The 57,671-nt window shown below is 49.5% G+C and carries 30 protein-coding genes (2 of these 30 running past the window's edge); 24 read left to right on the top strand and 6 right to left on the bottom strand.

Going from position 1 to position 57,671, the window contains the following annotated elements; translation table 11 throughout:
- From BT112_RS10510 to BT112_RS10625, 24 genes are all read left to right on the top strand, one after another.
- Positions 1-2,792, top strand: partial view of a glycoside hydrolase family 2 TIM barrel-domain containing protein gene (locus BT112_RS10510; protein ID WP_072317330.1) — the 3' portion only. 508 nt of this gene lie to the left of the window's left edge; the window shows 2,792 of its 3,300 coding nt (coding positions 509-3,300); the start codon falls outside the window, past its left edge; its stop codon occupies positions 2,790-2,792.
- Positions 2,789-6,205: a glycosyl hydrolase gene (locus BT112_RS10515; RefSeq protein WP_072317331.1), complete on the top strand. Its 3,417-nt coding sequence runs from the start codon at positions 2,789-2,791 to the stop codon at positions 6,203-6,205. The genes BT112_RS10510 and BT112_RS10515 overlap by 4 nt, the downstream gene beginning before the upstream one ends.
- 12 nt (positions 6,206-6,217) lie before the next feature.
- Positions 6,218-8,536, top strand: a complete 2,319-nt coding sequence (locus BT112_RS10520) for a DUF5703 domain-containing protein (RefSeq protein WP_072317332.1) — start codon at positions 6,218-6,220, stop codon at positions 8,534-8,536.
- A gap of 138 nt (positions 8,537-8,674) precedes the next feature.
- Complete coding sequence (locus BT112_RS10525; protein WP_072317333.1) at positions 8,675-11,137, top strand: pectate lyase family protein; 2,463 nt, start codon at positions 8,675-8,677, stop codon at positions 11,135-11,137.
- A gap of 86 nt (positions 11,138-11,223) precedes the next feature.
- Positions 11,224-13,251, top strand: coding sequence for an aceric acid hydrolase (locus BT112_RS10530; protein WP_072317334.1), 2,028 nt, complete (start codon positions 11,224-11,226; stop codon positions 13,249-13,251).
- 396 nt (positions 13,252-13,647) lie between these two features.
- Positions 13,648-16,995, top strand: a complete 3,348-nt coding sequence (locus BT112_RS10535; protein WP_072317335.1) for a SusC/RagA family TonB-linked outer membrane protein — start codon at positions 13,648-13,650, stop codon at positions 16,993-16,995.
- An 18-nt stretch (positions 16,996-17,013) separates the two neighbouring features.
- Positions 17,014-18,966: a RagB/SusD family nutrient uptake outer membrane protein gene (locus tag BT112_RS10540; RefSeq protein WP_072317336.1), complete on the top strand. Its 1,953-nt coding sequence runs from the start codon at positions 17,014-17,016 to the stop codon at positions 18,964-18,966.
- A 176-nt stretch (positions 18,967-19,142) separates the two neighbouring features.
- On the top strand, positions 19,143-19,529 hold the full coding sequence (locus BT112_RS10545) for a hypothetical protein (protein WP_139276119.1): 387 nt from the start codon (positions 19,143-19,145) through the stop codon (positions 19,527-19,529).
- 116 nt (positions 19,530-19,645) lie between these two features.
- Positions 19,646-21,361, top strand: coding sequence for a polysaccharide lyase (locus BT112_RS10550; protein ID WP_072317338.1), 1,716 nt, complete (start codon positions 19,646-19,648; stop codon positions 21,359-21,361).
- 61 nt (positions 21,362-21,422) lie between these two features.
- Positions 21,423-23,111 carry a polysaccharide lyase gene (locus tag BT112_RS10555; protein ID WP_072317339.1) on the top strand — a complete coding sequence of 563 codons (1,689 nt, stop codon included), beginning with the start codon at positions 21,423-21,425 and terminating at the stop codon, positions 23,109-23,111.
- 95 nt (positions 23,112-23,206) lie between these two features.
- The gene (locus BT112_RS10560; RefSeq protein ID WP_083564873.1) at positions 23,207-23,878 is read left to right on the top strand and encodes a DUF3826 domain-containing protein; all 672 of its coding nucleotides are present in this window, start codon (positions 23,207-23,209) and stop codon (positions 23,876-23,878) included.
- Positions 23,879-24,021: 143 nt separating this feature from the next.
- On the top strand, positions 24,022-27,171 hold the full coding sequence (locus BT112_RS10565) for a DUF6298 domain-containing protein (protein ID WP_245777022.1): 3,150 nt from the start codon (positions 24,022-24,024) through the stop codon (positions 27,169-27,171).
- 7 nt (positions 27,172-27,178) lie between these two features.
- Positions 27,179-28,603, top strand: coding sequence for a glycoside hydrolase family 140 protein (locus BT112_RS10570; RefSeq protein WP_072317340.1), 1,425 nt, complete (start codon positions 27,179-27,181; stop codon positions 28,601-28,603).
- An 86-nt stretch (positions 28,604-28,689) separates the two neighbouring features.
- Positions 28,690-31,407, top strand: coding sequence for an exo-alpha-sialidase (locus BT112_RS10575; RefSeq protein ID WP_139276121.1), 2,718 nt, complete (start codon positions 28,690-28,692; stop codon positions 31,405-31,407).
- Complete coding sequence (locus tag BT112_RS10580; protein WP_072317341.1) at positions 31,407-34,214, top strand: glycoside hydrolase family 78 protein; 2,808 nt, start codon at positions 31,407-31,409, stop codon at positions 34,212-34,214. The genes BT112_RS10575 and BT112_RS10580 overlap by 1 nt, the downstream gene beginning before the upstream one ends.
- A 9-nt stretch (positions 34,215-34,223) precedes the next feature.
- Positions 34,224-35,672, top strand: coding sequence for an alpha/beta hydrolase family protein (locus BT112_RS10585; protein WP_072317342.1), 1,449 nt, complete (start codon positions 34,224-34,226; stop codon positions 35,670-35,672).
- Positions 35,673-35,776: 104 nt separating this feature from the next.
- On the top strand, positions 35,777-38,236 hold the full coding sequence (locus BT112_RS10590; RefSeq protein ID WP_072317343.1) for a glycoside hydrolase family 95 protein: 2,460 nt from the start codon (positions 35,777-35,779) through the stop codon (positions 38,234-38,236).
- Between the two features lie 141 nt (positions 38,237-38,377).
- Positions 38,378-39,928: an MGH1-like glycoside hydrolase domain-containing protein gene (locus tag BT112_RS10595; RefSeq protein WP_072317344.1), complete on the top strand. Its 1,551-nt coding sequence runs from the start codon at positions 38,378-38,380 to the stop codon at positions 39,926-39,928.
- A gap of 38 nt (positions 39,929-39,966) precedes the next feature.
- Complete coding sequence (locus BT112_RS10600; protein ID WP_072317345.1) at positions 39,967-42,732, top strand: alpha-L-rhamnosidase; 2,766 nt, start codon at positions 39,967-39,969, stop codon at positions 42,730-42,732.
- Positions 42,733-42,920: 188 nt separating this feature from the next.
- Positions 42,921-44,042 (top strand): sialidase family protein, encoded by a 1,122-nt coding sequence (locus BT112_RS10605; protein WP_072317346.1) that lies wholly within the window; start codon positions 42,921-42,923, stop codon positions 44,040-44,042.
- A gap of 111 nt (positions 44,043-44,153) precedes the next feature.
- Complete coding sequence (locus BT112_RS10610) at positions 44,154-45,077, top strand: sugar phosphate isomerase/epimerase family protein (RefSeq protein ID WP_072317347.1); 924 nt, start codon at positions 44,154-44,156, stop codon at positions 45,075-45,077.
- 157 nt (positions 45,078-45,234) lie between these two features.
- Entirely contained in the window at positions 45,235-47,934 is a 2,700-nt protein-coding gene (locus BT112_RS10615; protein ID WP_072317348.1) for an alpha-d-galacturonidase, read from the top strand.
- Positions 47,935-47,979: 45 nt separating this feature from the next.
- Positions 47,980-51,537 carry a malectin domain-containing carbohydrate-binding protein gene (locus tag BT112_RS10620; protein WP_072317349.1) on the top strand — a complete coding sequence of 1,186 codons (3,558 nt, stop codon included), beginning with the start codon at positions 47,980-47,982 and terminating at the stop codon, positions 51,535-51,537.
- 115 nt (positions 51,538-51,652) lie between these two features.
- On the top strand, positions 51,653-54,073 hold the full coding sequence (locus tag BT112_RS10625; protein ID WP_072317350.1) for a glycoside hydrolase family 2 TIM barrel-domain containing protein: 2,421 nt from the start codon (positions 51,653-51,655) through the stop codon (positions 54,071-54,073).
- A gap of 256 nt (positions 54,074-54,329) precedes the next feature.
- Here the strand turns inward: BT112_RS10625 and BT112_RS10630 are convergent, their stop codons facing one another.
- The 6 genes from BT112_RS10630 to BT112_RS10655 all read right to left on the bottom strand — a co-directional run.
- Entirely contained in the window at positions 54,330-54,860 is a 531-nt protein-coding gene (locus tag BT112_RS10630) for a hypothetical protein (protein WP_072317351.1), read from the bottom strand.
- A 10-nt stretch (positions 54,861-54,870) separates the two neighbouring features.
- Entirely contained in the window at positions 54,871-55,725 is an 855-nt protein-coding gene (locus tag BT112_RS10635; RefSeq protein WP_072317352.1) for a hypothetical protein, read from the bottom strand.
- A gap of 2 nt (positions 55,726-55,727) precedes the next feature.
- Entirely contained in the window at positions 55,728-56,519 is a 792-nt protein-coding gene (locus tag BT112_RS10640) for a hypothetical protein (protein ID WP_072317353.1), read from the bottom strand.
- Between the two features lie 10 nt (positions 56,520-56,529).
- Positions 56,530-57,108 carry a hypothetical protein gene (locus tag BT112_RS10645; RefSeq protein WP_072317354.1) on the bottom strand — a complete coding sequence of 193 codons (579 nt, stop codon included), beginning with the start codon at positions 57,106-57,108 and terminating at the stop codon, positions 56,530-56,532.
- A 3-nt stretch (positions 57,109-57,111) separates the two neighbouring features.
- A complete protein-coding gene (locus BT112_RS10650) occupies positions 57,112-57,342 on the bottom strand; it encodes a hypothetical protein (protein WP_072317355.1) in 231 nt (76 codons plus the stop codon).
- A gap of 101 nt (positions 57,343-57,443) precedes the next feature.
- Positions 57,444-57,671: the final stretch of a WG repeat-containing protein gene (locus tag BT112_RS10655; RefSeq protein ID WP_072317356.1), read on the bottom strand. Its footprint extends 2,013 nt past the window's final position; 228 of the gene's 2,241 nt are visible here — the last part of the coding sequence; the start codon falls outside the window, past its right edge; the stop codon is at positions 57,444-57,446.

Raw genomic sequence — 57,671 nt, forward strand, 5'->3', positions numbered from 1 at the left:
CTCTTCATTTCGGGGCAGTGAGCTCGGCCTTCCGCGTATGGGTAAACGGAAAATTTGCCGGTTACGGGGAAGACAGTTTTTTACCTTCCGAATTTAATATTACGCCGTACTTAAAAAAGGGAGAAAACACACTTTCCGTTCAGGTATTGCGCTGGAGCGACGGTTCTTATCTGGAAGACCAGGATCACTGGCGGATGAGCGGCATACAACGGGAAGTATACCTGATGGCGGAACCCCCATTGCGGATACGCGATTTTTTCTGGCAGGCCCAACTGGATAAAAATTATAAAGATGCCCTTTTTAAACTGCGCCCGGATATAGAGAACCTTACCGGGGATACGGTCAAAGGATATACGCTACAGGTACAATTGTACGATCCGGAACATCGAAAAGTCTTTGCGCAGCCCATGGAAAAAAACGTAGCGGATATCCTCAACGAAAGTTACCCGAGGCTGGATAACGTAAAGTTCGGCATGTTCGAAAAGGAAGTGAAAGCCCCCCGTAAATGGAGTACCGAAACCCCCGATCTGTATACCGTGGTATTGGTACTCCGCAACCCTTCCGGGGAAATAGAGGAAGTAAAGAGCAGCAGGGTAGGTTTCCGTTCCGTGGAATTCTCCGAAGAGAACAGCAAATTACTGATCAACGGTAAAGAAACCTATGTATACGGGGTCAATCGTCACGATCACCATCCTGTACGGGGAAAAGCGCTTACCCGCGAAGATATCGAACAGGACATAAAGACCATAAAACAATTCAACTTCAACCTTATACGTACCAGTCACTACCCGAACGATCCGTATTTCTATGAGCTTTGCGACCGATACGGTATTATGGTCATGGATGAGGCCAACCTGGAAACCCACGGTCTCGGGGGAAAACTCGCCAATGATACCCGCTGGTTGCACGCTCACATGGAAAGGCTTACCCGGATGGTGGAACGCGATAAAAACCACCCTTCTATAATCTTCTGGAGCCTGGGCAACGAGGCCGGGAAAGGCCCTGCCTATGCCGCTATGGCCGGATGGGTGCACGATTATGACCAGACACGCCCGGTGCATTACGAACCGGCCCAGGGCAACCCGAGACTTGAGGGATATATTGCTCCCGGGGAACCCGGCTACCCGGAAGATCACGCCCACCGTACAGAAAACCCGACGGATGAACCCTATGTAGATATGGTAAGCCGTTTTTACCCGGGGGTGTTTACCCCGAAACTGCTGACGGATCAAAAGACAGATACCCGGCCTGTGATCTTTGTCGAATATGCCCATTCCATGGGAAATTCTACCGGGAACCTGAAAGAGTTATGGGATGAATTCCGTTCGCTGCCCAGGGTCATCGGCGGCTGTATCTGGGATTTTAAAGACCAGGGATTGCTGAAAAAGGATACTGTCAGCGGTGAAGAATTTTACGCTTACGGCGGAGACTACGGGGAAAAACTGCACGACGGCAATTTTAATATCAATGGTATAGTCGCTTCCGACGGACGTCCGAAGGCGGCCATGTATGAATGTAAATGGGTATTCCAGCCGGTAAGCAGTGTCCTGGAAGGAGAACAGTTGCGGGTCACCAACCGGCAGGCAGCCGTATCCCTGTCCCGCTTTATTCCGGAGATAACCATACTGAAAAACGGCAGGGAAGTACTTCGCAAACCATTGCCCGCCATGCATGTCCAAGCCGGGAAGGATACCACTTTCAGCGTAGCCCCGTATCTTCCGGAGAAGGACGAGGGTTCCGAATACCTGTTACAGATAGATTTCCGCTTGCCTGATGCCCGGCCATGGGCTCCGGAAGGTTATTCCGTAGCCTCCGACCAGTTTGTACTGCGCAGGCATGCCGGGGTAAAAGCCGGGACGGATGCACCTGTTATGGAAACAAAAACAGAGGTGGCCGCAAGTGCCGGGACCTACACGGTAAAAGGTGAGGGCTTCCGTATCCGTTTCGATCGGAAGAACGGGGCGTTGGTTTCTTATGAATATCGCGGGGAAGAACAATTATCCGGCCCTTTACTGCCGCATTTTACCCGGCCGCTGACCGATAACGACCGAAAGGGCTGGAAGCCGCAGGAGAAACTGAAACCCTGGTACGATGCCAGCCCCGTACTCCGGAAAATGCAAAAAGAACAGGAAGGGGATACCATCCTCATAAAAAGTGTTTACACCGTGATCCCTAAAAAAGCGGAGGCAGAGATCACGTACCGTATAGCGACGGACGGTACCGTACATGTCAATTATCACCTGAAGGCTTCGGAAGACCTCCCGAATATTCCCAAAGCAGGAATGCAGGGGGCAATAAAAAACAGCTACAGGAAGATTTCGTGGTACGGAAAAGGCCCGGCGGAGAATTATATCGACCGCAATCACGGGTTCAATACCGGAATATACAGTATGTCTCTGGATGCGTTTACGGAACCCTATGTGATGCCGCAGGAAAACGCCAACCGTACCGATGTACGATGGATGGCCTGTACGAATGAAGGGAATACCGGAGGGCTGTTGGTGGTGGCGGGAAAATCCCTTTTGAGTATGAGCGCCTGGCCTTATACCGAAGCAGCTATAAACAAGGCAAGGCATACTTACGAGCTTGAAGATGCCGGATATATCACTTTGAATATCGATCTCAGGCAAATGGGCGTGGGAGGTAACGACAGTTGGTCGGAGGTAGGACAGCCTCTGGAAAAATATCAGCTCCCTTCGGGCCGGTATAGCTACGATTTTTACCTGCAACCCGTAGGAGGAAACGAACGGAGATTACAGCAAGCATTACAAAAGTATTCGTATTCATTATGATAAGATCATTTCGCATAGTATACCTGTTTCTGGTATTCCTGATATTTTTGGGGTGTAAGGAAGATACGGAAGCCCCCGGTAACGACGACGGTTTTCAGCCTGCGACAGACACTTCCCGGCCCTGGGTATACTGGTACTGGATGCAATCGGCCTATTCGAGGGAAGGCATTACGGCCGACCTCGAAGCCATGAAAGAAGCCGGGATAGGAGGAGCCTATCTCATGGCGATCAAAGGTCCGGCCGATCCGCCGCTGATCGACCCTCCGATACTGCAATTAAGTGCGGAATGGTGGGAAATGGTCGGTTTTGCCATGCAGGAAGCGGACAGGCTGGGAATAGCCCTGGCCATGCATGCTTCGGACGGATTTGCCGTAGCCGGAGGGCCGTGGATAACCCCGGAACTGTCCATGCAGAAAGTGGTCTGGTCCGACACCCTGGTGGAAGGCGGTAAAAAACTGGAGATATCCCTTCCCGTTCCTCCTAATTACAAAGGGTATTATAAGGATATAGCCGTTTTTGCCCTTCCCGTAAAAAAGAAGTATGACAACAGCACCGAAGTATCACCGCGGATCACATGGAGCCTGAAAGAAGAAAAAAAACCGGGCTTTCTCAGTAACCGGAAGGAGGAAGGAACCGCAAAGATGTACGAAAAAGGCTGGATACAATACAGTTTCGACAAGCCCTTTACCTGCCGGAATATCAATATCGTTACCGGGGGAAACAATTACCAGGCACACCGGCTAATCGTGGAAACCAGTGAAGACGGTGTACATTTCGATCGTGTTACAAGGCTCGAACCACCTCGGCAGGGCTGGCAGGACACCGATGCACCGTACACCCATGCCATTGTACCCGTAACATCGCGTTATTACCGTTTTGTCTACGATCCGGAAGGTTCCGAACCCGGTGCCGAAGATCTCGATGCCGCCAAGTGGAAGCCTTCGCTGAAGGTAAAAAAAATTATACTCTCCGGGGCCCCGAAAATCGACCAGTACGAAAGCAAATCCGGACTGGTATGGCGGATCAGTCCCGAAACCACAACCTCCATGATCGCGGAAGAAGATGCGATAGCTAAGGAGGACCTTATCAATATTACCGCCCGGGCCGATGCCAAAGGGAAACTCTCCTGGGAGGCCCCGGCCGGAATGTGGAAGATCATGCGTTTTGCACATACGTCAACCGGGCATACCAATGCTACCGGGGGTGGGGGCGTTGGGCTTGAAGTAGATAAATTTAATCCGGAGGCCATCCGCCTGCAGTTCGACAAATGGTTTGGCGAAGCCATACGGACAGCCGATCCCGATCTGTCGCGGAGGGTATTAAAGATGCTGCATATCGACAGCTGGGAATGTGGCAGTCAAAACTGGTCGCCTGTTTTCCGTGAAGAATTCCGTAAAAGAAGGGGATATGATCTTGTGGATTATCTTCCCGTAATGGCGGGGATACCTATAGATAATGCCACGACCTCCGAAAAGGTATTGTACGATATCCGGAAGACCATTGCCGAACTGGTGACCGACACTTTTTTCGGTACTATGGCCACGGAAGCAAAAAAGGCAGGAGTGGCTTTCAGTGCCGAAAACGTAGCACCCACAATGGTGAGCGATGCCCTGAGCCATTTTCGGTATGTGGATTATCCCGGGGGAGAATTCTGGCTGAAAAGTCCGACTCACGATAAGCCCAACGATATGCTCGATGCCATTTCCGGGGGGCATATCTACGGAAAAGATATCATACAGGCAGAAGCCTATACCGAATTGCGGATGGATTGGGATGAACACCCCGGCAACCTGAAAGCATTGGGCGACCGGAATTACGCACTGGGGATCAACCGGTTTTTCTATCACGTTTTTGTGCACAATCCGTGGACCGACCGAAAACCGGGGATGACACTCGACGGGGTAGGGACCTATATACAGCGCGACCAGACCTGGTGGAAACCGGGAAAAGCATGGATAGATTATGCACAGCGTGTACAATACCAGTTGCAAAAAGGAAGCCCGGTTATAGACCTTGCCGTTTTTACAGGGGAAGAAATTCCGTCACGGGCCCTGTTGCCCGACCGTCTCGTATCCCTGTTTCCCGGGGTATTCGGAGAAACAACCGTTAAAAAAGAACAAACCCGGCTGGACAATAAAGGGCAGCCCCTGGCAAAAATGCCGAAGGAAGTCACGTATTCGGCCAATATCACCGATCTTTCGCAATGGGTCAATCCCATGCACGGCTATACATACGACTCTTTTAACCCGGATGTATTACTGAATGCGGCAAAGGTAGCGGACGGAAAAGTTACTTTCGGCAGTGGTATAGCATACGGAGCACTGGTATTTCCCGGCAGGCGAAAAATGTCGCCCAACACCATGATGTCGGTCGACGTAGTAGAGAAAATCCTGGAACTCGTCCGGGACGGGGCTACGGTTTTCCTGGGAGATAAACCGCAGCGCACCCCCGGGCTGAACGGTAAAGAGGAGATCGAAAAATGGCAAAAGACCGTAAACCTTCTGTGGGAGGAAGGAGATGAAAATAAGGCGGTCCTGAAAATTGGAAAGGGACGGATAGTCCGGTTGCCATATACGCAAAAAGATTTTTCAGCCGTAGGTATTACCCCGGATATACGGTTTACTTCACCGGACGGAGCCAGGGAAGAACAGGATATAGCCTATACACATCGCCGTAGCAATGCGGAAGACATCTATTTTATTTCCAACCAGAAAGAGGAAAAACGGCAAGTGCTGGTTTCTTTCCGTATTCATGGGAGGGTGCCCGAATTATATGATGCAGTCTCCGGGACAGTTACAGTACTTAAAGAATGGAAAACAGAAGGCGAACGTACCATACTGCCATTGCAGCTGGATAAAAATGCTTCGGTATTTGTCCGTTTCAGGGAAAGAACCGCGGAAGCATCCCGTAAGGAAGGCAGGAACTGGCAAGAATTTCAGACGGTACAGGAGATTACCGGCAATTGGAAAATAAGCTTCGACCCGGCATTTCACGGTCCTAAAGTTCCGCTAACCGCACACTTGTTCGACTGGAGCACCTCCGGAAATGACAGCATCCGGCATTACTCCGGGACCGCCACTTACGAAAAGACCTTCACCTGGGATGGAAAAAAGGAAGGTATATGGTTACACCTCGGTGACATAGCCAATATAGCCGAAGTAACGCTCAACGGAACAGATTGCGGTACGATATGGACATTCCCGCACCGGGTTGCTGTGGCTCATGCCCTGCAAAAAGGAGAAAACAGGCTCAGGATAAAGATCACCAATACCTGGGCCAACAGGCTTATAGGCGACCAAAAACTCCCGGAGCCGGAACGGCTGACCAAAACCACTGCCCCGTTTCGCCTGCAGGATACCCCGTTGCTAAAAGCAGGATTGCTCGGCCCGGTACGGTTGGAGAGCGAAGATTAAGACCGGAAAATCATGAAACAAACAGCACACATATTCCTGTTCCTTTTCACCGCACTGCTATGGGGTCAGGCTCCCGTGCTGGAAGATTACAACCCGGTCTGGACAGTGCAGAGCAGCAATGCATCGGAATCCATGCCGCTGGGAGGAGGAGATATAGGACTGAACGTTTGGGTAGAAAACGATGCACTTTACTTTTATATATCCCGCAGCGGTACTTTTGACGAGCACAATACCCTGCTGAAACAGGGACGGGTAAAAATAGAACTGGACCCGAATCCCTTCGACGAAAATTTCCGCCAGGAACTGTTGCTTAAGGACGGTTATATGGAAATAAGCGGAAAAGATACCCGGATAACCTTATGGGCAGATGTATTTGCCCCCGTCATTCATACCGATATACAGAGCAAATCTCCGGTTTCCGTAAGTCTTTTTTACGAAAACTGGCGGTTTCGGGACAGGGAAGTAAAGGGAAAAGGCAACAATGCCAATTCGTATAAATGGGCACCGCAGGGAAAGATAATCACCTATCGCGATTCGGTGAATTTTATCGGCAATAATATTCGCTTTTACCATCGCAACCGGCAGAAGACGGTATTCGATGTGGCCGCACAACAACAAAAGCTGGACACTGTAAAAGATCAATTATACAATCCGCTTGCAGGGCTTACCTTCGGTGGGTATATACAGGCTCCGGGAATGGTGGCGGCAGATACGGTCCGGGGTACCTATGCGGAGACTGCTTTCAAAGGCTGGAAATTACAGAGTCCCGGACCCGTAAAAAAACAGCAGGTACACCTTTATCTACATACGGAGCAAACCGAAGATACGGCAATCTGGGAAAAAGGGATGAAAGCGCAGGTAGCAGATTATCAGAAGGAAGATTATCAGAAAAAAGAGAAGCGTACCATTCGGTGGTGGAACGATTACTGGCAGCGGAGTTATATTTTTACAGGTAATCGCCGGGCCGGGACAAGAGATTCGCTATGGCAGGCAGGCAGGAACTACCAGTTGTTCCGCTATATGCTGGGATGCAATGCCTACGGAGAGTATCCGACCAAATTCAATGGCGGGCTCTTTACCGTCGATCCGGTCTATGTGGACAGTACGCTGCCGTTTACCCCTGATTTCCGCAACTGGGGCGGAGGTACCATGACTGCACAGAATCAGCGGCTGGTCTATTTCCCCATGCTCAAAAGCGGGGATTTCGATATGATGGATGCCCAGTTGGATTTCTATCGCCGCCTGCAAAAAAATGCCGAATTGAGAAGTGAAGTGTACTGGGGGCATGCCGGGGCCTCTTTTACCGAACAACTGGAGAATTTCGGATTGCCTAACCCGGCGGAATATGGCTGGAAACGCCCTGTCGGTTACGATCCCGGCATGCAGTACAATGCATGGCTGGAATACCAGTGGGATACCGTACTGGAATTTTGCCTGATGATGCTCGAAAAATACCGCTACAACAACGAAAATATAACATCCTCTATTCCTTTTATCATAAGCTGCGTGCGCTTTTTTGATGAACACTATCAATACCTGGCCCGGCAACGGGGGGCAAAAAAACTCGATCAGGACGGGAACCTGGTATTGTACCCCGGTTCTGCCGCCGAAACGTATAAGATGGCGTATAATGCCAGTTCTACCATAGCCGGGTTAGCGGTTATAACCCGCAGGCTTTCGGGCTTACCCGAAACTATGGTGAGTGAAACAGACCGCAGGTATATCCGGGAAGTACGGGAGCGTATTCCGCCGCTTGCCTTCCGGGAAATAGAAGGACATAAAGTACTGTCGCCAGCCAGGGTATGGGAAAGGATCAATAATACCGAGGTGCCACAGTTATACCCGGTTTATCCCTGGCGTTTGTACGGGGTGGGCAGGCCCGGACTCGATACGGCCCGGAACACATGGAATTATGACCCCGATGCTATAAAATTCCGCAGCGCCGTGGGATGGAAGCAGGATAATATTTTTACCGCGGTCATGGGGATGACAGCCGAAGCCATGCAGTTTACCCTGAAAAAGATGGCCGATTCCGGCAGGAGGTTCCCGGCATTCTGGGGCCCCGGATTCGATTGGGTTCCCGATCACAACCACGGCGGTTCCGGGATGATCGGGATGCAGGAAATGTTATTGCAGACCGTCGGGGATACCATATACCTGTTTCCGGCATGGCCTGCAGATAAAGAGGTGCATTTTAAACTGCATGCCCCGCAACAGACCACCGTAGAAGCACATTGGGCAGAAGGAAAACTGAAAACCCTGAAAGTCACCCCGGCCGAACGAAAAAAAGATGTGATTAACCTGTTCGGTCGCCCGGACATTAAAGAATAAAACCCTATGGTTCAGTTCAGAGTAAAAAACCTGCAACTGAAACCAGTAACCCGGTGGCTTCGATACATTCCGGCAAAACCGGGACACTCAGCCACCTCGGTGACTAAACTAACAACTAAGAACTAACAAACCAAAACAATGAAAACCTTTGTAAAAAATCATATCAACATACTGTTATTATGCTTTCTGAGCATCACAGGAATGCAGTGTGCGGAACCTCAGAGGGCTTCGGAAAAAACAGTAAAGATAGATCTTGATTTTTCCGGGCGCCGGCAGAAAGAAGTACATCATCCCGGGTATTTGCCCTGGAGGATCAATGAAGGCGAAGAAGCAGAAAAAGAGATAGAGGGTGTAAAATTGCACCTCAGGGGCGATATATCCTCTTCCTGGTATAAGGCCGGGATACAGAAGGGAGGAGAAAACCTGCTGATCAACGACGGGCTTAGAGCCAAAAAGCAGGTAACACTCACCATAAGCGGACTTCCGGAAGGGGAGCACACTTTGCTTACCTACCACAACACCTTCGACAGTCCGGAAGCCAAAGCATTTCGCCCGGTAAAGATTTATGTCAACGACCAACTCAGGGAAACAGTGTCTCCGAGTAACAGGGCTTTGCATATTGCAGATGCGGGTATGGCCTATATTAAATTCACCGTAAAAGGTAACGAGAAAACAGTGATCCGTTTCGAAACCGGGACTTCCGGCGGAGTAGCCAATAAAAATCTCGTAATTAACGGTCTCGAAATCGATACTCCTGATAAAAGAAAACAGGTTTTTAATCCTTCGCCAAAAAATAACGACTGGCATGTGCAGGGGGCAGAATATCGCCTGGGTTGGGAAGCACCCGAAGGAAGCAGGACTTTCCGGGTTTATTTCGGAGAGGATAAAAGTACCGTGGCTGCTGCTACGACGGAGTCTCCGGAATACCGGGGAGAACGCAGTGAAAAAACTTTTGATACCGGCAAACTGTACAGTAGGAATACCTATTACTGGCGGGTGGATGTCATTGATAATACCGGGGATATTACCCGTGGTACCGTCTGGTCTTTCCGCCCGGCGCAGCTGGCATTTCCCGGGGCGGAAGGTTACGGCCGTTATGCCATAGGTGGCAGGGGAGGAAAAGTCGTGGCGGTCACCAATCTCAACGACAGTGGTCCCGGAAGCCTTCGCGAAGCCGTAAACAATGATATAGGTCCGAGAACCATAGTGTTTAACGTATCCGGAAATATAAAACTTAAGTCCCGTCTGGTTGTTAACCAGCCTTATATCACCATAGCCGGACAAACCGCTCCGGGAAAAGGAATCTGTATAAGCCGTGCACCAGTCGGCCTTACCGGGAATGACGGTATTATCCGGTTCCTTAGAGTGCGTATAGGAGCCGGAAGAACTTTTGACGGAATGGGACTCACCGGGGCCGATCACAGTATTATAGATCACTGTTCCATAAGCTGGACCATAGACGAATCGTTCAGTTCACGCGGGGCACATAACATTACTTTGCAACGAACCCTGATCTCCGAAGCCCTGAATGTAGCGGGGCATGGCAAGTACGAAAAAGGAAAAATGCACGGTTATGCGGCCTCCGTGGGAGGGGACGTGGGAAGTTTTCACCACAATCTTTTAGCGCATAATTACGGTCGCAACTGGAGTATGGCAGGCGGAGTTAACGGAGACGGTTATTATACCGGCCGGCTCGATATCCGTAATAATATTGTGTATAATTGGGGACACCGTGCTACGGATGGCGGTGCCAACCAGGTCAATTTTGTCGGAAATTATTATAAACCGGGCCCCTCGACCAATTTCTTTTATGCGCTCAATGCACAACACGAAGGTGTAGGGCTCGGAAAGCAGCAATACTTCTTTGACGGTAATATAATGCCCGGCCATTTCGGAGTATCGGACCAGGAAAAAGGCCGGACCATATCCGTTTCCGGTCTGGCGGAAGTTGATTATGAGACCTATGTGGAACAGCCGTTTTTTGAACCCTATGTGAAAACGCAATCCGCCGAAGAAGCTTTTAAAAATGTGCTGTCCGATGTAGGAGCCAACCAACCGGAACCCGACCAGCACGACAAGCGGATAATACGGGAAACAAGAGATGGTACCTTTACGTATAAGGGAAGTATCAGCGGACTCGAAGGGATGATAGACACCGAGAGCGATGCAGGCGGTTGGGAAGACTATCCCGAAGAGCAACGCGCTCCCGATTGGGACACCGACCATGACGGATTGCCGGACTGGTGGGAAAACGCCCGGAACCTGAACCCGGCATCGCCGGAAGGAGATTTCTCCGACACCCATACCGACACGGATAAAGACGGTTACACCGAACTCGACAATTACCTCGACTGGATGGCACAACCACATTATTTTATAAACCCGGGGGAGGAGATCACCATTTCCGGAGAAGATTTGTTTGCCGGATATGACGATCATCCGGAATACACGATCCCGGAACAGGATACTATGAAAACAACAGCAGAAAACGGAAAGATCACCGCAGTTGCCGTTAAACCCGGATTTGCCGGTTTTGAAGTGGAAGTAAAAGATGCTGTCGGCGATACCATGCGCAGAAAAGTGAATGTGTTTGTAAAATAATCCGGTGGCTTCGATACATTCCGGCGAAGCCGGAACACTCAGCCACCTCGGGACGTCTGTAACCTGTAATCAAACCAACAACAACAATGAGAACATACAAAAGAGTATTATACATCATAACATGCTTCGTGGTTCACGGGATCACGGCCCAGGACAAATCCCTGGTAAATACCTCCGAAAGCCCTTATGCCCGGCTACGGGGAGCAGGACTGGCCGACGTGTCCTGGACCAATGGTTTCTGGAAGGAACAGTTCGATATTGCGAATAACAGTACCTTACCGTATATGTGGGATCTCTATCACGATGCAGAGACCACACATGCCTATCGCAATTTCGAAATCGCTGCCGGGCTGATGAAGGGAAAGCACGACGGTCCCTCTTTTCACGACGGGGATTTTTACAAGATCATGGAGGGCATGGCCGCCATGTACGCAGCCACCGGGGATAATACGCTCGACAGGCAACTCGATGAGGCCATAACCCTTTTAGCCGGAACACAACGGGAAGACGGCTATATACATACACCGGTACTTATTGAAGAACGCTGGGGCACCCTCGGAGAAGAAGAGCTGCAAAAACAGCTCGGTTTCGAAAAGTACAATATGGGCCACCTGATGACCGCCGCATGTGTACATTACCGGGCAACGGGGAAAGACAATTTTTTAAAAATAGCCAGGGGAGTCGCCGATTACCTTTATGATTTTTATAAAAAAGCATCGCCCGAACTGGCGCGCAATGCCATCTGTCCGTCCCACTATATGGGAATCGTAGAGATGTACAGGACCACCCGGGATGCCCGGTACCTCGAACTGGCGGAAAACCTGGTAGACATTCGCGGAAAAACCGATGATGGCACCGACGACAACCAGGACCGGATCCCCTTCCGCGAACAGAAAAATGCCATGGGACATGCGGTCCGGGCCAATTACCTCTACGCCGGGGTAGCCGATCTGTATGCCGAAACCGGAGAAAAGGTACTCCTGGAAAACCTCCGGTCGATCTGGGAAGATGTGGCTTACCGGAAAATGTATATTACCGGGGCCTGTGGCGCCCTGTACGACGGGGTATCACCCGACGGGACTTCTTACGATCCGTCCGTAGTACAGAAAATACACCAGGCTTACGGCCGGCCATACCAGTTGCCTAACGCTACCGCACATAACGAAACCTGTGCCAATATCGGTAATGTACTGTGGAACTGGCGTATGTTGCAGCTCACAGGCGAAGCCAGGTATGCGGATATTATGGAACTGGCGCTCTACAACAGTGTGCTTTCCGGGATAAGTATCCGGGGAAAAGAATTTTTATATACCAATCCCTTACTGGTGAGTAAGGACCTGCCCTTCGAACAACGCTGGGGCAATACCAGGCAGGGGTATATCGCCCTGTCCAACTGTTGTGCTCCCAATATCACCCGTACCATAGCCGAAATCGGGAATTATGCCTATAGTTTTTCGGAGAAGGGAGTTTATATAAACCTCTACGGCAGTAACCGTTTGCAGACCGTGACGCCCGAGGGTTCGTCGCTGGTGCTGCGGCAGGAAACCGGTTACCCGTGGGACGGGGATATACAGATCGTCATGGAAGAGGTCCCTTCCGGGGAATACGGTATAAACCTCCGTATTCCGGGATGGAGTAAAGGAACAACGGTGGAAGTCAACGGGAAAGAAATAAGCGGAGTATCCGCACCGGGAACGTACCTGGAGTTAAAACGCAAATGGAAAAAGGGCGACAGGATAAGCCTCAGTCTCCCCATGACCGCAACATTGATGCAAGCCAATCCGCTTGTAGAAGAAGCCGCTAACCAGGTAGCCGTACAACGCGGTCCGATAGTGTATTGCCTGGAATCGGCCGGTTTGCCGGAAGGAACGGATATCGGCCAGGTAGCACTGGATAGCAAGGAAGCTTTTACGCCGGTTCCCCTTACCATAGAAGGCAGGCAGGTAATGGCCCTTCACACCTCCGGGTATGGGGGGGAGAACAATAACTGGAACAATACCCTGTACAAACCTTTGCACAAAGACAATAACCGTATCGAGATGGAATTTGTCCCTTATTTTTCCTGGGGAAACAGGGAAGAAGGAGAAATGCGCGTATGGATGCCTTACCGTTGACCCTTCTTGCACAGTCAAGAATATAGTTGATAATCCGGATTCACCTTTCTGTAATTGAACCCCATTTGGGGTTCTTTTCCGGGAAGGTGTTTTTTTGTAACAGAAGATTGCGTTAAAAATTAAAAAGCAGTACAGTACAGGACACTTTATTAAAAATGATTAATGACATTTGACTACTCTGCATTTTAACAAGGGCTTTATTGCGAAATTTATATTTTCGGAAAATGTACTTATAGCTAATCGGATAAGCCATATCCACAAAATATAAGTGCGAAGAAGAATCCGGATAAGTTGAAAAAAGAAGGATTTCTCCCTGTTAATATGCAATCGATTACAACAATCAACTGATTGAATTCGAATTGTTTGTATTGATTAACTGACTAAAACCAATGCTAAATGAAACACGAATGTTTAAAGAGGTTGCTGCCGATGATTATTCTCCTCGGCAACATCATTGCTAACGCCCAGGGCAATTCGGATTCCCGGATATCCGGAACCGTAACCGATGCCATGGGAGAACCGCTTCCCGGGGTAACGATTATGATTAAAGACACCAATACCGGAACCGTTTCTGATATGGACGGTAGTTTTGAGATCAGGGCTTCCCGGGGAGATGTAATACGCTTTTCCTATATAGGAATGAAAAGTGTAGAGCAGATTGTCGATGAAGCTTCGGTAATCAACATTGAGATGGAAGAAGATAATGCCTTGCTCGATGAGGTTGTGGTAGTTGGATATGGCGATCAGAAGAAGGAAGAGCTTACCGGTGCCATCCGCACTATAGATCCGGATGATGTCAGGGATCTTCCCGTATCCAATTTGTCAGAGTCCCTGAGGGGACAGATCCCGGGATTATCCGTATCAGGAGGTTCTACCCGGCCCGGAGAAGCTGCGACACTTCAGATCCGGCAGACGTTCGGATTTTCCAAAGATGGTAATACCACCTTACCGCTGGTAGTTATAGACGACATGATACAGGTAGACCCGGAAACGGGATTGCCTACGCTGGAAACATTCAACCGGTTAGATCCCTCCGAGATAGAAAGTATAACCATACTCAAGGATGGTTCTGCTGCGATTTACGGGGCGAGAGCTTCACAGGGAGCTATCGTGGTAAAAACAAAAAGAGGTAAGATCGGAAAACCCACATTCAATTATTACAGCCAGTTTTCTTTTAACGATGCTGTTAGCCATAGTAAAACAATGAGTGCCTATGACTATGGGATCTGGCATAACCGGTTTTTAAAAGCCGATAACCGGGATAACGAAGGAAGAAATCTGTTTTCCGCAGAAGAACTCGAAGAAATGAAAGCCCTTGATTACAACTGGCTGGACAAGGCCTGGTCTTCTTCAGGTCAGCAAAGACATTCCTTTAGCGTAAACGGCGGTACCGAAAAAGCGACTTATTTTGCAGGAGTTACCTATTTTACCCAGGGGGCAAACCTCGGAGACCAGGATTACGACAAATGGAACTTCCGTACCGGGGTTAATGCCAAAATATCCGAAAGTTTCGACCTGTCTGCCTCTGTTTCCGGAAATTCCGGAAGTGTAGAAAAATCCTTTACCAAGGCGGCGGCCAATATCAGTGACAGCAGTTACGGCTCCAAAGCAGGAGGCGGTGAACAGGCCGATTACGGTTACCTGCTTCACATGCCCGGCTATATCCCGTGGGAAACAACGGTAGACGGGGAGCAATACTGGATGTCTCCCTTTCCCCGTACCGACCGCAACCTGGGGAGTGCCAACTCTAACAGGACCATTGCGGGATGGAATTACTTTGCGACCCTCAACAACGGATCAAGACAAACGGAGGAAGATTTTATGTACAACTTCAATGTGTCGCTGACATATAAGGTCCCTTTTATCCAGGGGTTGTCTGTTAAAGGAACGTTTTCCAGAAACGAGAACTCCGTGTACACCGAGCAGGTCCAGTTGCCTTACGAACTGGCGCGGATTACAAATTACAATAACGAAGGACGTCATCTGGCCAGTGCTGCGGAAGATTCGGACTATCGTATAGAAACCAATGAACGGAATGCCCGTGTGTATTACAACAACCGGAATACCAAAAGTACACAGGCCAACTTCTTCGTAAACTATGCGCGGACCTTTGGCGATCATGATATCAGCGCCATGGTTTCCATGGAACGTTCCGAATCCAGTTATAAAAGCACGCGTCTCGCCTATGAAAATACATCTGCCGATTACCTGGGTACCCACGAAACGGCAGGAGATCTATCCAATAATTCCACGTCCTACAAGGGCGAGGCCGGAACATTGTCATATTTAGGAAGGGTTAACTACAGCTATAAGTCCAGGTATTTATTTCAGTTTCTCTTTAGAAGCGATGCCTCTACCAAGTTTGCGCCCGAAAATTACTGGGGATTTTTTCCTTCGGTACAGTTGGGATGGATCATGTCCCGGGAAAATTGGTTTGAAGATGCACTGCCTTGGGTAGACTTTTTGAAAATACGGTATTCGGTAGGTAAAACAGGCAAAGACAATATTAAAGCCTGGAGATGGAAACAGTATTACGATTTGTATACCGATAAAGGATTCCAGTTCGGAAGTGACGGCGGTCAACTCGGTAACGGGCTGTCTCCCAAAGTCAATCCCAATAGAAACGTAGGCTGGGATAAAACCATAAAACACAATGCAGGACTTGATTTTAATATACTGGATAACCGGTTACAGGTCACTGCCGATTTTTATTACGACAAGACCACCGATATGCTTACCAATATGGCGAGTTCTGCCGGAGTGCCGGTTTCGGTCGGTGGCGGATTCGCAGAGCAGAATTATGCAGCTGTCGATGCGTGGGGAGCAGAATTCAGTGTAAACTGGCGGGATGATATAGCCGATGATTTTTCTTATAATGTGGGGGTCAACTTTGGCTTTTCCAATAATAAAGTTAAAAGATATCCGGATCAGGCGCTTCAGCATCCTTCTTTTAACGTCATAGAAGAAGGGGCCTCTCTGTTCTTCCCCGTATGGGGACTCGAAACCTGGAAGGGGACATCGAGCGGGGACGGAATTCTGCGTACTGACGAAGATATACAGAGTTACTGGAATTACCTGTCCGCCAATGCGGCATCTGCGGGAGTAGATCCGATGTATTTCGATATTAATTCTATGGACGGAATGCGTAAAGGAATGATGGCCTATAACGATGTTGGAGGGCAGTTCGATGCAGAAAATGGTACCCAGGCCGGTCCGGACGGACAAATAACCAAGAATCTCGACTATGTAAAACTGGTCAGGAAAAACCGTACTTATGGTTTTACGACCAATCTCGGCATGGCGTACAAATCCGTCTATTTCAGAACACAGATACAAACTTCATGGGGCGGGATCCGCATGGTGGATATCGTAAAGCAGGGAACTTCCTCATCACATAATATGTGGGCACATGAAAGTTACTGGACCGATATGTATGATCCGGATGATAATGTGGACGGAAAATATCCCAATCTCGCTTTCTATGATTATGTAGCCCAGCCTTCCGATTTCTGGAAACTGAATACATTTTCATGTGCTATCCGTAACATGACCATAGGTTATGAACTTCCCAAGGAGTTTCTGTCGAAAGTATTTATAAACAGACTTACCCTGGGAGTTACGGGGAACAATCTCTGGTTTCTGAACAATCCGTATCCCGATAATTACAGAAACATGTATGATAACTCTTATGTAAGTTATCCGACACTCAGAACGTGGACTGTAAATTTAAATGTGACTTTCTAACTTAAACCGGAAGATATTATGAAAACAAAGATAACTTTATATGCAAGTGCAATTTTTCTCCTGGTTACTTCAGCTTCCTGTAGTGATGATTTCCTGGAGGATATGAAGAATTACGGGGAGTATGACGATACCTTCTACCAGAATGAAGAACGGGTAACTTCGTATATAGACAATGTGTATTATGATTTTTTTGCCGGGTATACATCTCCCTTATCAACCGTTACCGGGGCGTACAGTACGGAAAATTCCGGACTTACCGAAGAAATCGGGGGGATGAGAGACCTCATCAACCCCACACTTACCCTGTTTAATGCCGATGATGCTTCGGGGTATTACGGTACCCGGCTCGAAGATAAGGTGAAAAACGAGCCATATCACCGGATCAGGGATTGTAATGCCTTTATAGAGGAAGTAGATGTAAAAGGAGCGAATCTCGATGAAGAATTTCGCAACAGGGCCAAAGGGCAGCTCTACTACCTGCGTGCCATGCAGTATTTCGACCTGATGCGCGTGTACGGAGGTGTACCCATCGTTACCGAAGTGCAGACACCTTCTTCGACAGACGAGAGTATAAAGCTTCCCCGTGCCAGCGTCTCCGAGGTGGTGGCCCAGATCGTGGAAGACCTCGATATGGCTGCGAGCCTGCTCCCTGAGAACTGGGAACCGGCCGAATACGGTCGTTTTACAAAAGGGGCGGCCCTGGCGCAAAAAGCAAGGGTTTTACTCACCTTTGCCAGTCCGCTGTTTAACAGTAACTGGGACAGCAGCGAACGCTGGCAGGAAGCGCTTCAGGCTGGCCTGGAGGCCGAAAGCCAGTTAACGGCAGATGGCTACGGACTGTATGGCAATTCTGTAAAAGACTGGGAAGAAATGTTTCTTGTAGATAATTCCTTTTGCTCCGAAGCCATTACCGTACAGCTTTTGGGTAGTGGCAACCTGAGCAACTATCTGAATAATTCCTGGGAAAAAAATATCCGCCCCAACAGTCAAAGCGGTGGCGGAGGGCAGACCGTGCCCAAGGAGATGATCGATCTTTTTCCTATGGCCGATGGTTCAAGACCTACCTCAGCCAATGGTTATGATGATTTTCTTTTCTTCCTCGACCGCGATCCCCGTTTTTACAGAACATTTACCTTTTCCGGCAGAAAGTGGGGGTATAAAGAAGATCCGGATGCCGTGGTATGGGCCTACCGATGGTTAGATAGTGATGATAAAGAGTATTTCAGCGATGATAACCAGGTTTCCAGCCCTGCACTGGTATGCAAAATGAGCAATATGGAGGTAACCGGTGAAAGCGGTTTCGAATACTCCGGGACCGATATTTTCGAATACCGCTATGCCGAGCTCCTGCTGAATATAGCAGAATGCTATGCAGCTATAGGCGATGTGGCCAATTGTGTGTCTTATCTCGGCAAAGTAAGGCAGCGTGTAGGTATTCCTGCAGCCAACAATTATGGTCTTGGTACCCTTGGCAGTAAATACGAGGCTATAGAAGCCTGCCTGTACGAAAGAAGGGTAGAACTGGCATACGAAGGAAAACGTTTCTGGGACGTGCAGCGCTGGATGCTTTACAATGATGATCCCTCCGCAGGAAACAATACCTGTGCCATGCTGGGTGTAAACCCGATCAATGGTACACAGCGTACCGGCTATTACCTGCAGTATAATGGTGTAGCTGCCACAGATCCCCTTGCCGGTATCCGGGAAGGTATAACCGTAGATCCGGATTCCGGGGACTTCGAAACTCAGTTGGAGGAACTCGCCGCTATTTACACCGACAATTTTGTCCTGGAAGACCTGATCACGCCATTGGATAACGTGAACGGAGATCCCGTACAGATAGACTGGAAACAGAACTATTACATACAAGGACTGAACAGCAGTATTCTTACCCAGAACGATTGGCTGGAACAGACCATAGGCTGGAAAGATGCTTCCGGGGTAGACGGAACCTATAATTACAGAGAATAGTAATATACAACAGTATATTTTGAGTAGTGGATAATGATTAAACGAGCATGAACCCGTATAACGGAAGAAGCTCGGGGAAAATACAATATGGGATGACGCAAAGGCCAATCACAGGTCCTTTTGCTAAAAGTCCCGGATGGTATCTGATTCAAATCAATAAACAAATCTGAAAATCAATGAAAAAAACTATAATGCTATTTAGTCTCGTGTGTTTCCTCTTATCCAGTGGATTCACAGCCCCCGATACTGCACAGGCAAATGTGGAATTGGGAATCGTATTGCCGTACAGTGGTAATTACAATAACTGGATTATAACCTTCACAGGAAGTAACGGTACCTATACCTTTACAACCAACGATGATACTTTTGACTCCCAGATACTGGGAGCCATCCCCGAAGGTACTTACGATATAGAGTTTAACAGCGGGTATTTTCCCTCCGGCTTCGATTTCGGGGTCTGCGGGCCTACCTATTACCATTTTCGCGTGAGAAGCGATAGTTTTACCTGGTATGGAGCTGTTATAGAAGACGGAACTTATATTCAGATCGACGAAGGATATTAATCCGTAGTCCGGACGATAAAGTATCCGTAGCCCTGATCTCTTATCCACTACTTTTAATATATAGCATTATAGTATTTTAAATTATTTATATTTCAATAAACCGAAAAAGCCTGATTATGACCCGTAAAAAAATTGCATTGACCCTCTGGCTCACCTCATGTTCGCTGATTGCCCTGGCGCAATACCCGAAGCTTACCCAGGAAGACAGGGACAGGGAAGCAGCCATAAAAAAGGAAGCCCTTAGAAAATCGGATGAAGCCTGGGAAAAAGCGTTGCCCGTAGTAGAAAAGGAGGCGCGGGAAGGCAAACCCTATATCCCGTGGGCATTTCGCCCTGATGATCTGCCACAAGCCGGTATTCCCGCATTTCCCGGTGCCGAAGGTGGCGGAATGTACAGTTTCGGAGGCCGCGGAGGTAAAGTATATACCGTAACCAGTCTCGAAGACGAAGGCCCGGGAACGCTTCGCTGGGCATGCGAACAGGGAGGAGCCCGTATCATAGTATTTAACGTGGCCGGTATTATCAAGCTCAACAGTCCGCTGATCATCCGTGCACCCTATATCACCATAGCCGGACAAACCGCTCCCGGGGACGGGGTTTGTGTGGCCGGGGAAACCGTATGGATCGATACGCACGATGTCGTTATCCGGCACATGCGTTTCCGTAGGGGAGAAACCTTCGTAGGCCGCAGGGACGATGCCATAGGCGGCAATCCCGTCGGGAATATTATAATAGATCACGTTTCCGCCAGCTGGGGACTCGATGAAAACATGTCCATATACCGGCACATGTACAGTCCCGGGGCCGATTATAAAGAAGAAAAGCTCGGTACGGTAAACGTCACGATCCAGAACAGTATTTTTTCCGAAGCGCTGGATACCTACAACCACTCCCTCGGAAGTACCCTCGGTGGAGAAAACTGTGCGTTTATGCGTAACCTGTGGGCCAATAATGCCGGGCGAAACCCGTCTATCGGCTGGAACGGCATATTCAATTTCGTGAACAACGTTGTTTTCAACTGGAGTCACCGTACGACGGATGGCGGAGACTATAAGGCCAAGTACAATATCATCAACAACTATTACAAACCCGGTCCGGTTACCGACCGCTCTTCATCGGTGAGTTACCGTATCCTTAAACCCGAAGCAGGGAGAAGCAAGCTCGACACCCTTGTTTTCGGAATGTCTTATGTAGAGGGCAATATCGTAGAAGGCAATGCCAGGGTAACCCGCGATAACTGGGCAGGAGGGGTACAAATGGCCGGAAAAAGCGATTTGATGTCTCTGGAGGAAGCTTCGAAGTACTTCCCTTATATGAGGGCCAAAGCGCCGATGCCCATGCCGCATATTACCATTATGCCTACCGAAAAGGTACAGGATTACGTCCTGGCCAACGTCGGGGCTACCTTACCCAAAAGAGACCCGGTAGACGAAAGGGTGATCCGCACTGTAAAAACAGGAAAACCGGAATACGTAAAAGGGCTCAACCCGGACGATTTCTACCAGTTCAAGCACAGAAGGCTCCCGCCGGATGCCTATAAACAAGGCATTATTACCGATATAGCCCAGGTAGGAGGTTACCCGGACTACAAGGGAAAACCCTATAAAGATTCCGATGGCGACGGTATGCCGGACAAGTGGGAGAAGAAGTACGGTCTGGACCCCGATGATCCGTCCGATGCAAATCAGGACATGAACGGGGATGGCTATACCAATATAGAAATGTACATCAATGGTATAGACCCTACCCGAAAAGTGGACTGGACAGACCTGAAGAACAATAAAGATGTACTGGCCGGACAAAAAAACGGGCTGGCTACCTATACCCGATAATACCATACCACACTCCGGGAGTTGTAACTTCCGGAGTGTGGCCCATAAATAATAGCAGCAAATGAAGTTTAAAAATCTTTCCATAGGTGTTTTTTCCGTGTGTACCATGTTTCAGGCCTATGCGCAATATCCCGAGATACCGGAGGATTTACAGGCACGGACAGATGCCAGGATGCAGGCAGAAGAAGAAAGACTGGCAGAAAAATGGGAAAAAGAAGTCTATCCCGTAATTCGGGAAGAACGAAAACAGGGCCGTCCCTATGTGGTATGGGGTTCCTATCCGGACGATTTTGTCAAAGCCGATATTCCTGCATTTCCGGGAGCCGAAGGCGGAGGCGCTTTTACTCCGGGGGGACGCGGAGGAAAAATATATGTGGTGACCAGCCTGGCCGACAGCGGTCCCGGAACGCTCCGGGAGGCCTGTGAAGCCGGGGGAGCCCGTATCATCGTATTTAACGTAGCCGGGATTATCCGCCTGAAAACTCCCATAAGCCTCCGTGCGCCCTATGTTACGATTGCAGGGCAGACCGCTCCCGGCGACGGGGTTTGTGTAGCCGGAGAAACCTTTGGCATCGACACCCATGACGTTATTATAAGGCACATGCGCTTCCGGAGAGGAGAAACCGACGTAACCCGTCGCGACGATGCCCTCGGGGGCGACCCGATGGGAAATATCATCATAGACCATTGTTCCGTAAGCTGGGGACTGGACGAAAATATGTCCATGTACCGCAATATGTTCCGGGCCAATGCCGACTCCGACCGTCAGAAACTGCCCGCGTCAAACATGACCATTCAGAATTCCATTTCCTCCGAAGGACTCGACACCTACAACCACGCTTTCGGCAGTACCATAGGAGGGCTTCACAGTACCTTTCTGCGAAACCTTTGGGCCGATAATGTCGCCCGGAACCCTTCCATAGGGATGTATGGCGATTTCACTTTTGTCAATAACGTACTTTTCAACTGGTGGAACAGGTCTGTAGACGGTGGTGATTACCGTTCCATGTATAATATCATTAACAACTACTATAAACCCGGTCCCATAACCCCCGATGGAGATGTGCGCTACAGGGTACTCAAACCCGAATCGGGCTGGCTCGACCCCAAAACGTACGGGCGCGCCTATGTACATGGAAACTTCGTGGAAGGGAATGCCGAAGTAAGCCGTGATAACTGGAACGGCGGAGTACAATTAGGGAGCTCACCCGAAGAAGAATGGCCTGAGCACTTTGCCTATATGAAACAGGAAAAACCTTTTGATGTCCCCGCTTACACGATGATGTCAGCAAAAGAAGCCTATGACTTTGTCCTGGAAAATGCCGGGGCTACCCTGCCCGTAAGAGACCCCGTGGATAAAAGGATCATAGCACAGGTCCGTACCGGAAAAATAAATTACCGGGACGGAAGAGAAGCAGATACCGGAAAAGAATTTATAAAAAGACGACTTCCGGCCGACTCTTACAAAAAAGGTATTATCATAAATGTAGCGCAGGTGGGAGGATACCCGAACTATCAGGGAAAACCCTATAAAGATTCCGATGGCGATGGTATCCCCGACAAATGGGAGAAGAAATACGGACTCGATCCCGATGATCCCTCCGATGCCGGTAAAGATAAAAACGGCGATGGTTATACCAATATCGAGAAGTATATCAATGGTATCGACCCTACCCAAAAAACAGACTGGAAGAAGCCGGAAAATAACAGGGATACCCTGAAAGATATGAAGGGCGGATTATTGCAATAACCCCGGAAAAACCTGATAAACATTTTGTTTATTAATTATTTTAAAATATTTATAATTAGGTTTTTATTTTAATTAACTTAAATAATAACTTTATAATGAAAATACAGAGCAGAAAGTATCTTGGTTTACTGTGTATTGCGGTATTTATCACCTGTTGCGGTAGCGTATTTGCCCAGCATAAGTTTGATGAAGCCTATATAAAAGTGACCAATGAGCGCGCAGAAAAAATAGTAGAAGACCTCGGCATTTCAGATCGCGGAGAACAACTTGCCGTACGTGATATCATAGCACAACAGTATCGAGACCTCAGTGTTATCCACGATGCCCGCGATGAAAAACTCGAGGCAGTAAAAGAAGGTTCCGGAAGTAAAGAAGAAAAAGAAAAGGCCCGGAAAAAGATCGGAAAAAAAGCAGATAAGGCATTGGCAAAATTACATAAATCCTACCTGAAAAAACTCAATGCCCGGCTTGGTCCCGAACAGGTAAACGCGGTAAAAGACGGAATGACCTATGGCGTATTGCCAAAAACATACCAGGCATTCCAGGAAATGATCCCCGATCTTACACCAGAACAGAAAGACACCATTTTTACTTATCTTACCGAGGCGCGCGAACGTGCTATGGATGCAGGGTCATCCAGGGAAAAACACGGCTGGTTCGGTAAATACAAAGGGAAGATCAACAATTATCTTTCCGCGGAAGGATACGATCTCAGGGAAGAAGGAGAGAAATGGCAGGAACGCATAAAAGCACAGGCGGCACACTGAAAAGACCACTTTGCAGTGCTAAAAATAGTAGTTAGTTGTGTAGGCAACAGATAGTTGGCAGTGTGATCTGTTTAAATAGATATCGCCTGCCGGCTTTCTGCTGTTTTCATGTTATGGCCATAAGGCCAGTAAACAAAGGAATAATGTATTTTAACCCATCGTATAAACGCATGCTTACCCATGGTAAAACACGGGGATGTGGAATGCTCGTTTCATCCTTTTTTTTCGTTTGTTTTACCATCTGTGCCCAGGTAAAATATCCGGATATCCGGAAAGGAAGTAAAGGAGAACCGGAATATGTCAAAGATGAACATGGAAACCGCATCCCCGATTTTTCATATAGCGGTTATTCGGCCTCCGAGTACCCTGTACCCGATGTTCCCGTAAAAATATATGTCCCCCGGGTAACAGGAGACGCTACGGCACTCCTGCAGGAAGCCATAGACTATGTCAGCAGGCAAAAACCCGGTAAAGACGGCTTCCGCGGAGCAGTATTGCTGGATAAAGGAACCTTTACACTTCAGGGAGCACTTCGCATATCACAGTCCGGGGTGGTCCTTCGGGGGAGCGGGGCCGGAGAAGGCGGTACGGTATTACGCGCAGAAGGCACATCCCGGGGTCCGGTTATACATATTGCAGGAATAAATAACAGCCGCTACACGGATACCCTTGCGGTAGCCGATACCTATGTACCCGTAAATGCGGTAAAGGTCCCCCTGAAAAGCACCCGGGGGCTAAAGCCGGGCGATCTTGTCCATATCCGTAACGTGCCTTCGCAAAAATGGATCACAGCCCTGGGAATGGAGGAGTTCGGAGGAGAAACCGGGTGGATAGGATGGAAACCCGGGGATATAGATATCCGCTGGGACCGGAAAATAGTTTCGGTAGAAGGTAATACCATTACCATAGATGCGCCGCTCACAGACGCGCTGGACCCGGACTACGGGCCGGCGGAAGTCATGCCCTATACCTGGAACGGACGGATTACCAGGACAGGAGTAGAAAACATGCAGCTGGTATCCGCCTACGACCAGGCCAATCCAAAAGACGAACAGCACCGGTGGTTCGGGATTATCATGGACAACCTTACCGACAGTTGGGTAAGGCAGCTCGGTTTCCGTCATTTTGCAGGAGGGGCCGTAAAACTCTTATCCGGCACGAAGCGGGTTACCGTAGAAGATTGTAAATCGCTCCGGCCCGTATCGGAAACAGGCGAGCCGAGACGATACACCTTTTACACCGAAGGGCAGCAAACCCTTTTTCAGCGGTGCTATTCCGAATACGGGGTCCACGACTTTGCCGTAGGTGGTTTCGGCACCCCCGGGCCCAATGCTTTTGTGCAATGCAAGTCGTACCTGCCGTATAGTTTCAGCGGTGCCACAGGAAGCTGGGCCTCCGGGATATTGTTCGATATCACGGAGATCGACGGCCATGCCCTGAGTGTAAAAAACAGGCAACAGGAAAGCCGCGGAGCCGGGTGGACGGCGACAAACAGTGTGTTCTGGGAAAGTTCCGCATCGCTTGTAGAATGCTATAGCCCGCCCATCGGGCAAAACTGGGCTTTCGGCGTATGGGGGCAGTTTTCAGGCAACGGGCACTGGAAAGATGTCAATAACCACATTTCCCCAAGAAGCCTTTTTTATGACCAGCTGGCCCGGCGACTGGGGCAGTTGCCTTTCGATCCCTTTCTCATGGATATCGGTACCGAACCCTCTTCCAGTCCCACCATAGCACAGGCAGCAGAACTTACAGCTTTGGCCGAACGAGGGAACACCACGCTTCCGGAATGGATAGACCGGGCATATAAAAGAAGTCCTATCCCTGTAAATCATAAGGGAATAAAGAGTATTACCGAAATAAAAACTTCACAGGAAGATGACAAGGTTTTATCCCCCGGAAAAGTGAAACTGGTCAACGGCTGGCTTACGTTCGGCGACAGTTTGCTTACCGGTAGCCGCTTTAACGTACAATGGTGGCGGGGCAGCCTGCGGCAAAAAGATATAGCTCAGGCCAAACCCCATATTACCCGTTTCGTTCCCGGCTACAGCGGTACCGGATATACCGACGATCTTGCGGAAGTAGTACACTACATGAAGGACAATAATGTAGCAGGTATAGAACACAATTACGGTTTGTGGTACGACCGTCGGCGCGACGATCATGAACGCACACGTCGTATCGATGGCAATGGCTGGCCGCCGTTCTATGAGCAGCCCTTTCTCCGCAGCGGACAGGGAGAAGCGTGGGACAGGCTCAGCAAATACGATCTCACCCGGTATAATGCCTGGTACTGGAACCGGCTCAAATCGTTTGCGGACAAAGCCGAAAAGCAGGGAAAACTGCTCGTGCACCAGCAGTATTTTCAGCACAATATCCTCGAAGCGGGAGCCCATTGGGCCGATTCGCCCTGGCGTCCGGCCAATAATATCAATAATACAGGCTTTCCGGAGCCACCACCCTATGCGGGGGACAAGCGCATTTTCCTTGCAGCACAGTTTTACGACATAAACCACCCGGTACGGCGTAAACTTCACGAGCAGTACATCCGTAAGGGGCTGGAGAATTTTTCGGGCAACAGCAACGTTATACAACTCATCAGTGCCGAGTATACCGGTCCGCTGCACTTTATGCAGTTCTGGCTGGACGTGGTCGCAGCATGGGAAAAAGAAAGTGGCCAAAAACAGTGGATAGGCCTAAGCGCTACCAAAGACGTACAGGACGCCATACTGGATGATCCCGTGCGTTTGCCCGTGGTCGATATCATAGATATCCGCTACTGGTATTACCGGGAAGACGGGTCGCCCTATGCCCCGGAAGGAGGAAAAAACCTTGCACCGAGACAGCATGCCCGGAAAATGAAAACAGGAAAGGAAACCGACGAACAGGTGTATCGTGCCGTTCGGGAGTACCGTTTGCGGTATCCCGGTAAAGCCGTCATCTATTCCACACCCGCATCCCCACGATTCGGATGGGCGGTCTTGATGGGGGGAGGTTCCCTCGCTGCCATCCCCGCCGTAGAGCTCCCGGAATTTTACAGCGCCCTGCCGGGTATGCAGGTAGCGGCAAAAAATGTTCCCGGAACCCGGATACTACAGGATGAAGGAACCGCCTACCTGGTATATATTAGCAAAAATGCGAGCTATACGCTCGATCTGGACCAATACAAAGGCAGTTATGCCGTGTATGAAATAGACCCGGCAGACGGCTCGGTAACCCGAAGGAAAAACTTTCGGGGAGGCCGGAAGCATGGTATAGAAGAAACCGACAAACTCATATTCATCGTTAAAAGATAACAGAAAAATGACCAGAACATACCCTAAACTGCTGCTTGCGGCGTTCCTTGCTTTTACCGTTTTTTCCTGTAAGGACAAGAAAAAAGACGCCCCGGCTCCCGAAGCAGCTGTAGAAACCACAGGAATACCCAGGCTCAAAATTTCCGGAAACCACCGTTTTTTTGCCACGGAGGACGAAAAACCCTTTTTCTGGCTCGGAGATACCGCCTGGCTGTTGTTTAACAAACTCAGCAGGGAAGAAGCCGACCGCTACCTGGAAGACAGGAAAGCAAAAGGCTTTAATGTTATCCAGGTCATGGTATTGCACTCGCTGGACGCCGCGAACGTTTATGGCGACAGTGCCCTTGTGGGGCAGAATGTCTCCAAACCTGTCGTAACTCCCGGGAATAGTTTGGACAGTAAAGAGGAATATGATTTCTGGGACCATGTAGATTACGTAGTGTCGGGGGCGGAGAAAAAAGGCCTGTATATGGCGCTTGTCCCCGTGTGGGGTTCCAATGTCAAGACAGGAAAAGTAGCCGTTGAAGATGCCCGGAAATACGCCGCTTTTCTTGCAGACAGGTATAAGGACAAGAACAATATCATCTGGCTCGATGGCGGAGACACTTTCGGGAACGAACATACCGAAGTGTGGAATACTATCGGAAAGACCTTAAAAGAAAACAACCCGGACAAGCTTGTTACCTTTCATCCGAGGGGGCGCATGCAGTCATCGGACTGGTTCCACGAAGAGTCCTGGCTCGATTTTAATATGTTCCAGTCCGGGCACAGAAGGTACGACCAGGACGACAGCGAGCGGAAATACGGTGAGGATAACTGGCGCTACGCAGCGGCTGATTATAACCGGAAACCTGTAAAACCTACCGTAGACGGGGAACCTTCCTATGAAGGCATTCCACAAGGGCTGCACGATCCGGAAGAACCTTTCTGGACAGACAACGATGTACGCAGATACGGCTATTGGTCGGTATTTGCCGGGGCCGCCGGGTACACTTACGGTCACAGTGCCGTGATGCAAATGCATCGCCCCGAAGATCAGGAAGGCGCCTACGGCAATACCAGGTACTGGACCGACGCCCTTAACGATCCCGGGGCCATACAAATGCAATACCTGAAAGAACTCATGTTGCAGTTTCCCTATTTCGGGAGAGTCCCGGACCAGAGCCTTATAGCCGACCAGGGAGAGCGATATGATTACCAGACCGCTACACGCGGAGAAGATTATGCCCTGGTCTATACCTACAACGGAAGGAATATCACCCTGAATATGGGAAAAATAAAGGGCGATAAAGTCAAAGCCCGGTGGTACAGCCCGCGTGACGGACAGATGCAGGATATCGGAACATTCGACAATACCGGAAAACAGGAGTTCGATCCGCCCGGGAAAAAAGAAGATGGCAATGACTGGGTGCTTGTACTCACCCCGGCGTAAACCGGATAACGGGCCAATGAGCCAATTCGAAAAACCAACTAAAAATCCTGTGTCCTGTATGATAAGGGCACGTAAACCATACCGGAATGACCCGCTTTATATATAGTTTCTCCATACTGTTTATCCTCTTATCCTGCACCTCGGGAAAAGAGGATGAGATATATCTTTTCACCTCCTTTCGCGAACCGGCTACAGACGGGCTTTACCTCTCATATAGCCGGGATGGTTATCACTGGGAAGACCTCGGAGGACCTTTTCTGAAACCCGAAGTGGGAAAGAGCGGAATTATGCGCGATCCTTCCGTAGTAAAAGGCCCTGACGGTACATATCACATGGTATGGACTACCGAATGGCGGGGCGGCAACGGTTTCGGTTATGCCAGTTCATCCGATCTCCTGCACTGGTCCGAAGAAAAGTATATACCGGTTATGGACAAAGAGCCGGAAGTAGTCAACGTATGGGCTCCGGAGATCTTTTATGACGAGGACGAAGACCGTTACATCATTATCTGGGCATCTACCATACCGCATCGTTACGAAAAGGGGGAAGAAGAAGAGAACAACAACCACCGGATGTATTATGTGACCACAAAAGATTTTAAAACCTTTTCGGATGCCAGACTCTTTCTCGATCCCGGATTTAGTGTTATAGATGCGGTCATCGTAAAGAGGGGGAAAGAAGATTATGTCCTGGTGCTCAAAGACAACACCCGTCCGGTCAGGGCTATACGGGTCGCTTTCGGAAAAACACCGCTCGGCCCTTTTGACCAGGTTTCCGAACCCCTGACGGATTTTCTTACGGAGGGACCGACAGTATTGAAGAAAGACGACCAATGGCTCCTCTATTACGACCAGTACGGGGATAAACGCTACGGGGCCATTGCTACCGGGGATTTCAGGACTTTCGAAGCTATAGATCAAAAGATCAGTCTTCCCGAAGGACATAAGCACGGGACGATCAGTACCATCTCCGAAAAAGTATTACAGGGATTACTGGCAGCACAGGAGGAGCGGGCACAAAAAACACCCGATACCGTACATTATACGGGGAAAACCCTGTCCAATATCGACTATCATCACGGGCAGCTTCCCCCGGCCGTAGGCGTCCATGCCCGGCAGTTGCTACGCGCAAGCCGCGAACACCCGGAACAGGCCGATGGTTTTGGCTGGACGTATAACCACGCACCTAATATGGCTTACTGGAACAATACCTTTTTTGTACAATACCTGAGCGATCCCGCAGGAGAGCATATTCCGCCCGGACAGACCTTTCTCATGACGTCCGGAGATGGCAAGAGCTGGGGAAAACCACAGGTACTCTTCCCGCCGTACCGCATCCCGGACGGCTGGAAAAAAGAAGGGCATGAAGGTGTGGCGAAAAACCTCGATGCCGTGATGCACCAGCGTATGGGGTTCTACACCGCTTCGGACGGACGTTTGCTTACACTGGCCTATTACGGTATTGCCCTCGATAAAAAGGACGATCCCAACGACGGCAGGGGAATCGGCCGTGCCGTAAGGGAAATATACAGGGACGGCACGTTCGGCCCCATATATTTTATCAGGTATAACAAATCGTGGGATACCTCAAAATCGGCCTATCCCTTCTATACCGAAAGCAGTGACAAGGGGTTTGTAAAAGCCTGTGACGAATTGCTGTCCAAACCCCTGATGATGCAGCAATGGGTAGAAGAAGCCGATCGGGACGATTCGCTGATCCCGCTGAAGAAACAGTTTAAGGCATTCAGCTATTACCACCTGGACGATGGCAGGGTAGTGGGACTGTGGAAGCATGCCCTGACCTCCATCAGTAAGGACGGGGGCGAGCATTGGGAATATCATCCCGTAAGGGCTCCCGGTTTTGTAAACAGCAATGCCAAGATATGGGGACAAAAAACATCCGACGGAAAATTTGCAACCGTGTACAACCCCTCGGAATACCGGTGGCCCCTGGCCGTATCTACCAGTAAAGACGGCCTCGAATATACCGATCTGATGCTGGTGCACGGAGAGATCACCCCCATGCGTTACGGGGGCAACTATAAATCGTATGGTCCGCAATACGTAAGGGGTATCCTGGAAGGTAACGGCACCCCTCCCGACGGGAAGCTGTGGGTGACCTACAGCGTAAACAAGGAAGATATATGGGTGGCATCAGTACCCGTACCGTTGACCGACAAGGCAGAAGGTCATGCCGCAGATGTCTTTGACCGGTTGCCCGACGGGCAAGAGCTCCGCAACTGGAATGTGTACGACCTGGTACTCGCACCTGCAGGAATAGAAAAAGGGCAGGACGGTAAAAAATACCTGTCGCTGCGCGACCGGGATGCTTTCGACTACGCCAGGGCGGAGCGGGTGATCCCGGAAACAGACCGTTTAAAAACCTCTTTTACCGTAGTGCCGCAGCAAAACGATCACGGACTGCTGCAAATAGAATTTCAGGACCGTAAAGGGCTTCCGGCCGTAAGACTCGTTTTTGATCAGGACGGTATCCTGAAAACCAAGGCCGGTGCACGGTTCAAAAACCTGTTGGAATACGAAGCCGGGCAGTCCTACACCATAACCTTGGAACTCAACACCGCTACCCGCTCCTATACGATAAAAATCAACGGGGACGATAAGGGCACGAAAATATTTTACGCACCGGTAGCTTCCTTCGGAAGGATCATGTTCCGCACCGGGGAACAACGACATTTTCCCACGCCGGACACCCCGGCCGATAATTATGACGACCTGCCGGACACCGGCAAACAAGTCCCTGAAGCCGCATTTTTGCTTGAATCCCTAACTACTGAAACGTTTTAATGAAAGCATACGGTATACATCTTGTCCTTATCCTGACCTGTGCAGGTCTCCTGTGGAGTTGCGGAGCCAGGGAAAACACATCCTTAAAGGCTGTGCACCTCACCTGTGAAGCAGGAACAAACCCTATGGGTATACAGGAACAGCATCCCCGCCTGGGCTGGCAGTTAGAAACTTCCGGAACCGGCGTTTTGCAGAGCGCTTACCACATCATGGTCGCCACCGACAGGGAAAAGCTGGAGAACGGTGAAGCCGATGTGTGGGACAGCGGTATTGTAAAAGAGCCGGACAGTCAGTGGGTAGCTTTTCGGGGGCGTGCTTTAAAGGGAGAACAGTATTATTACTGGAAAGTAAAAGTGTGGGACCATCACGGTAATGCATCGGGTTGGAGTGCTGTACAGCACTGGTACCAGGCTCCGGGGGAAAGTGCACTGAAAGCACAGTGGATAGGGGCCATACGAAAAGAAGACAGCGGTCTTCCCGAAGGACGGCATTATCATACGCCTACCCTCAAAAAGAAAAAAAGAGACTCCATAGTGGCCGCTGCCGATACCCTGGCCGGCAGGAGCATCCTGCTCCGAAAAGCCTGGAAAAGTGATAAAGAGGTCAAAGAAGCTATGGTTTTTATCAGTGGGCTGGGACAGTACGAACTCACCATCAACGGAGAGAAAACCGGGGATAGCGAGTTTGCCCCCTTATGGTCGGACTACGACAAAACCGTGTATTACAACACCTATGATGTTACGGAACAATTATCGGAAGGGGAGAATGTCGTAGGAGTGATGCTCGGCAACGGCATGTACAACACCCTGGCAGGACGTTATTCCAAATTTTATGTAAGCTTCGGGCCGCCTACCCTGTTTTTCCGTTTGAAAATCATATATACCGACGGGAGCGAACAGCTTATCCGTTCCGATGACAGCTGGAGGTACGATTACAGCCCGGTGGTGTACAACAGTATTTTCGGAGGCGAAGATTACGACGCCCGGCTCGAACAACCCGGATGGGACCGTCCCGGTTTTAAAGATAACGGATGGAAACCTGTGGTCGTACAAGAGGGACCTAAAGGTGTGTTAAGACCACAGACCGCGCCCCCGGTAAAGATCATGAGCGAATATACCGTAAAAGAAAAAACAGAGCCCCTTCCCGGGACCTATGTATTGGATATGGGACAGAATATTTCCGGTTTTCCCCGGATCAGTGTAAAGGGAAAGAAAGGACAAACCGTGAAAATATGGGTGGGCGAGTCGCTTAAAGACGATGGTACCATCGCCCAGGGCGGCTCCGGTAAACCCCATTACTACCAGTACACCCTCAAGGGAGAAGGAGAGGAAACCTGGCACCCGGGATTCAGTTATTACGGTTTTCAGTATGTTCAGCTCGAAGGGGCCGCTTACAGGGAAAACCCGGGAGACAGTCTGCCTGTGGTATCGGACGTCACGTCGCTGTTCGTACATAACTCCGCAACTGCTACGGGGAGCTTTACGTCTTCCAATGACATATTCAACCGTACCCACCAGCTTATCGATGCTGCCGTAAAAAGTAATTTTCACAGTGTTTTTACCGACTGCCCCCATCGCGAAAAACTGGGATGGCTCGAAGAAACCCATCTCAACGGTCCCGGACTGTTGTACAATTATGACCTGGCGACATTTATTCCCAAGGTCATGCAGGATATAGCCGATGCACAGCGTCCGGACGGACTCATTCCCAATATAGCCCCCGAGTATGTGGTCTTCGGTGGCGATTTTACCGATTCCCCCGAATGGGGTGTAGCAGGGGTAATGCTCCCCTGGATGTACTACGAGTACTACGGCGATGCTTCGCTTATCGAAAAATATTACCCGGTAATGAAAAACTATATCGATTACCTGACCACTACCGCCACAGGCCATATCGTATCGCACGGGCTGGGCGATTGGTACGATTACGGGGAGCATGCGGCGGGATACTCCAAAAACAGTCCCATAGCCCTGTCTGCCACATCCCATTATTTTATGGGAGCCGGGCTGGTAGCAAAAGCGGCTGCGATGCTGGGTAAAACACCGGATGTCCAAAAATACGAAGCCCTCACCGAAACCATCCGGAAGGCCTTTAACCGGGAGTTTTTCGACCCCGTTACGGGACAATACGGTACCGGGAGCCAGTTCAGCAATGCCGTCCCGCTTTTTATGGATATCGTAAACGAAGAAAACAGGCCGGAAGTATTGGAAAACCTGCTGGCCGATATCCGGGCACATGGCTACAGGCTCACGACCGGCGATGTAGGGAACCGCTACCTGTACCAGGTCCTGGCGCGTAACGGGTATAATGATGTACTGTATAAAATGCACAATCATTACGACACTCCCGGGTATGGCTTCCAGATCAAATTCGGACTGACCACCCTCACCGAACAATGGGACCCGAGAAAAGGCAATTCGCTGAACCATTTTATGATGGGGCAGATCGAAGAGTGGTTTTTCCGGAGCCTTGGGGGTATCGTACCGGATACGGAAAAGCCGGGCTTTCGCCATTTCTACCTGCAACCCGAGATCACGGGCGATCTCACCTTTGTCAGATCGTCGGTAAATACGCTGTACGGGCGTATAAGATCGGAATGGGAACGGGAAGGCAACAACGTGGAATACACTGTGGAGATCCCGGCAAATACGACAGCCACCGTAAAACTGCCCGGAGGCCGCATGGAAGGAATACGCCTGAACGGAAAAGCGACAGGAGACAACGTAGCTGCGGATGCACGAAAGCGCCCTTATTTCGAGCTCGGTTCCGGGGTATATACCATAAATTACAGTCTCACATCACAATAGCAAACACGGATGAAATATACGACCATTAAAAATACAGCCCGAAAGGGAATACCGGAAAAATTAAAATCCCTGATATGGCTGTTCCTGCTATGTCTTTCCGCTACGGGGTTCGCTCAGAATTCCGATAGCCGTTACCGGCAACCGCTCGAACATACCATCCGTAAAATAGAACGTATATTCCATATTCAAATAAAAGATAACAAAGGCCTGCTGAAAGATAAGGAACTCGATTATGCCGACTGGCGTATCCGTTATGGCAGGCCGGAGTTGTCCCTTACCCAGGTACTGGCGCCCTTTGACCTTACCTTTTTCAGGGATTCCGATTCCGTATACACCATCCGGAAATTCGAATATCCCCGCCGTTCCGTACATGTGGGAGAAGAGCGCCTGCAATACCTCGAAACCCTTTACGACGATAAGGAGAGCTGGGAAAAACGCCGGGATTCCCTCAAAACCTGTATGTACGGTGCACTCTGGCTCGACAAGGCCCCCGACGCGCCCGGAAGTAAGCCCATCCTTACCGGAAAACGGGTCTATGACGGCTATAGCGTAGAGAATATCGCCCTGGAAATACTTCCCGGGGTATATGCCACGGGGTCGGTGTACAAGCCCTATCCCTTAAAAGGAAAGCACCCGGTTATCGTATGTCCCAACGGGCATTTCGGACAGGGAAGGTACCGGGAGAGCCAGCAGGTCCGTTGTGCCACACTGGCGAGAATGGGGGCCATCGTCGCGGATTTTGATCTCTTTGGCTGGGGGGAATCCCGGTTACAGTTCCCGGTCGGATATCATCAGAACAGTATAGCTGCAACCATCCAGGTTTTGGAAGGCATGCGTTTGCTGGATTACCTGCTTGGCCTGCGTCATGCCGACCCGCAGCGTGTGGCCGTCACCGGCGGATCGGGAGGTGGTTCGCATACCATGTTTCTCACCGCACTGGACGACAGGGTAAAAGTTTCTGCCCCGGTCGTTATGGTCTCCTCTCATTTTTCCGGGGGATGTCCCTGTGAGAGCGGTCAGCCCCTGCATCTTTGCGGTGATGGCACCAACAATCCCGAAATAGCAGCTATGGCAGCACCGCGGCCGCAACTTGTAGTGTCCGACGGAAAAGACTGGACACATGCCGTTCCCGAACTGGAATTTCCCTTTATACAGCGTACATACGGGTTCTATGGTGCCCAGGACCGGGTCACCAATGCCCATTTCCCGGAGGAAGGACACGATTACGGCAAGTCAAAACGAATGGCCGTATATCGGTTTATGGCAAAATACCTCGATCTCGATCTTAAAAAAGTGGAAAACAGTACCGGGCAGATCGACGAATCGGCATGCGTAACCGAAGATGAAAACACCCTGAAAGTCTTCGGGGATCATGGAGAAAAGCTACCCGGAAACGCCCTGAAAGATATTGATGCGCTATACCGGCTTTTCGGAAAAGAAAACAAAAAAACGCCCTGACCGGTAACCCCGGTAAACCCTCCGGCGTTTTCCGTACCGAAACTCCGGAGAATTGACAACTAACAAACTAAGAACTACAAACTAACAACTAACAACTATTCCAGATGAAACTATCGTACATCGCATTACTTTTTACCTTGTATTCCGGAATAGCCTTTGCACAGGCACAATCCCCGGAAAACCTCATGAAGCTCTGGTATGACCGCCCGGCTTCCGACTGGAATGAGGCCCTGCCCCTGGGCAACGGGAGGTTGGGGGCAATGGTGTTTGGCGATCCAGCCATAGAACGCCTGCAACTCAATGAAGAAACCATTTGGGCCGGGTCTCCGAATAACAATGCCAACCCGGATGCGCTGAAAGCCCTGCCGGAAGTAAGAAAACTTATTTTCGAGGGGAAATACAAAGAAGCCGACGCCCTGGTGAATAAGGAAATGATGTCGAAGACCAATAACGGGATGCCCTACCAGACTTTCGGAAGCCTGTATATTTCCTTTCCCGGACATGCCCGCTACAGCGATTATTACCGGGACCTGGACATCGCCAATGCCACGGCAAGCGTAACGTATAAAACAGGCGGCATCACCTATACCAGGGAAATCATTACGGCTTTCGGCGCCGATGTTGTGGCTGTTAAGCTCTCTGCCGACCGACTGGGGAGTATCACCTGCAATATCACCATGAACAGTCCGTTCGACCATACCGATCCCTATACCGAAGATGAGCAGTTGATGCTTTCGGGGGTGAGCAGCACCGTAGAAGGCCAGAAAGGAAGGGTAAAGTTTATGGGGAGGGTAGCCGCCCGTCATCAGGGGGGGACACTCACCGTACAAAACGGTATCATGAGTATCGATAAGGCAGATGAAGTGACCCTGTATGTATCCATAGCCACGAACTTCACGGATTACAAAACACTGTCCGAAGACCAGGAGCAGAAGAGCGGGGAAATCCTTCGGAAGGCGCTGCATAAGGAATTCGAAGACATTCGTTTTGCACATACGGCGTATTACCGCAGGTTTATGGACAGGATGTCTCTTGATCTCGGGATTACCGATGCCGCAAAATTACCGACCGACCAGCGGATAAAAAACTTTTCCGGAGTATCCGATCCGCAGCTGGCGGCCCTGTATTTTCAGTTTGGCCGGTATTTGCTGATATCCAGTTCGCAGCCCGGCGGACAACCCGCCAATTTACAGGGGATATGGAACGATATGCTCTTTCCGCCGTGGGAGAGCAAATACACCGTAAATATCAATGCCGAGATGAACTACTGGCCGGCAGAGTCCACCAATCTTACCGAGATGCACGAACCCTTCGTGCAGATGGCCAAAGAAGTCAGCGAGAGCGGCAGGGAAACGGCCAGGGTCATGTACGATGCCGACGGCTGGGTATTGCACCACAATACCGATATATGGCGTTTTACCGGTGCTATAGATATGGCTGCATCGGGCATGTGGCCTGCCGGTGGGGCCTGGTTTTGCCAGGATTTATGGGACCGTTACCTCTTTACCGGCGACAGGGAGTACCTGGAGGAAATCTATCCTGTCATGAAGGGAGCAGCCCGTTTCTTTCTGGATTATATGGTCCCTCATCCGGAATACGGATGGCTGGTGGTCGTGCCGTCGGTATCCCCGGAAAACACCCATGCTGCCGAAGGCGGAAAAGCCTCCGTGGCAGCAGGAACCACGATGGATAACCAACTGGTATTCGATCTGTTTACGCATCTGGGCGAAGCGGCAACGGCCTTAAACCGGGATAAAGATCTCGTAAAGGAAGTCACTGCGGCCAGAGCCCGGCTTGCTCCCATGCATATCGGGAAACACGGGCAGTTGCAGGAATGGCTGCACGATTGGGACGATCCCGAAGATAAGCACCGGCATGTATCGCACCTGTACGGCCTGTTTCCCGGCAACCAGATTTCCCCGTTCCGTACCCCGGAACTGTTCGATGCCGCAAAAACATCCCTGAAACTCCGGGGAGACAAGTCCACCGGGTGGTCTATGGGGTGGAAGGTATGCCTTTGGGCCAGGTTGCTCGACGGCGATCACGCCTATAAATTATTACAGGACCAGCTCAGCCTGGTAGTCCCCGGAAAAAAAGGCGGCGGAACATACGCCAATATGCTCGATGCCCATCCGCCGTTCCAGATCGACGGTAATTTCGGCTGTATCGCAGGGATTGCCGAAATGCTGGTACAAAGCCAGGAAGGCGCGGTTCACCTGCTTCCGGCATTGCCTTCGGCATGGAAAGACGGTGAAGTGAAAGGCCTGGTAACCCGCGGCGGGTTTATACTCGATATGACCTGGAAAAACGGTAGCCTCCACAAAGCTATCATAACCTCCAAAAACGGGGGTAACCTGAGGCTGCGTTCCGAAACCGGATTAAAAGGAGAACGCCTGAAAAAAGCAAAAGGCACAAACCCCAACCCGTTTTTCACCGTTCCCGACATCGCCGAACCCATCATCGCCGATAAATCCGGGCTGAATACAATAAAACTGCCCCGGTATAAAGAATACGATCTGCAGACTGTAGCCGGGAGAACTTATACGGTATATGGGGGGCGGTAGTTTTTAGTTCGTAGTTGGCGGTTGATCGGTTTTTGTAATCAGCCCCTCGGCTCCGCTGAGAGATAAACTGCAACCTGCAACATGAAACCTGTAACATGAAACCTGTAACCTGCAACCAATAACCCGTAACAAAACAAAATAATGAAACCCGATCTCAAATATCTTTTTATCCCCGTTATCGCTATCGCAATGAGTTGCGGTACGGATCGTAAGGTCCGGGAGCCTGCGGTTCTGGAGGCGGACGATTTTGCGCATTATGCGGCGTATTTCAACCGTATGGAAGACGAGAACATCCGTCAGGCCATACCCAATGACAGCGCCTGGACGTGGATGAAAGCCAATATACCCCTGTTCGAATGTCCGCAGGACAATTTCGAGGAAATGTATTACTACCGCTGGTGGAGTGTCCGGAAACATATAAAACAAACCCCGCAGGGATATGGTATTACGGAGTTTCTTGTAGAACGCTCCTATGCCGATAAGTACAACCTGATAAGCTGTGCCCTTGGCCACCATATCCGTGAATTCCGCTGGCTGCACCACCCGGAATATATCGAACAGGACGTACAGGTATGGTATCGCGGTAATGACGGGGGCCGCATGAAGAAATTACGTTCTTTCAGCAGCTGGACGGCAGCTGCGCTGTACGACAGGTACCTGGTGAACGGCGATAAGGATTTCATTATCGGCATGCTGCCCGACCTGGTCGACGAATACCGGGCCTGGGAAGGGGACAGGCAACGGAAAGACGGGCTTTTCTGGCAGAACGATGTCAAGGACGGTATGGAAGAATCGCTGAGTGGCGGGCGGCACGAACGCAATGTACGGCCTACCATAAACAGTTATATGTATGGCAATGCACGGGCTATTGCCCAAATAGCCCGGATAAAGGGCGACTCCTTACTGGCACAACAGTTCGATGATAAGGCAGAAACCCTTCGGCAGTTGATCCAGAAAAAACTGTGGAACGCTTCCGATCGTTTTTTCGAAACCTATACACAGGCAGACAGTTCTGCCAATGTCAGGGAAGCCATAGGATTTATTCCCTGGTATTTTAACCTCCCGGAACAAGGCAGGGGCTTTGAAGAAGCCTGGCAACAGGTAAAGGAAGAAGAAGGATTTCTGGCCCCGTTCGGTCTGACTACTGCCGAGCGGCGAAGTCCCCGCTTTCGCACGCATGGTTCCGGAACCTGCGAATGGGACGGGGCCGTATGGCCCTTTGCTACGGCACAGACCCTCACGGCTATGGCCAATGTCCTCAACGGGTATGAGCAGGGCTATATAGATAAGGAAGACTATTTTAAACATATAAACCTGTATGTGGAAAGCCAGTATTACCGGGGCAGGCCGTATATCGGGGAATATCTCGACGAAACCACCGGCTACTGGCTGATGGGCGACCGGGAACGAAGCCGGTATTACAACCATTCCACCTTCAACGACCTGCTCATCAACGGCCTTGTCGGGCTCCGTCCCCGGGCAGATGATACCATAGAGGTAAACCCGCTTATCCCGGAAGGTACCTGGGACTGGTTTTGCCTGGACAATATCCCTTATCACGGGGATATCATCACGGTGCTTTGGGACAAGACCGGTGAAAAATATCACAGGGGAAAAGGACTGCGCATATATCGCAACGGAAAAGAAGTGGGCCACACCACAAGATTGGAAAAGGTGATAGCCCGGCCCTGAGAAGAGAATACAGGAATACCCATTAAAAACAATAGACTATGCTTATCCGTACCCTTTGCCTGGTAGTTTACTTTATAGGTTTGACCGCAATTTGTGCAACCACGGAAGACCCCGGAACAGAAATTACCGGTCTTCGTTGCGAAATGCTTACCGATCCGCTGGGGATCGATGTGGTGCATCCCAGGCTGAGCTGGCGCCTCAAACCCGGCGTACCCGGTGCCCGCCGCATGGCGTACCGGATCATGGTGGCATCGACCCGTGAAAAGCTGGACCGTGACGAAGCGGACCTGTGGGACAGTGGCAGGACAGAAGACCGGGGAACATCGTGGTATATTACCTACGGGGGTAGCCCCCTGCAAAGCAAGCAGCAAGCCTGGTGGAAGGTAAAAGTCTGGACGGCAGAAGGAGAAAGTTCCTGGAGCGATGCAGGGTACTGGAGTATGGGGATACTGAATTATGCCGAATGGAAATCTACCCGCTGGATAGGTATGGATAAGGCGTTTCCGTGGGACAGTATCAGCCAGTTCTCCCGGTTGTCCGCACGCTATCTCCGCAAGGAAATAGCACTGAAGAAAAAGGTAAAGCAGGCCCGGGCATACATCATGGGCCTGGGCATGTACGAGCTTTACATCAACGGGAAGAGGATCGGGGACCAGGTACTGGCGCCCGTACCCACCGATTATACCAAAAACGTAAAGTACAATGTATATGATGTTACTGCCGCCTTACAGCCGGGAACCAATGCCCTGGGCACCATACTCGGCAACGGCAGGTATTTTACCATGCGGCAGGATTACAAGCCCTATAAGATCAAGACTTTCGGTTTTCCGAAAATGGCCATGCAACTGGATATCGAGTATACCGATGGTACCCATGAGATCATTAAGACCGACGAAAGCTGGAAACTGACGGCCGATGGCCCCGTTCGTACCAATAACGAATATGACGGGGAAGAATACGATGCCCGGAAAGAAATGCCGGGATGGAACCGTCCCGGGTATGACGACAGCCATTGGCTGCACGCCTCTTATGTACAGGAGCCGGGCGGATTTTACGAAGCACAGATGACCCCGGGTATGCGGGTTATGGAAGAAATAAGCCCGGTGTCGGTAAAGGCACGTGGCAAGGGGAAGTATATCCTCGATATGGGGCAGAATATGGTAGGCTGGTTGCAAATCAGGGTCAGCGGAAATACCGGAGACCGGGTTACCCTGCGTTTTTCCGAATCCCTGACGGAAGAAGGGGAGCTCTATACCGAAAACCTGCGCGATGCCCGGGTTACCGATGTGTACACCCTCAAAGGGAACGGAGAAGAAACATGGCATCCCACTTTTGTATATCACGGTTTTCGCTATGTGGAAGTAACCGGCTTCCCCGGAAAGCCTGCTTTGGAGAACTTCCGCGGGCAGGTCGTATATGACAAGATGGAAACTACCGGAACCTTTGAGAGTTCCGATACCACCCTGAACAGTATTTTCAAAAATGCCTATTGGGGGATACGGGGCAACTATAAGGGAATGCCGGTCGATTGTCCGCAACGTAACGAAAGACAACCCTGGCTGGGCGACCGGGCCACCGGGGCCTACGGGGAAAGTTTTGTTTTTGGCAATGCAACGCTCTATGCCAAATGGCTCGATGATATCCGTAACGCACAGACCCCCGATGGCGGCATTCCGGATGTGGCCCCGGCTTTCTGGCGATATTACGGGGATAACGTAACCTGGCCCGCAACCTATTTTACCGTGGCCGACATGTTGTATTCCCGTTATGCGGATTACAGGAGTATAAAAGAGCATTATCCCTTTATGAAAAAGTGGATGCGGTATATGGAAGCCAATTACCTCCGGGAGGGCCTTATGACCAAAGATAAATACGGCGACTGGTGTGTCCCTCCCGAATCCCTCGAACTCATCCATGCCCGGGACCCCGCCCGGAAGACCAACGGCACATTGATCGCCACGGCCTATTATGTGCACCTCCTTCAGCTGATGACAAAGTTTGCCGGTATTATCGGGGCTCCCGATGAAGATGTCAGGCATTACCGGGACAGGATAACGGAAATGACCGAAGCTTTTCAACAACGTTACTTCAATACCGACCGGCAGTATTACGACAACAATACGGTGACGGCCAACCTGCTGCCTCTGGCTTTCGGCATGGTACCCGATAACCGGAGCGCACAGGTGTTCGATCATATAGTCCGTACCATAGAACAAACAAACAACGGCCATATCAGTACCGGGGTTATCGGTACCCAGTTCCTTATGCGTACCCTTACGGCATACGGAAGGGCAGACCTGGCCTACAGGCTGGCGTCTACCACCACCTACCCGGGCTGGGGATATATGGTGGCCAACGGGGCTACCACGATCTGGGAATTGTGGAACGGCAATACGGCAGACCCCAAAATGAATTCCCAAAACCATGTGATGCTGCTGGGCGACCTGCTCATCTGGTATTACGAAGACCTCGCCGGGATAAAAACAGACCCGTCCCATCCCGGATTCGGAAAAATAATCATGAACCCCTCTTTCGGCTGCGGCCTCGATAAGGTGTCGGCGACGTACCGTTCTGTTCGCGGCCCTGTGGTAAGTAACTGGAGCAGAAAGCGGGGAAAACTGCAGTGGGATATCACGATCCCTCCCGATGCCGATGCGGAGATCTATCTTCCCGCGGGGAGTCCCGACAAGGTGAGGGTAGACGGTAAAAAACTCCATACTACCGGGATGGTATACGAAAGCAAAGGAGAAAAAATCATCGTAAAGCTGGCTTCCGGGACATATAACATCCGCACGACGTATTAAAAGGTCAAAGTCGGGACAGTGCAGGATACCTCCTATAAATGTATTATTTACATTAGCAGCCACAGACCGTATTCAGGGGTTCGCGATGCCCCTGGGGTGATTGGGTGTTCCGACCTCTGGTCGGAATGTATCGGAGCCACCGGCCTGACCGTAACGAAGAACAACAAACCAATAAACTGATAAACCAAATGAAGACCTTACGTGTAGCGGTACTCCTCAGTGTTACGTTAATGCTTTACCATTGTAAGACGGAAAAGAAAACATCTCCGGAAAACGAAACCTGGAAAAAGGGGATCGTCACCGATGAATTTATTTACGAAGAAGCACCATATCCTTCCTGCCATGCGGCCACCATAGCAGAAACACCGGACGGATTGGTGGCGGCGTGGTTCGGCGGAACCAAAGAACGTAATCCGGATGTGGGAATATGGGTCAGCCGCCACGAAGGCGGAAGCTGGAGCACTCCCGTTGAGGTGGCCAATGGGGTTATTAACGATACCCTGCGATATCCGTCCTGGAACCCGGTGTTGTACCAGGTTCCGGATGGCGACCTGATATTGTTCTACAAAATAGGCCCGAAACCATCGGAATGGTGGGGCCTGAAAATGACCTCTTCCGACGGCGGAAAAACCTGGTCCGATCCGGAAGAACTTCCCGAAGGCTATATAGGCCCGGTAAAAAACAAACCTGTCCTGGCAGACGATGGTAATCTCGTTTGCCCTACCAGTGTGGAAGGCAACGGATGGCGGGTATATATGGAGGTCACTCCCGATTTCGGAAAGACCTGGCACAAAACCGATACCATTCCCCGCGGGCCGGAGACTATCAATGCCATCCAGCCCAGCATACTCAAACACGGCAACGGCAAAATGCAGATCATCTGCCGTACCCGGAACAGGGCGCTGGCCACTTCGTGGTCGGAGGATAATGGCGAAACCTGGTCGGCATGGGACCTGCTCGATCTGCCCAACAACAATTCCGGTACCGATGCCGTAACCCTGCAGGACGGCAGGCACCTGCTGGTATATAACCACGTGCTGCCACCGGACGGAAAAGTCAAAGGGCCCAGAACCCCGCTCCATGTATCCCTTTCCGATGATGGTATCCACTGGGAAGCCTCACTGATCCTCGAAGACTCGGAGATCAGTCAGTATTCCTATCCTTCCGTAATCCAGGGAGCAGACGGAATGATCCATATCGTGTACACCTGGAGACGGGAAAAGATAAAATACGTAAAGGTAGACCCGGAGAACATGGTGTCTTATCCTATAAAAGACGGTAAATGGCCCGGGGCTTCGGTACACCGGTAGTGGAGGGGTTAATGAGTTATTAAGTTATTAAGGTATAGAAATACTGATTTTTACACCCTGCAACCTCTAACCAGTAACCCGAATCCCATAATAACCAAAACATACCATACAATGAAAAACCGACATACAAAGCATCACCGCAGGGACTTCCTGAAAAACATCTCCCTGGCTGCAACGGGAATAGTAGTAGCCGGGGCGTATGCCGATCCGTTACAGGCCCTTACATTAAACACGGCAAAGCAGCGCTATAAAATAGCCGTTTGCGACTGGATGATACTCAAAAGGCAAAAACTAAGTGCTTTTTCACTCGCAGAAGACCTACATGCCGATGGTATAGAGCTGGATATGGGCGGTCTGGGATCGAGAGAAACTTTCGATAGTAAATTGTCCGACCCGGAAGAGGTAAAAAAGTTCCTGGAAGCATCGCGGAGCACCGGGGTGGGCATCAGTTCCATAGCCATGTCCGGATTTTATGCCCAGTCCTTTGCAGAACGGCCTACCGTAGACCGTATGGTACAGGATACCGCAGACACCATGAAAGCCATGAATGTCAAGGTAGCCTTTTTGCCGCTGGGGGTACAGGGAGATATGGTAAAGCACCCGGAATTGCGCCCCAAAATTATAGAACGGCTCCGGCAGGCTGCAGCAAAAGTAAAAAAGGCAGGAGGGGTAATTGCCGTGGAGACGTCTTTTGATGCCGCCGAAGAAAAGAAATTCCTGGAAGAAGTGGGATCGCGGCATATAAAGAGCTCTTTCAACTTTGCCAATGCCGTGGCGCATGGCAAGGATATCAGTGAGGAATTGCAGGTGCTCGGTAAAAAACACATTGCCCAGATACACTGCTCCAATACCGATGGAGTGTGGTTGGAAAATGACAGGCAGATCGATATGCCCGCCGTAAAAAGAACACTGGACCTTATGAACTGGAAGGGGTGGCTTATCGTAGAAAGGTCGAGAGATGTAAACAGGGTAAGGGACGTAAAAGCCAATTACGGGGCCAATGTAGCCTATCTGAAATCGGTGTTTACGGGGTGAGATGGTCAATGGGGTATTTAGTTCATTAGTTCGTAGTTGATAGTTCGTAGTGGGGTAGTTCATAAGTTATTTGGCTAATAAGTTATTGAGTTTTACAGCTGCGACCTGTAACCTGTAATTTGAAACCTTGCAACCTGTAACAAAAAAACAAATCAAAATGCAAAAAAACCGATCGTACAAACCGTTTTTTCTCCTTATCCTGGGGGTGATCTTTTTATCCTGCTCCCGGCAAAAACAGCTTACTATCGTATATGATGACGGGGCTTCGCCGAGAATAAAATTCGGAGCGGAGAAACTCCGGGAGACTTTACAGGAAACCGGTTATAAAACCGGGATTTCGTCCGATACGACCCTGCTTTCCGGAGAAGGAAAAACCATTTATATTACCAGTTCGGAAGATACTTCCTTGCAAAAGGAAGGTTTTCGCATTAAGGCGGTCCATGCGGGGTTGCGTGTAGAGGGGGCCGATGCTTCGGGAGCCTTGTACGGGGCCCTGGAAATCTCGGACCGGGTCAAGGAATCCGGGGAAGTAGACTTTGCCCTTCAGTTTTCCGATGCTCCCGAGATGGTGCTCCGCGGCAGTTGTATAGGTGTACAGAAACCTACGTATCTCCCCGGAAGGACCGTTTATGAATATCCTTACACCCCGGAAACCTTTCCCTGGTTTTACGATAAAGAACTGTGGATCGAATACCTCGACAATATGGTAGAGAACAGGATGAACTCCCTGTACCTGTGGAACGGCCATCCGTTTGCGTCCCTAATAAAACTCAAAGATTATCCTTTTGCCGTAGAAGTTGACGAAGAAACCTTTAAGAAGAACGAGGAGATCTTCCGTTTTCTTACCGAAGAAGCCAATAAACGCGGTATATGGGTCATACAGATGTTTTACAATATCATTGTTTCCAAGCCCTTTGCCGGGCATTACGACATCAAGACCCAGGACCGGCAGCGTCCCATTACCCCGCTGATCGCGGACTATACCCGGAAGTCCATTTCGGCCTTTATCGAAAAATATCCCAATGTAGGTCTGCTGGTGGCCCTTGGGGAAGCCATGAGCGGAAAAGAAAACGATGTGAAGTGGTTTACCGAAACCATTATCCCCGGGGTTAAAGACGGCCTTAAGGCATTGGGCAGAACCGATGAGCCGCCCATTATTCTCAGGGCACACGACACCGATGCCCCTCTGGTTATGGAGCATGCCCTGCCTTTGTACAAAAACCTGTATACCACACATAAGTACAACGGAGAATCGCTGACCACATACGAGCCCCGCGGGCCGTGGTCCGAAATACATAAAAAGCTCAGCGAGGCCGGTTCGGTACATATTTCCAATGTACATATCCTGGCCAACCTGGAGCCTTTCCGCTACGGTTCGCCCGATTTTATACAGAAGAGCGTACTGGCCATGCACCGTGTTCACGGCGCCAATGCCCTGCACCTGTATCCGCAGGCATCGTACTGGGACTGGCCGTACACGGCCGATAAAACGGAACCCCGACTGCTGGAAATGGAACGCGACTGGATCTGGTATAAGGCCTGGGCACGGTATGCCTGGAAGAGCGAAAGAAACCGGGAAGAAGAAATAACATACTGGGGAGACCAGCTTGCCGGGATGTACGGGACCAGCCGGGAGCAGGGCGAAGCCATCCTCGATGCCTATGAAGAATCGGGCGAAATAGCCCCGAAAACACTGAGAAGGTTCGGCATTACCGAAGGCAACAGGCAGACCCTGCTGCTCGGTATGATGGCCAGCCAGCTGGTAAACCCGTATAAATACCATATCTATCCCGGGTTCTACGAATCGTGCGGTCCCGTCGGCGAAAAACTTATCGAATATGCCGAAAAGGAATGGAAAGGAGAGGAGCATACCGGGGAAACCCCCGTGCAGATCATCAGTGAAATTACGGCACATGGCGAAAAGGCCGTGGCTGCCATAGAAAAAGCCGAAGCCGGGGTTACGAAAAACAAGGAAGAGTTCGAACGGCTAAAGAACGATATGTATAGCTACAGGGCCTTTGCCAATTTCTTCTCGTGGAAGGTAAAAGCCATGCAGCATGTATTGCGATACCAGTATTCCGAAGCATTGCCCGACCTGGAGAAAGCCGTCGAACCGCTGGAAAAGAGTATAGCGTATTACAAAGAACTTACAGACCTTACCAAAGACCACTACCGGTATGCCAACAGTATGCAAACCGCACAACGGCGTATTCCCGTAGGAGGCGATGACGGCAAGTATAAAACCTGGGAAGAAATGCTGCCTTTATACGAGCGGGAGCTGACCAATCTCCGGCGGAATATAGACCGTCTCAAAGCTGCCAAAGACGGTAATTTCGAAGCCGAAAAGATCAACGCCTGGGCCCCTGCCGAAGTGACCCTGAAAGGAAACCGTAAAAGATTTGAGGTAAAGAAGGGGCAGGAGGTGTATAAAGGAATGCCTGTAACCGCAATGGCCGACGAACTGAAACAGTTGAAAGGCGTATATATATCCCGCGAAGAACAGATAGCACAGGGCACCCGACTACAATTCGGCAGCAACGGGCCTGTAAAAGTCGTGGTAGGCTACTTCAATACCGACCAGAAACGCTTTTTACTGCCCCCGGTACTGGAAACCAATGCGGCGGGCAACCTCAGGGGAGAAGCCGAAGTGGTCATAGCCAATGGACTGGAGGTAAAAGAAATGCCCCGTGTGAATATACATACCTACAGGTTTGATGCCGGCGATAACGAACTGGTGCTGGACAAGGGCCGTGCTCTTATCCTCGGGTTTATAAACGCAGACCAGGAGATCAAGGACCGGGATGCCGGCCTGGTCGGGGCAGATGAGAAAAAAGCTATAGACTGGTTGTTTTATTGAGTTTGAAGTACAAAGCCACGGGGATCAGTAGAATCAAGTAAAAAAATGTACAGAATATCAATACTATTGTGTTTATGGTGCTGCATTCCGGGAATGTGCTTCGGGCAGGGAAAGCCTGTTCGCGAGATCATTCCCCTGAATGCAGATTGGGAAACCGTGGTAAGGGAAAGTCAGGATACCGCCGGGCAGGCTTCTTTTGTAGCCCATAGCAACAAGGATGCCGGGTGGCAACGGGTAACTATTCCGCACAACTGGGACCGTTACGAGGGCTACCGCCGTATGAAACACGGTAACCGCCACGGTACTGCCTGGTACCGACGTACGTTATCCCTGGACAAAAAGGAAAAAAACAAGCGTTATTTCCTGTTCTTCGAAGGTGTAGGCTCTTATGCCACGGTATGGGTGAACAGTCGTAAAGTGGGAGAACACGGTGGTGGCCGAACAACCTTTACGCTCGACATTACCGATGCCGTTACGGCAGGAACGGCCAATACGATCGTAGTCAGGGCCGGGCATCCTTCGTTTATTACCGATCTGCCCTGGGTATGCGGCGGATGTTCCGGCGAATGGGGCTTTTCCGAAGGATCGCAGCCCATGGGGATATTCCGTCCCGTAACGCTGGTCGTTACGGAAGATATCCGTACGGAACCGTTCGGGATACACATCTGGAACAGTGAGGAGGTATCCGGAGAAAAGGCCCTGCTATGGGCAACGGCAGAGCTACGTAATTACCGTACCAAACAGGCAAGCGTTGAGCTGGAACACACATTGCGGGACAGCACAGGCTGTGTAGTGGCCACAGCGGTGCAGCACATATCCTTAAAAAAGGGCGAAGTCCTCCAAACCGAAAAAGTTAAGCTCAACGTGGAGCAGCCGCATTTATGGTCGCCCGAAAACCCTTACCTGTACGAGTTATCTTCCGTGATCAGGGAGAACGGCAAGGTCGTGGACAGTACGGTTACGCCTTACGGAATACGGTGGGTGAGCTGGCCTGCGGGCCGGGCAGGTAATGACGGTCGTTTTTACCTCAATGGCAACCCGCTGTTTATCAACGGTACCTGCGAATACGAGCACCTTATGGGAAAAAGCCATGCCTTTACCGCCACCCAGGTAGAAGCCCGTGTAGACCAGATCAAGGCAGCCGGGTTTAATGCTTTCCGCGAAGCACACCAACCGCATAACCTGAGGTACCAGGAACATCTCGACCGGGAAGGGCTGTTGTTCTGGAGCCAGTTTTCCGCACACATCTGGTACGATACTCCGGAGTTCAGGAAAAACTTCAAGACCTTGTTAAAAGAGTGGATACGCGAACGGCGCAACAGTCCTTCCGTAGTCCTTTGGGGGTTACAGAACGAAAGTGTTATCCCGGAAGCTTTTGCCAGGGAATGTACCGAACTCATAAGGCAACTGGACCCTACGGCATCTTCCCAGAGGCTGGTGACCACCTGTAACGGTGGTGAAGGGACAGACTGGAATGTCGTACAGAACTGGTCGGGGACTTACGGGGGCGATCCGTTCCGTTACGGGGCCGAGCTCAGCAAGGAATGGCTCAACGGAGAGTATGGCGCCTGGCGTACTGCCGGCCTGCACGCAGAGGGACCTTTCCGCCAGAAAGGCGCCTATACCGAAGAGCGTTTTTCCCAGCTTATGGAGATCAAGGTAGCCCAGGCCGAGGTGGCAAGGGATAGTGTGGCAGGGCAGTTCCAGTGGTTGTTTTCTTCTCACGAAAATCCCGGTCGTATACAAAACGGGGAAGGCTTTCGCGATATCGATCGTGTCGGCCCGGTCAACTACAAAGGCCTGTTTACCGTATGGGGAGAGCCGCTCGATGCCTATTATATGTATATGGCCAACTACGCCGCCCCGGCAGAGAACCCTATGGTCTATATCGTATCGCATTCCTGGCCCGACCGCTGGACGGCCCCCGGCGTAAAAGACAGCATCGTAGTGTATTCCAATTGTGATGAAGTGGAATTGTTCAACGATACCGGGAACATTTCCCTGGGCAAAAAGAAGAACCCGGGCCAAGGCAGGCATTTTCAATGGGATGATGTTCCTGTACGCTATAACGTGCTCCATGCGGTAGGTTACCGCAAAGGGCAGAAAGTTACCGCAGATATGGTGATGCTGCACCACCTTCCCGAAGCCCCCGGGCTGAAAGACCAAAAGGAGGCGGCAGAAGATATCCTGGAACCCGAAAAAGATACCCACTATCTGTACCGTGTAAATGCCGGGGGACCGGAGTATACGGATACCTACGGGAATACCTGGGCTGCCGATACACACAGGAGCGGAACAGCGACCTGGGGCTCACTTTCATGGACCGATGACTTTGCTAACCTTCCGCACTTTTATGCCAGCCAGGGCAGGACGTTCGATCCGGTTTCCGGTACGGCCAACTGGCCCCTGTTCCAGCATTATCGCTATGGTATGGACAGGCTCAGCTATGAGTTTCCCGTAGCTGACGGGGACTATACGGTAATGCTGTATTTTACCGAACCCTGGTACGGAACCGGGATGAAGGGCGATTGCAGCAACTGGCGCAACTTCGATGTGGCGATCAATGACCGCACCGTGCTGCATCACCTCGATATCTGGAAAGAAGCCGGGCACGACCATGCACTGAAAAAAACGTTCCGTGTGCGGGCAGCGGAAGGAAAAATAAAGATAAGCTTCCCGGAAATCACCTCCGGGCAGGCCATTATTGCTGCCATTGCCATAATTTCCGACAATGCGGACCTCACCCCGGCACCTGCTGCCCAGGCAGCTATTACCCTGGTGGAGACCGCCGGGGGGGTGTCCGGAGAATATGACGTTGCCCGATGGTCCGACCTGGGGCAGCGCGTTTACACCGACAGCCCGGAAACCTTTTCCGAATGGCCTTACCATTTGTTCGGGGCGGACCGGCTGCGTTTTTCCAAAGCACTCGCCCGTCGCGATTTTAGCGGGAGTTTTGTGCCTGCTGAAAACTCCGGTATTTATGTGCTGATGGATAGTCTCGTTACCACCCCGCCGGCCTGGCTCGGTGGCTATGAGAAAACGGAAGATAGGGCGGCAGACGGCAGCGGGAGGAAATACACCATCTATCGTCGCACCGCAGCTCAGGGCGAGCGCGTAACATTCGGAAAAAGCGGGAATGCCCGAAAAGGCTCCGCAGGGATGTACAGTATAGTCGTCGTACCCGAATACGATATGGGAGAAAACGATGACTCCCGTCCCGTATTTACCTTCGAAGCAGAGACCGCTTCGATAGGGGGGAAAGCACCCTCGTACGGACATTTTAAAAAGGAAGATTACGTGGCTTTTGAGAAAGACGGCAATAACAGCATTAGCTGGGAAGTAAGCCCCGGCCTGGCCGGAGAGTACCTTTTACGGTTCCGGTATATGAATACGAACCCCAAAGCGATGAGCGTCCGTTTGCATATAGAATCTTCAGATGGTATAGTGCTGCGTGATGACGAGATCAGTTTTCCCGTAGCGGATGTAAAATGGAAAATACTCAATACCACCACCGGCGGCTATATCAATGCCGGAACGTATAAAATAACGCTCTCCGCCCCGGATATGAAGGGATTGCAACTGGATAAGATGGAGTTTCAGTAAGGGGGGAGTTTTGTAGTTTGTTAGTTCGTAGTGGGATAGTTATTGATTTTTAAACCTGCAACCTGCAACCTGCAACTTGTAACCTGCAACCTGTAACCAATAACAAAACAATACCATGATAAAAACCATCAACATCTTTTTTTACCTGGCCGTAGCCCTCTTTTTTTCTGCGTGCGATACGGAAGAAAAACCTTCGAGGGTTGTTCTCGATTTTAACGAGAACTGGAAGTTTATGCTTTCGGACAGTATCGATGCTTCGGCGAGCGCGTACAATGACAGTTCGTGGCGTGTACTCGACCTGCCGCACGACTGGAGTATAGAAGGCGCCTTTGGCAAGGATAACCCGGCAGGTACCGGGGGTGGGGCATTGCCCACGGGGACAGGCTGGTATCGGAAGACGTTCGATGTTCCGGAAGATTGGAAAGATAAGGTGGTCCGTATGGAATTTGGCGGCGTTTATCGCAACAGTGAGGTCTGGATCAACGGGCATAGCCTCGGGCAGCGGGCCAACGGGTATATTTCTTTCGGGTACGCCATAGAAAAATACCTGCGGTTTAACGGCGAAGACAATGTAGTGACGGTAAAAGCAGATAATTCCCGGCAGCCCAACTCGCGCTGGTACACCGGTTCGGGGATCTACCGCGATGTAAAACTGGTAGCTACGGGCAAGCTGCGTATAGCACCGCAGGGCACCTATGTAACCACTCCCGCAGTTTCCGCAGATTCGGCCCGGGTGGTTATGGATGTCGAAGTGATCAATAGCCATACCGAAGCGAAAACACTGAAAGTGGCTTCCGAAATTATAGACGGGGCAGGCCGTAGCATAGCTTTTGCAACAACAGCGCGTAGCGTGGCCTCCGGGCAGGCCGTTACCGTACAACAGCAGATGACCGTAAAAGACCCGCAATTGTGGAGTGTGGAAAAACCGTATATGTACAGGGTGCACACCCGTGTGTATGACGGTGAGGAGAAGACGGATGATTACGACACTCCGCTCGGCATCCGTTATTTCGAATTTGATGCCGAAAAAGGATTTTCCCTCAATGGCAAACCGATGAAAATATTGGGAGTATGCCTGCATCACGATTCCGGCGCCCTGGGGGCAGTGGTGTACGAAGATGCGTTGCGAAGAAAACTCGGGCTTATGAAGGAAATGGGCGCCAATGCCATACGCACTGCGCACAATCCACATTCGTCGGTATTGCTTCGGCTTTGCGATGAGATGGGCTTTATAGTACAGGACGAGGCCTTTGATTCGTGGAAAAAGAAAAAAGTAAAGGAAGATTACCATACCGATTGGGATGCCTGGCATATGAAAGACCTGCAGGACTTTATAAAGCGCGACCGCAACCATCCCTCGGTAATGATGTGGAGCATAGGCAACGAGATCCGCGAACAGTTTGACAGTACCGGGATCACCATTACCCGCGAACTCACCGGTATCGTAAAAGCCCTGGACACGACCAGGCCCGTTACCAGTGCACTGACGGAAAACGAACCCGAAAAGAATTTTATATACCGGTCCGGCGCCCTGGACCTGCTCGGTTTTAATTATAAGATCGATGCGTATGAGGATTTGCCCAACCGTTTTCCGGGGGCAAAATTTATTGCTTCCGAAAATGTTTCCGGACTGGCCACCCGGGGTTCCTACGACATGCCTTCGGACAGTCTCATGCACTGGCCCGAAGCTTTCGATGCCCCTTTCGAAGGGCATGACGACTATACCGTCTCGGCCTATGACCAGGTAACGGCCTACTGGGGGGCTACCCATGAGGAAACCTGGAAAGTGGTTAAAAACCTCGATTTTATATCGGGCGTGTTTATCTGGTCCGGCATTGATTTTCTGGGCGAACCCGTTCCGTATCCCGACTATCCCGCCCGCAGCTCGTATTACGGTATCGTAGACCTGGCGGGTTTTCCGAAGGATGTGTATTATATGTATAAGAGCGAATGGACAGATACGCCGGTGCTTCATGTTTTTCCGCACTGGAACTGGGAAGAAGGGCAGGAGGTCGATGTCTGGGCCTACTATAACCGGGCCGATGAGGTGGAGCTTTTCCTTAACGGGGAGTCGCTGGGCAAAAAATCTAAAAAGGAAGGGGAATTTCATGTGATGTGGCGTGTGCCCTTTGCGCCCGGAACCTTAAAGGCCGTATCCCGTAAGGGTGGAAAGGTTGTACTGGAAAGAGAAATACATACCGCAGGCCCCGCCGAAAAACTGCAATTGCAACCGGACAGGAAAAGCTTTAGAAAAGACAAAAAGGCGCTGTGCTTTGTAACGGTCGATATAACCGACAAAGAAGGGAACCTGGTCCCCGATGCAGACGACAAAATATACTTTGAGGTCACCGGGGGAGCCCGTATCGTAGGGGTAGACAACGGCTACCAGGCCGATACCACCCCGATGAAAGCCAGGGAGAAAAACGCTTTTAAAGGAAAATGCCTGGTCATCCTCCAATCGGATGGTACGGGGGAAGAAGTGATGCTGAAGGCCAAAGCCGGTTTTGGTGAAGAAACAGTGATTTCGATACGATAGCTCTGGAGGGGGAGTTTTGTAGTTTGTTAGTTCGTAGTGGGGCTTCGGTACCCCTTTCGGTCACTGCGCTATACCTTCGGTGCTCCGTTCCCTACAGGCACTCAGCCTGCTTTGTTGGGTTGTTGGCGTTTTATGGGCTATAGCTTAGGATTACGTTTATAGTAACGTGAATAATGAATACACAGATGATATATTCGTGGTGATTTGGATGCTTCCCCAAGCCATAACGGAAAAGCGTCTCCCGATGTCAACTTATTTAATATTTAGCTTGCCGTTTCCATTCCCGTTGTTCTTTTTCCCGACGTTGGACTTTCTGCTTCTTTTTGTCTTTGTTTTCGTCGTTGGAAAAACACATAGAAGTTTCGGCTAAATGGCTTCCTTGTTTAATCATCAAACCGTTGTAAGGGCAATTATCATAACCGCAATCGTGCTTGGAATACGTACCGAAATTGCGGTGTTTGATTTTTTTATCCTTTAGAACTTTCTCTTGATTTTCTCGGATAATCCGCCAATGGTTCAGCTCATCGCCACGGGTCAATTCTTCGCCCAAAGTGGATACTTCAAAATAGGTTTGCGGGTCTTTAAGCTGCAAAAATTCAAAAGTTTTTTGGAAATATTGGTTAGCAAAATCACGGATTTCCAGTTTTTCTTCTAAACTCAACTTTTCATTTTCCAATAAAGAACGATACAATCCCAAGGTATTGAAATCGGAATATTGTTTGTGGTTGGGAATAGTTTCCAGGTATTCCTGTTTGGTAAATTGGTTAAAGGGTTTTCCTATTTTCATAATCTATCATTTAACAGCTTGTACAACCACAGATTTCATTGGCGGTTTTAGCACCATACTTTAACAAAAGAGCACGGTATTTTTTAAATCTTTGTATTGCTGTCGCTGCATAATTATTAGTAGCTGATATCTGTGCGTTAATATAATCCAGTGCTGTACAACCATCATTATCAATAACATTAGGATCAAAGCCATAGTTATCTAAGACAAGTTCAAAGGCATCTTCACCATCAGCTCTTGCTAATTGACGAAGATAATTACCCTTTGGGTAAATATGAGTTTCCGTTTTACATTCTAATTCTTGATGAAACTTTCTCCACAGCGTGCTCATTTTTTCTTTAAGCTCCGCATCTGAAGAGTTATTAGGATCCCTTATTCCTGCTAACTTAAGCATTTTATATTCAAAATCGTAAAAATTTGGGTCTTGATTAGATGTATTTAATAATCTTACACTCAAACCTATATCATACATTTCATTATCTCCAAAAGGCTCAAAATCATTCAAAAACTGTTGTAATTCCGCCTTTACAGTTTCTGCTTTTCCTTGGCTTGTCATATGTAGTAGACCTTTATAATCCCAGCCTCCCGAGTGATGAAGTTTCAGAAAATAACTTCCGTTCGTTTCTTTTACCGAAATGTGTTCTATATCTACTAAAGGTAGTTTATACATGGTGTCATCAACGGTAATTTGCAGCATAAACTCATTGTAGGTCAAATCGACCGTTTGCCCTTCCAATGCATTTTTATAAACTGTTCCGATAGATGAAATCTGCTGTTTTTGCTTTTCGCTTAAATCACCGTATTTGAATTGTGCTTTTACCTGGAAAGCACTGCATATAAATAAAAGCAGAAATATTTTTTTCATATTTATTGATAGAATTCAGTAACAACTTTTTCCAAACGTTTCGCAATTTTTGGATCAGAATTAATAGTATTCAAAATTTGAGTATATTGATTTTCTGGAAGTTGATTTCCTGGTCCATCGAAGAACTGTTGAACTTGTTTTTCAACTTCCGCTCTATTCTCTTCAAAAAACACAAGGGTCTTTTGGTAATCTTCCTGTTCCTGTTTTGGTAACTCCGCAAGCCCACCATTGTTTTTTACCTGGACATAGTTTTGTTTTATTGTTTCAGGAGCTGTAGCATAGCCTTGAATTTTATTATCTAATATTTCCGTGCCGGGTTTTATTAAATCCATCAGGTCGGTATAATCGAAATAAAACTTCATTAAATCTTTATCAGAAAATTCCTCTCTATGAGTCACCGAAGGTTCTTTACAAAATGTGGCCAGATGATTCAATAAATCTGCTGCTTTTTGGTGGAATGCTAAATCATCAAGATGCATCATTATATAAAATCCAATTTCAGAACTATTTTTATAAGGGGTAATTTTATTTTTTTCAATAATGGTCCAATCCGTGTAAATGCCAATACTCTTTGCTTCCCATGTGGCATCCTTTGGGTTAAAGAGGTATTCTGAATAGGCTTCTTCATCTATTCGATCAACAAGGTGAACTTTACAAGGGCTTAACGCTCTAATTTCAAACTCTTTAAAAACGTTTTTCAGTTCTGAAATTGTTTCTTGCTCTGTTTGTGCATTTCCATACTGCGCAACCATTACGGTTAGGATTGCAGTAAATATGGTGTAAAATTTTTTCATGATACTATTTTTAATGATTTTGATCGTTTTCTAATTCTTTTTTTATGGTTTGTAATTGGTAATTTTCTATCGCTTTAAAAATCTTTTCCCGGTTTTTGCTGCGGATGGGGAAATAGACTTGATATGTGGTTTCTTCCATTTGGGAACGGTCTTCTTCCTTTGTCTTTACATCTTTAAAAGTATTGATTATTTGATGAATCATCGGATATGCTTCTTCAAATTCGAGTAAGAGAAAAAACTCATTAGGGAAATTTTCAAAATAAAAAGCATAATTGTAATCAATTGTAGCCGAATGGATTTTCATGTCCGGGTGCAAAACTATCGTTTCTTCTAATTGTTGAGCGGTTTCCTCGTTGCCAAAACGGTCTTGCAGTTTCATTTTGAAATTAACCAAAGAATCGGTGACCGAAAACTTTTCGATTGTAAACGTATTGTATTCGCTTTTCCCAAATTGGATGAAACCATTTTTTCCAGTAAAATATTGCGCTTCGGCTTGGAGCAAACCGGTAAGCTGTTTCCATTCCTTTTCCTGTGCGGAAAGTGAAGAAACAGTTAAAATAAAAACTAAAAATAAAACAAGATATTTCATTTTCTATTCTGTTCTTATTTTTTTGATTTCGGCTTCAAGGTCTTTAATGTGCTGCAAAAGCTCTTCAATCTGTTCATTTTTTTCTTTTATCTCCCGTTTGTATTGATCCTGTTCGGTTTGTTTTCGTGCATGTAATTCCATGTATTTGTGTTCCAGATTATTGTATTTTTTGTGGCAGGCACAGCTGGACAAAAACAAGACTGACATTAAAAGAAATAGGTTATTTTTTTTCATTATTAAATTTTAGCAATTTTTATTTTATAACTGTTTATATAATAGTATTTTATATGAAATAATTCTATGTAACGATATAACAGGAATTATCACTATGAAACCTATTTCTTTTTAAATCTTTTAAGTGTTTTACCTGTTAATGGGTCTATAACTCCCCATTTATCGTCTAATTTTGCCTGTACACCTTTTTTCAGCTCGTGTTTATAAATTATAGCAGTATATTTCAATGGTACCAGCACCCGATTAAAAATATCTACTAATCCTTCCTTGGATTCTTCGTTCTCAACTTTTATTACATTCAATTCCTCATAAAATTTTAATGCAGTCAC

Source organism: Sinomicrobium oceani, from assembly GCF_900119185.1.
Lineage (GTDB): Bacteria > Bacteroidota > Bacteroidia > Flavobacteriales > Flavobacteriaceae > Sinomicrobium > Sinomicrobium oceani.

Coding starts and splice junctions, on each gene's coding strand:
- BT112_RS10515 (WP_072317331.1), top strand. CDS start 2,789: ATGATAAGATCATTTCGCATAGTATACCTGTTTCTGGTATTCCTGATA.
- BT112_RS10520 (WP_072317332.1), top strand. CDS start 6,218: ATGAAACAAACAGCACACATATTCCTGTTCCTTTTCACCGCACTGCTA.
- BT112_RS10525 (WP_072317333.1), top strand. CDS start 8,675: ATGAAAACCTTTGTAAAAAATCATATCAACATACTGTTATTATGCTTT.
- BT112_RS10530 (WP_072317334.1), top strand. CDS start 11,224: ATGAGAACATACAAAAGAGTATTATACATCATAACATGCTTCGTGGTT.
- BT112_RS10535 (WP_072317335.1), top strand. CDS start 13,648: ATGAAACACGAATGTTTAAAGAGGTTGCTGCCGATGATTATTCTCCTC.
- BT112_RS10540 (WP_072317336.1), top strand. CDS start 17,014: ATGAAAACAAAGATAACTTTATATGCAAGTGCAATTTTTCTCCTGGTT.
- BT112_RS10545 (WP_139276119.1), top strand. CDS start 19,143: ATGAAAAAAACTATAATGCTATTTAGTCTCGTGTGTTTCCTCTTATCC.
- BT112_RS10550 (WP_072317338.1), top strand. CDS start 19,646: ATGACCCGTAAAAAAATTGCATTGACCCTCTGGCTCACCTCATGTTCG.
- BT112_RS10555 (WP_072317339.1), top strand. CDS start 21,423: ATGAAGTTTAAAAATCTTTCCATAGGTGTTTTTTCCGTGTGTACCATG.
- BT112_RS10560 (WP_083564873.1), top strand. CDS start 23,207: ATGAAAATACAGAGCAGAAAGTATCTTGGTTTACTGTGTATTGCGGTA.
- BT112_RS10565 (WP_245777022.1), top strand. CDS start 24,022: ATGTATTTTAACCCATCGTATAAACGCATGCTTACCCATGGTAAAACA.
- BT112_RS10570 (WP_072317340.1), top strand. CDS start 27,179: ATGACCAGAACATACCCTAAACTGCTGCTTGCGGCGTTCCTTGCTTTT.
- BT112_RS10575 (WP_139276121.1), top strand. CDS start 28,690: ATGACCCGCTTTATATATAGTTTCTCCATACTGTTTATCCTCTTATCC.
- BT112_RS10580 (WP_072317341.1), top strand. CDS start 31,407: ATGAAAGCATACGGTATACATCTTGTCCTTATCCTGACCTGTGCAGGT.
- BT112_RS10585 (WP_072317342.1), top strand. CDS start 34,224: ATGAAATATACGACCATTAAAAATACAGCCCGAAAGGGAATACCGGAA.
- BT112_RS10590 (WP_072317343.1), top strand. CDS start 35,777: ATGAAACTATCGTACATCGCATTACTTTTTACCTTGTATTCCGGAATA.
- BT112_RS10595 (WP_072317344.1), top strand. CDS start 38,378: ATGAAACCCGATCTCAAATATCTTTTTATCCCCGTTATCGCTATCGCA.
- BT112_RS10600 (WP_072317345.1), top strand. CDS start 39,967: ATGCTTATCCGTACCCTTTGCCTGGTAGTTTACTTTATAGGTTTGACC.
- BT112_RS10605 (WP_072317346.1), top strand. CDS start 42,921: ATGAAGACCTTACGTGTAGCGGTACTCCTCAGTGTTACGTTAATGCTT.
- BT112_RS10610 (WP_072317347.1), top strand. CDS start 44,154: ATGAAAAACCGACATACAAAGCATCACCGCAGGGACTTCCTGAAAAAC.
- BT112_RS10615 (WP_072317348.1), top strand. CDS start 45,235: ATGCAAAAAAACCGATCGTACAAACCGTTTTTTCTCCTTATCCTGGGG.
- BT112_RS10620 (WP_072317349.1), top strand. CDS start 47,980: ATGTACAGAATATCAATACTATTGTGTTTATGGTGCTGCATTCCGGGA.
- BT112_RS10625 (WP_072317350.1), top strand. CDS start 51,653: ATGATAAAAACCATCAACATCTTTTTTTACCTGGCCGTAGCCCTCTTT.
- BT112_RS10630 (WP_072317351.1), bottom strand. CDS start 54,860: ATGAAAATAGGAAAACCCTTTAACCAATTTACCAAACAGGAATACCTG.
- BT112_RS10635 (WP_072317352.1), bottom strand. CDS start 55,725: ATGAAAAAAATATTTCTGCTTTTATTTATATGCAGTGCTTTCCAGGTA.
- BT112_RS10640 (WP_072317353.1), bottom strand. CDS start 56,519: ATGAAAAAATTTTACACCATATTTACTGCAATCCTAACCGTAATGGTT.
- BT112_RS10645 (WP_072317354.1), bottom strand. CDS start 57,108: ATGAAATATCTTGTTTTATTTTTAGTTTTTATTTTAACTGTTTCTTCA.
- BT112_RS10650 (WP_072317355.1), bottom strand. CDS start 57,342: ATGAAAAAAAATAACCTATTTCTTTTAATGTCAGTCTTGTTTTTGTCC.